Origin of the sequence: Kitasatospora cinereorecta (assembly GCF_024172095.1) — a bacterium.
Taxonomy (GTDB): Bacteria; Actinomycetota; Actinomycetes; order Streptomycetales; family Streptomycetaceae; genus Kitasatospora; species Kitasatospora cinereorecta.
On sequence record NZ_JAMZDX010000003.1, the window covers coordinates 875,343 to 933,013 of the forward strand.

At 72.1% G+C, this 57,671-nt stretch carries 43 protein-coding genes, 2 tRNA genes and 1 riboswitch (2 of these 46 cut by a window edge); of the genes, 37 read left to right on the forward strand and 8 right to left on the reverse strand.

The window, feature by feature from the left end:
• Both FHR36_RS17450 and FHR36_RS17455 read left to right on the forward strand, forming a co-directional pair.
• Positions 1-714, forward strand: partial view of a carbohydrate ABC transporter permease gene (locus FHR36_RS17450; protein WP_253799365.1) — the 3' portion only. The gene continues 219 nt to the left of window position 1, outside the view; 714 of the gene's 933 nt are visible here — the last part of the coding sequence; its start codon lies off the left edge, out of view; it ends in the stop codon at positions 712-714.
• A gap of 13 nt (positions 715-727) precedes the next feature.
• Positions 728-1,672 (forward strand): carbohydrate ABC transporter permease, encoded by a 945-nt coding sequence (locus FHR36_RS17455; RefSeq protein WP_253798199.1) that lies wholly within the window; start codon positions 728-730, stop codon positions 1,670-1,672.
• Positions 1,673-1,806: 134 nt separating this feature from the next.
• Here the strand turns inward: FHR36_RS17455 and pepN are convergent, their stop codons facing one another.
• Positions 1,807-4,365 (reverse strand): aminopeptidase N, encoded by a 2,559-nt coding sequence (gene pepN / locus FHR36_RS17460; RefSeq protein WP_253798201.1) that lies wholly within the window; start codon positions 4,363-4,365, stop codon positions 1,807-1,809.
• Between the two features lie 195 nt (positions 4,366-4,560).
• On the opposite strand from pepN, the gene FHR36_RS17465 reads away from it, so the two are divergent.
• Positions 4,561-5,196, forward strand: a complete 636-nt coding sequence (locus FHR36_RS17465) for a mycothiol-dependent nitroreductase Rv2466c family protein (RefSeq protein ID WP_308199414.1) — start codon at positions 4,561-4,563, stop codon at positions 5,194-5,196.
• Between the two features lie 111 nt (positions 5,197-5,307).
• Here FHR36_RS17465 and FHR36_RS17470 read toward each other — a convergent pair whose 3' ends face one another.
• Positions 5,308-6,600 (reverse strand): amino acid permease, encoded by a 1,293-nt coding sequence (locus FHR36_RS17470; protein WP_253799371.1) that lies wholly within the window; start codon positions 6,598-6,600, stop codon positions 5,308-5,310.
• A gap of 418 nt (positions 6,601-7,018) precedes the next feature.
• On the opposite strand from FHR36_RS17470, the gene FHR36_RS17475 reads away from it, so the two are divergent.
• A complete protein-coding gene (locus FHR36_RS17475; RefSeq protein WP_253799373.1) occupies positions 7,019-7,615 on the forward strand; it encodes a biotin transporter BioY in 597 nt (198 codons plus the stop codon).
• Between the two features lie 125 nt (positions 7,616-7,740).
• A complete protein-coding gene (locus FHR36_RS17480) occupies positions 7,741-8,226 on the forward strand; it encodes a ribose-5-phosphate isomerase (protein WP_253798203.1) in 486 nt (161 codons plus the stop codon).
• Between the two features lie 81 nt (positions 8,227-8,307).
• Here FHR36_RS17480 and FHR36_RS17485 read toward each other — a convergent pair whose 3' ends face one another.
• A complete protein-coding gene (locus tag FHR36_RS17485; RefSeq protein WP_253798204.1) occupies positions 8,308-9,564 on the reverse strand; it encodes a GNAT family N-acetyltransferase in 1,257 nt (418 codons plus the stop codon).
• Positions 9,565-9,721: 157 nt separating this feature from the next.
• On the opposite strand from FHR36_RS17485, the gene FHR36_RS17490 reads away from it, so the two are divergent.
• Both FHR36_RS17490 and FHR36_RS17495 read left to right on the forward strand, forming a co-directional pair.
• On the forward strand, positions 9,722-10,936 hold the full coding sequence (locus FHR36_RS17490; RefSeq protein WP_253798205.1) for a PP2C family protein-serine/threonine phosphatase: 1,215 nt from the start codon (positions 9,722-9,724) through the stop codon (positions 10,934-10,936).
• 354 nt (positions 10,937-11,290) lie between these two features.
• A complete protein-coding gene (locus FHR36_RS17495; protein WP_253798207.1) occupies positions 11,291-11,485 on the forward strand; it encodes a hypothetical protein in 195 nt (64 codons plus the stop codon).
• 49 nt (positions 11,486-11,534) lie between these two features.
• Here FHR36_RS17495 and FHR36_RS17500 read toward each other — a convergent pair whose 3' ends face one another.
• Positions 11,535-12,353, reverse strand: a complete 819-nt coding sequence (locus FHR36_RS17500; RefSeq protein WP_253798209.1) for a DUF6348 family protein — start codon at positions 12,351-12,353, stop codon at positions 11,535-11,537.
• A 346-nt stretch (positions 12,354-12,699) separates the two neighbouring features.
• Positions 12,700-12,852, forward strand: a riboswitch (cyclic di-AMP (ydaO/yuaA leader).
• 3 nt (positions 12,853-12,855) lie between these two features.
• On the opposite strand from FHR36_RS17500, the gene FHR36_RS17505 reads away from it, so the two are divergent.
• Positions 12,856-13,818: a M23 family metallopeptidase gene (locus FHR36_RS17505; protein ID WP_253798211.1), complete on the forward strand. Its 963-nt coding sequence runs from the start codon at positions 12,856-12,858 to the stop codon at positions 13,816-13,818.
• Positions 13,819-13,958: 140 nt separating this feature from the next.
• On the opposite strand, the gene FHR36_RS17510 is transcribed toward FHR36_RS17505, so the two are convergent.
• Positions 13,959-14,029 (reverse strand) — tRNA-Gly (locus FHR36_RS17510).
• Positions 14,030-14,211: 182 nt separating this feature from the next.
• On the opposite strand from FHR36_RS17510, the gene FHR36_RS17515 reads away from it, so the two are divergent.
• From FHR36_RS17515 to clpX, 5 genes are all read left to right on the forward strand, one after another.
• Positions 14,212-14,285, forward strand: a tRNA-Pro gene (locus FHR36_RS17515).
• Between the two features lie 176 nt (positions 14,286-14,461).
• Positions 14,462-15,853, forward strand: a complete 1,392-nt coding sequence (gene tig / locus FHR36_RS17520; RefSeq protein WP_253798213.1) for a trigger factor — start codon at positions 14,462-14,464, stop codon at positions 15,851-15,853.
• 205 nt (positions 15,854-16,058) lie between these two features.
• Positions 16,059-16,688: an ATP-dependent Clp protease proteolytic subunit gene (locus FHR36_RS17525; RefSeq protein WP_380231699.1), complete on the forward strand. Its 630-nt coding sequence runs from the start codon at positions 16,059-16,061 to the stop codon at positions 16,686-16,688.
• A gap of 47 nt (positions 16,689-16,735) precedes the next feature.
• Positions 16,736-17,398: an ATP-dependent Clp protease proteolytic subunit gene (locus tag FHR36_RS17530; RefSeq protein WP_253798215.1), complete on the forward strand. Its 663-nt coding sequence runs from the start codon at positions 16,736-16,738 to the stop codon at positions 17,396-17,398.
• Positions 17,399-17,692: 294 nt separating this feature from the next.
• The gene (gene clpX / locus FHR36_RS17535; RefSeq protein WP_253798217.1) at positions 17,693-18,979 is read left to right on the forward strand and encodes an ATP-dependent Clp protease ATP-binding subunit ClpX; all 1,287 of its coding nucleotides are present in this window, start codon (positions 17,693-17,695) and stop codon (positions 18,977-18,979) included.
• Between the two features lie 73 nt (positions 18,980-19,052).
• On the opposite strand, the gene FHR36_RS17540 is transcribed toward clpX, so the two are convergent.
• Both FHR36_RS17540 and FHR36_RS17545 read right to left on the reverse strand, forming a co-directional pair.
• Entirely contained in the window at positions 19,053-19,868 is an 816-nt protein-coding gene (locus FHR36_RS17540; RefSeq protein ID WP_253798219.1) for a hypothetical protein, read from the reverse strand.
• Positions 19,869-19,979: 111 nt separating this feature from the next.
• Positions 19,980-20,933 carry a hypothetical protein gene (locus FHR36_RS17545; protein ID WP_253798221.1) on the reverse strand — a complete coding sequence of 318 codons (954 nt, stop codon included), beginning with the start codon at positions 20,931-20,933 and terminating at the stop codon, positions 19,980-19,982.
• Positions 20,934-21,043: 110 nt separating this feature from the next.
• Here FHR36_RS17545 and FHR36_RS17550 point away from each other — a divergent pair, with 110 nt between their 5' ends.
• The 13 genes from FHR36_RS17550 (at position 21,044) to FHR36_RS17610 (ending at position 41,923) form a co-directional block, all read left to right on the forward strand.
• Positions 21,044-23,683: a valine--tRNA ligase gene (locus tag FHR36_RS17550; RefSeq protein ID WP_308199419.1), complete on the forward strand. Its 2,640-nt coding sequence runs from the start codon at positions 21,044-21,046 to the stop codon at positions 23,681-23,683.
• Positions 23,684-23,956: 273 nt separating this feature from the next.
• Positions 23,957-24,481: a hypothetical protein gene (locus FHR36_RS17555; protein ID WP_253798222.1), complete on the forward strand. Its 525-nt coding sequence runs from the start codon at positions 23,957-23,959 to the stop codon at positions 24,479-24,481.
• A gap of 124 nt (positions 24,482-24,605) precedes the next feature.
• Positions 24,606-27,401: a penicillin acylase family protein gene (locus FHR36_RS17560; RefSeq protein ID WP_253798224.1), complete on the forward strand. Its 2,796-nt coding sequence runs from the start codon at positions 24,606-24,608 to the stop codon at positions 27,399-27,401.
• Between the two features lie 200 nt (positions 27,402-27,601).
• The gene (folC, locus tag FHR36_RS17565) at positions 27,602-28,963 is read left to right on the forward strand and encodes a bifunctional tetrahydrofolate synthase/dihydrofolate synthase (protein ID WP_253799384.1); all 1,362 of its coding nucleotides are present in this window, start codon (positions 27,602-27,604) and stop codon (positions 28,961-28,963) included.
• Between the two features lie 3 nt (positions 28,964-28,966).
• On the forward strand, positions 28,967-29,305 hold the full coding sequence (locus FHR36_RS17570) for a DUF4233 domain-containing protein (RefSeq protein ID WP_253798226.1): 339 nt from the start codon (positions 28,967-28,969) through the stop codon (positions 29,303-29,305).
• A 76-nt stretch (positions 29,306-29,381) separates the two neighbouring features.
• Positions 29,382-29,795 carry a nucleoside-diphosphate kinase gene (gene ndk, locus FHR36_RS17575; protein ID WP_253798228.1) on the forward strand — a complete coding sequence of 138 codons (414 nt, stop codon included), beginning with the start codon at positions 29,382-29,384 and terminating at the stop codon, positions 29,793-29,795.
• 386 nt (positions 29,796-30,181) lie between these two features.
• Positions 30,182-31,207, forward strand: a complete 1,026-nt coding sequence (locus FHR36_RS17580) for a rod shape-determining protein (RefSeq protein ID WP_301330395.1) — start codon at positions 30,182-30,184, stop codon at positions 31,205-31,207.
• Positions 31,208-31,254: 47 nt separating this feature from the next.
• Positions 31,255-32,175 (forward strand): rod shape-determining protein MreC, encoded by a 921-nt coding sequence (gene mreC / locus FHR36_RS17585; protein ID WP_253798233.1) that lies wholly within the window; start codon positions 31,255-31,257, stop codon positions 32,173-32,175.
• Positions 32,176-32,177: 2 nt separating this feature from the next.
• On the forward strand, positions 32,178-32,825 hold the full coding sequence (gene mreD / locus FHR36_RS17590; protein WP_253798236.1) for a rod shape-determining protein MreD: 648 nt from the start codon (positions 32,178-32,180) through the stop codon (positions 32,823-32,825).
• 18 nt (positions 32,826-32,843) lie between these two features.
• On the forward strand, positions 32,844-35,069 hold the full coding sequence (gene mrdA / locus FHR36_RS17595; protein WP_253798239.1) for a penicillin-binding protein 2: 2,226 nt from the start codon (positions 32,844-32,846) through the stop codon (positions 35,067-35,069).
• Positions 35,066-36,265 carry a rod shape-determining protein RodA gene (rodA, locus tag FHR36_RS17600; protein WP_253798242.1) on the forward strand — a complete coding sequence of 400 codons (1,200 nt, stop codon included), beginning with the start codon at positions 35,066-35,068 and terminating at the stop codon, positions 36,263-36,265. Before mrdA ends, rodA begins: the two co-directional genes overlap by 4 nt.
• Positions 36,266-36,371: 106 nt before the next feature.
• Entirely contained in the window at positions 36,372-39,098 is a 2,727-nt protein-coding gene (locus FHR36_RS17605) for a right-handed parallel beta-helix repeat-containing protein (RefSeq protein WP_253798245.1), read from the forward strand.
• A gap of 101 nt (positions 39,099-39,199) precedes the next feature.
• Positions 39,200-41,923 (forward strand): PKD domain-containing protein, encoded by a 2,724-nt coding sequence (locus FHR36_RS17610; protein ID WP_253798249.1) that lies wholly within the window; start codon positions 39,200-39,202, stop codon positions 41,921-41,923.
• A 69-nt stretch (positions 41,924-41,992) separates the two neighbouring features.
• On the opposite strand, the gene FHR36_RS17615 is transcribed toward FHR36_RS17610, so the two are convergent.
• Positions 41,993-43,180, reverse strand: a complete 1,188-nt coding sequence (locus tag FHR36_RS17615) for a M14 family zinc carboxypeptidase (protein ID WP_253798251.1) — start codon at positions 43,178-43,180, stop codon at positions 41,993-41,995.
• Between the two features lie 198 nt (positions 43,181-43,378).
• On the opposite strand from FHR36_RS17615, the gene FHR36_RS17620 reads away from it, so the two are divergent.
• The 11 genes from FHR36_RS17620 to FHR36_RS17670 all read left to right on the forward strand — a co-directional run.
• A complete protein-coding gene (locus FHR36_RS17620) occupies positions 43,379-45,307 on the forward strand; it encodes a TIGR03960 family B12-binding radical SAM protein (RefSeq protein ID WP_253798254.1) in 1,929 nt (642 codons plus the stop codon).
• Between the two features lie 77 nt (positions 45,308-45,384).
• Positions 45,385-46,623, forward strand: a complete 1,239-nt coding sequence (locus FHR36_RS17625) for a hypothetical protein (RefSeq protein ID WP_253798256.1) — start codon at positions 45,385-45,387, stop codon at positions 46,621-46,623.
• Positions 46,624-46,777: 154 nt separating this feature from the next.
• Entirely contained in the window at positions 46,778-47,542 is a 765-nt protein-coding gene (locus FHR36_RS17630; RefSeq protein ID WP_253798258.1) for a TIGR03936 family radical SAM-associated protein, read from the forward strand.
• Between the two features lie 348 nt (positions 47,543-47,890).
• The gene (locus FHR36_RS17635) at positions 47,891-51,352 is read left to right on the forward strand and encodes an Rne/Rng family ribonuclease (RefSeq protein ID WP_253798265.1); all 3,462 of its coding nucleotides are present in this window, start codon (positions 47,891-47,893) and stop codon (positions 51,350-51,352) included.
• A 218-nt stretch (positions 51,353-51,570) separates the two neighbouring features.
• Positions 51,571-51,888 carry a 50S ribosomal protein L21 gene (gene rplU, locus FHR36_RS17640; protein ID WP_253798267.1) on the forward strand — a complete coding sequence of 106 codons (318 nt, stop codon included), beginning with the start codon at positions 51,571-51,573 and terminating at the stop codon, positions 51,886-51,888.
• 14 nt (positions 51,889-51,902) lie between these two features.
• Complete coding sequence (rpmA, locus tag FHR36_RS17645; RefSeq protein WP_014135732.1) at positions 51,903-52,160, forward strand: 50S ribosomal protein L27; 258 nt, start codon at positions 51,903-51,905, stop codon at positions 52,158-52,160.
• Between the two features lie 101 nt (positions 52,161-52,261).
• Entirely contained in the window at positions 52,262-53,734 is a 1,473-nt protein-coding gene (gene obgE / locus FHR36_RS17650; RefSeq protein WP_253798270.1) for a GTPase ObgE, read from the forward strand.
• Positions 53,735-53,949: 215 nt separating this feature from the next.
• On the forward strand, positions 53,950-55,086 hold the full coding sequence (gene proB / locus FHR36_RS17655; protein ID WP_253798272.1) for a glutamate 5-kinase: 1,137 nt from the start codon (positions 53,950-53,952) through the stop codon (positions 55,084-55,086).
• A 69-nt stretch (positions 55,087-55,155) separates the two neighbouring features.
• Complete coding sequence (locus tag FHR36_RS17660) at positions 55,156-55,650, forward strand: DUF8830 family protein (RefSeq protein WP_253798274.1); 495 nt, start codon at positions 55,156-55,158, stop codon at positions 55,648-55,650.
• Positions 55,651-55,735: 85 nt separating this feature from the next.
• Positions 55,736-57,040: a glutamate-5-semialdehyde dehydrogenase gene (locus FHR36_RS17665; protein WP_253798276.1), complete on the forward strand. Its 1,305-nt coding sequence runs from the start codon at positions 55,736-55,738 to the stop codon at positions 57,038-57,040.
• Between the two features lie 83 nt (positions 57,041-57,123).
• On the forward strand, positions 57,124-57,671 hold the 5' portion of the coding sequence (locus FHR36_RS17670) for an SCO2584 family spore wall biosynthesis protein (protein WP_253798278.1). The gene runs 28 nt beyond the window's last position; 548 of the gene's 576 nt are visible here — the first part of the coding sequence; its start codon is at positions 57,124-57,126; the stop codon falls past the right edge of the window.

Genomic DNA, 57,671 nt, shown 5'->3' on the forward strand with positions numbered 1-57,671 from the left:
CTGGTCCTGCTGCCGATCGTGACCATCCTGATCGCGCTGTTCTTCGCGTTCATGCTCAACGTCGGTGGCAAGGGCGGCACCGGCGGCATCCAGGGCGTGAAGGGCGCCGGCTTCTACAAGGTCGTCTTCTTCTTCCCGCAGGTGCTCTCCATCGCGATCCTCGCGGTGCTCTGGGGCGCCGTCTACCGCACCGACCAGAGCGGCCTGGCCAACGGCATCCTGATCAAGCTCGGCCTCTCCAGCGTCAACGACCCGGTCCAGTTCCTCTCGGACCCGGACATGGTCATGTGGTGCGTGCTGGCCGTCCTGGTCTGGTCCGGCGTCGGCTTCTACCTGGTGCTCTTCTCCGCCTCCATGCAGTCCATCCCGAAGGACATCTACGAGGCGGCGCTGCTGGACGGCGCCAAGCGCGGGCAGACCTTCTTCAAGATCACCCTGCCGCTGCTCTGGGAGACCGTCCAGACCGCCTGGGTCTACCTGGCCATCGTCGCCATGGACGCCTTCGCGCTGGTCTCCTCGATCACCCCGGGCGCGTACTTCGGCGGCGGCCCCGACCACCACAGCGAACTGATCTCCACGTACCTGATGCGCAGCTTCCTGCGCAACGGCGAGGCCGGTTACGCCTGCTCCATGGGCGTGGTGATCTTCTTCTTCACGCTGATCCTGACCGTCGTCTCGCTCTGGGCCACCAAGCGCGACAAGATCGAGTACTGAGCGGGGACTTGTGATGACCACGATCGACAAGGCCGCGAGTGTTCCCGGTCAGCGCAGCTCCGGCCGCCGGCCGGCCCAGGACCGCTCCCAGCGCTTCGGCGAGGGCGGCGGCGTCCTGAACGTCTTCTCGCACGGCTTCCTGGCGGTGTGGGCGATCATGATCGTCCTGCCGCTCGCCTGGGTGGTGCTCGGCGCCTTCAAGACCGACGCCCAGATCAACGGCTCCGCCTGGAGCTGGCCCTCCGCCTTCAAGTTCGACGCCTTCGGGCGCGCCTGGGAGAAGGGCATCGGCGGGTTCTTCGTCAACACCGTCATCGTGCTGCTCGGCTCCGTCACCCTGACCATGCTGCTCGGCTCGATGGCCGCCTACGTGCTCGCCCGGTACGAGTTCAAGGGCAACAAGGTCATTTACTACCTGTTCGTCGCCGGCTCGATGTTCCCGGTGTACCTGGCGCTCGTGCCGCTGTTCTTCATGGTCCGCAACCTCGGTGAGATCTCGCCGTACCTCGGCCTGAACAGCTATGCCGGCCTGATCCTGGTGTACGTCGCGTACTCGCTGCCGTTCACCGTCTTCTTCATGTACTCGTTCTTCCGGACGCTGCCCACCGCCGTGCACGAGGCCGCGATGCTGGACGGCTGCTCGCACACCCGGGCGTTCTTCCAGATCATGGTGCCGATGGCCAAGCCCGGCCTGATCAGCGTCGGAATCTTCAACGTGCTCGGCCAGTGGAACCAGTACATCCTGCCGGTCACCCTGATGCAGCCCACCTCCGCCGGTGAGGCCGACCACTCGATGCTCGCCCAGGGCCTGGTCAACCTCGCCCTGCAGTCCGGCTACAAGAGCGACGCGCCGGCCCTGTTCGCCGGCATGACGATCGCGATGCTGCCGGTGCTGGTGGTGTACCTGTCCTTCCAGCGACAGGTGCAGGCGGGACTGACCTCGGCGACGCTCAAGTAAGTGCGTTAGAGGGGCTCGGGGAACTGCGAGGCCCGCCCCGGGGATGGCGACACCAGCAAAGTGCGCCAACCCCGGGGCGGGCCTCGCCCCGCGGCGGAGCCGCTCATGAGTAGAGCCCCGAGCCCCTGTTGGGCTTATCCGTCTGCCTTCTGTGCGCGCAGCGCGCGGGCCAGGTCGTCGCGGCACTCCAGGACCAGGCGGCGCAGCGCCGGTGCGGCACTCTCGTGGGCGGCGAGCCACGCGTCGGTGGCGTCCAGGGTCGCCTGCGTGGTCTGGTAGCGCGGGAAGAACCCGCCGACGATCCGCATCGCGATCTCGATCGTGCGCTGCGCCCAGATGTCCTCGAGCAGCTCGAAGTACGGCTCGACGTACCCGGCGGTGAGGTCGCGTCGGCCGGCCTGGTTGAAGCCGGAGATCTGCGCCTCGACCAGGGCGTTGGGCAGCTCGTCCGAGTCGACCACGGCGGACCAGGCGGCGGCCTTGGCACCGGGCGTCGGCAGGGCGGCCAGGCACTCGGTCTCGTGGCGCTTGCCGCTGGCGGTGTTGTCGAGTTCCAGCTCGGCGGCCAGTTCCTCGCCGCGCGCCTCGCCGGCGGAGGCCAGTGCCAGCCACAGTGCCCAGCGCAGCTCCTGGTCGATCTCCAGGCCGTCGATCCGGGCGGTGCCCTCCAACAGGCCACGGACCAGCTGGAGCTGGTCGGCGCTGTGGGCGGTCTCGGTGAGGAAGCGCGCCCACGCCAGCTGGTGGTCGCTGCCGGGGGCGGCGGCGCGCAGCTCGCGCAGCGCGCCCTCGGCGAGCAGCCGCGCGCCCTCGGCGCGCCACTCGGGCGCGGTGTACAGGTCGCGCGCGCCCTTGGCCTGCAGGTGCAGGGACTGCAGCACGCCGATGTCCGACTCCTCGCCGGCGAAGCGCAGCACCAGGTCGATGTAGTCGCGGGCCGGGATCAGGCCGTCGCGGGTCAGGTTCCAGACGGCGGACCAGACCAGGGCACGGGAGAGGGGGTCGGTGAGGTCGCCGAGGCCGTCGCGCAGGGTGGTGAGCGAGACGGCGTCGAAGCGGATCTTGCAGTAGGTCAGGTCGTCGTCGTTGACCAGCACCAGGGCGGGCCGCGGCCGGCCGGCGGCGGCGGTGACGACGGTGCGCTCGCCGGTCACGTCCAGCTCGATCCGGTCGGTGCGGACCAGCGCGCCGTCCGTGTCCCGGTCGTAGAGGCCGATGGCGATCCGGTGCGGACGCAGCACGCGGCCGTCCTGGACGACGGCCAGTTCGGTGATCCGGCCCTCGGCGTCGGTGGTGACCTCGGGGGTCAGCGCGTTGACACCGGAGGTCTGCAGCCAGGCCGCCGCCCAGGAGGTGAGGTCGCGGCCGCTGGTCTCCTCCAGCACGTCGAGCAGGTCGGCGAGCACGGTGTTCCCGAAGGCGTGCTTCTTGAAGTAGCGGCGCGCGCCCTCGAAGAAGGCGTCCCGGCCGACGTACGCCACCAGTTGCTTGAGCACCGAGGCGCCCTTGGCATAGGTGATGCCGTCGAAGTTGAGCTTGGCGTCCTCGAGGTCGCGGATGTCCGCGGTGATCGGGTGGGTGGTGGGGAACTGGTCCTGCCGGTACGCCCACGCCTTGCGACGGTTGGCGAAGGTGATCCACGCCGCCTGGTACTTGGTCGCCTCGATCTGCGAGAACGAGCCCATGAAGTCCGCGAAGGACTCCTTCAGCCACAGGTCGTCCCACCACTTCATGGTGACCAGGTCGCCGAACCACATGTGCGCCATCTCGTGCAGGATGACGTTGGCCCGGCCCTCGTACGCCGCCTCGGTGACCTTCGACCGGAAGACGAACTCCTCGCGGAAGGTGACGCAGCCGGGGTTCTCCATCGCGCCGATGTTGTACTCGGGCACGAAGCACTGGTCGTACTTGCCGAACGGGTACGGGAAGTCGAACTCCTCGTGGAAGAAGTCCAGGCCCTGCTTGGTGACGGTGAGGATCTCGTCCGCGTCGAAGTACTGCGCCAGCGAGCGGCGGCAGGTGGCGGCCAGCGGGATCTCCAGCACGCTGCCGTCGGTGAGTTCGCGGCGGTAGTGGTCGCGCACCACGTGGTACGGGCCGGCCACCACGGCGGTCAGGTAGGTGGAGATGGGCTGCGTCTCGCCGAACTGCCAGACCCGGGCGTCGCCGCGGTCCTCGACCGCGGTGTGCTCCGCGTTGTTGTAGACGTCCCACGCGGCGGGCGCGGTCACCGTGAAGACGTACCGCGCCTTCAGGTCCGGCTGCTCGAAGTTGGCGAACACCCGGCGGGCGTCGGCCGGCTCGTAGTGGGTGTAGAGGTACGTCTCGCCGTCGACCGGGTCGACGAAGCGGTGCAGCCCCTCGCCGGTGCGGCTGTAGGCGCAGTCGGCGACCACGGTCAGCTCGTTCTCTGCGGCGAGCTCGTCCAGTTGCACCCGGGCGCCGTCGAAGACCTTCGCCGGGTCCAGCTCGCGGCCGTTCAGCGTGACCGAGCGGACCGCCGGGGCGAGCAGGTCGACGAAGGTCGAGGCGCCCGGGGCCGTGCTGCGGAAGGTGATGGCGGTGGTGGAACGGAAGGTGCTCGCGGCCGGGTCGGTCGCCGAGGTCAGGTCGAGCTGGACGCGGTAGCCGTCCACCTCGATGATCTCGGCCCGCTCGCGGGCTTCGTCGCGGCTCAGGTTCTTGCCCGGCACGGCGGTACTCCTTTGTACGGGTCCCCAGGTCTCGAAAAACTCTCATGGAGCTGTTTCGGGGGCATCCTTTCACGCCGTACCCGCTGTGCCATTGCACCGGTGGCGGAATCACGGGCGACCCCCGGCGGTTGCATCCCGGAGGGGACGACCCGTCCCTCGTGACCGAACCACCCGACAGACCCGAAGGACGCGTCCGTGACGACTGCCGACTCCCGCAAGATCGCCGACTTCTGGTTCGATCCCATCTGCCCGTGGGCGTGGATGACCTCCCGCTGGATGCTGGAGGTCGAGCAGCTCCGCCCGGTGGACACCCGGTTCCACGTGATGAGCCTCTCGGTGCTGAACGAGAACCGCGAGGACCTGCCGGAGAAGTACCAGGAGCTGATGGCCGCCGGCTGGGGCCCGGTCCGCGTGCTGATCGCCGCCGCCCAGGCGCACGGCGACAAGGTGCTCGGCCCGCTCTACACCGAGCTCGGCACCCGCTTCCACAACCAGGGCCTGCCCAAGACCCGGGAGACCGTCGTCGCCGCACTGGAGGCGGCCGGGCTGCCGGTCGAACTGGCCGACGCGATGGACACCGACGCGTACGACGACGCGCTGCGGGCCTCGCACCGCGAGGGCATCAGCCTGGTCGGTGAGGACGTCGGCACCCCGGTGATCGCCGTCGACGGCCCGGACGGCGACCGCGTCGCCTTCTTCGGACCCGTCGTCACCCCCACCCCGCGCGGTGACGCCGCCGCCCGGCTGTGGGACGGCACCGTGCTGGTCGCGTCCACGCCGGGCTTCTACGAGATCAAGCGGACCCGCACCAAGGGCCCGTCCTTCGAGTAACCGTTCTTCTTCAGGGGCTCGGGGAACTGCGAGGCCCGCCCCGGGGACGGCCGCACCAGCAAAGTGCGCCAACCCCGGGGCGGGCCTCGCAGTTCCCCGAGCCCCTACAAATCACCGCTTGCGAAGCCGACCGACGACCGCCAGCAGCGCCGCCAGCCCCGCCGTGAAGTACAGCTGGATCCGGTTGTCCGCGTCGAGCGTCATCAGGGCGAGCACCGCCAGGATCCCGGCCAGCGCGATCCAGGTCAGGTACGGGAATGCCCACATCCGCACGGTGAGCTGCTCGGGCGCCTCCCGCTCCAGCCGCCGCCGCATCCGCAGCTGCGCCACGGCGATGAATGCCCACACCACCAGCACCGCCGCGCCGACCATGTTGAGCAGCCAGCTGAACACGGTGGTCGGCCACCAGTAGCTGAGCAGCACCGCGGCGAAGCCGAAGGCGGAGGAGGCGAGCACGGCCCGTCGCGGCACCCCGCCGCTCACCTTGCCGAGCGCCTTCGGGCCCTGGCCGCGCCGGACCAGCGAGTAGGCCATCCGCGAGGAGCCGTAGATGTTGGCGTTCATGGCGGACAGCAGCGCGATCAGCACCACGACGTTCATGACCTGGCCGGCCCCGGGGATGCCCAGGGTGTCGAGCACGGCGACGTACGGTCCGGGCTTGCGCACCGCGGGGTCGTTCCAGGGGACCAGGGTGACGATGACGGCCATCGAGCCGACGTAGAAGAGGGCGATCCGCCACATCGCGGTGCGGACGGCGCCGGCGACGCCGCGCCGCGGGTCGGGGGACTCGGCGGCGGCGATGGTGACGGTCTCCAGGCCGCCGTACGCGAAGACGGAGGCGAGCAGGCCGGTGACCAGGCCGGTGGAGCCGTGCGGGAAGAAGCCGCCGGCGCCGGTCAGGTTGGCGGCGCCGGGGGAGGAGGTGCCGGGCAGCACGCCGAACAGGGCGAGGCCGCCGAGGACCAGGAAGGCGCTGATCGCGGTGACCTTGATCGCGGCGAACCAGAACTCGAACTCGCCGAAGTTCTTCACTGCGGCCAGGTTGGTGGCGCAGAAGAAGGCCATGAAGACGGCGACCCAGGCCCAGGAGGGCACCCCGGGCAGCCAGGCGGCCATGATCCCGGCGGCGCCGATCGCCTCGGCGGCGACGCCGACGCAGAGCAGGGTCCAGAACATCCAGCCGACGGTCAGGCCGGCCCACGGGCCGATCTCGCGCTCGGCGTGGACGGAGAAGGAGCCGCTGGCGGGCCGGGCGGCGGACATCTCGCCGAGCATCCGCATGACCAGCATCACCAGGACGCCGGAGACGGCGAAGGCCAGCACGATGGACGGTCCGGCGGCGGCGATGCCCGCGCCCGAGCCGACGAAGAGGCCGGCCCCGATGACGCCGCCGAGCGCGATCATCGACAGGTGACGCTGCTTGAGGCCGTGGGTCAGCCCGCCGCGGGTGGCGTCGGCGCCCTCGGAGGCGGCCTGGGAGACGGCCTCGGAGACGGCCTCGGAGGCGGCGTCCGAGGGGGCGCCGACGGACGGCTCGCGCGTCGGGGCCGGGGTCAGTGCGGTCATACGGGACGGTCCAGACTGCTCGGATATCGGAAAGGTCCGTCCACTATTCGACACGGTCGATGGACATGCCAGGAGAGCCCGCCATCCGGACACCGATCTGACGGAGCGTGACGGAGCCGGTACGTGAGGGCTTGGTCACAGTCCGGATCCGACAAGTGCGGCCACTGACGGTTTGTCGGAGAACGACGCCGACCCGGCCGGGGTCTCCCGCATAGGTTCGTCGGTGATCACCACGACGACCGAACCGGAGGAGCCCATGGCCACCGCCACGCCGATACCGTCCACCGCCGTGCTCGCGGACCTGCTGCCGCGCGCCACCACCCGCTTCGGCGCCCAGGCCCGCGAACTCGCCCTGGTGCTCGGCGGCGCCGCGCTGACCGGTGCGGCCGCGCAGCTGTCGCTGCCCGTCCCGGGCTCGCCGGTGCCGGTCACCGGGCAGACCTTCGCCGCGCTGCTGGTGGGCACCGCGCTCGGCACCCGCCGCGGCGTGGCGTCGCTCTCGCTCTACCTGCTGGCGGGCATGGCCGGCCTGCCGTGGTTCGCCGGCGGCACTGCGGGCTGGACCATGCCGACCCTCGGGTACCTGGTCGGCTTCGTGCTGGCGGCTGGCCTGACCGGCGCGCTGGCCCGCCGGGGCGCCGACCGCAGCGCGCTGCGCACGGCCGGGGCGATGGTCCTCGGCAACCTGGCGATCTACGCGGTCGGCGTGCCGTACCTGGCAGCCTCGCTGCACGTCCCGCTCGCCAAGGCGGCCGACCTCGGCCTCTACCCCTACCTGGTGGGCGACGGCCTCAAGCTGCTGCTGGCCACCGCGGCGCTCCCGCTGACCTGGAAGCTGGTCGGCCGACGCTGACCGCGTCGGCCCCGATCCGCTCACCGGCCCCGATCCGCCCGCCGGCACCGCGCCGCTGACCCGCCGTCGGCGGTGATCGGCGGGCGGTGACCGGATGCGGTACCCGCGCATGCCACACTCTTCGCATGCGCGTGTACCTGGGCTCCGACCATGCCGGATACGAACTGAAGAACCACCTCGTCGAGTGGCTGAAGGGAGCCGGCCACGAGCCGGTCGACTGCGGCCCGCACATCTACGACGCCGAGGACGACTACCCGCCGTTCTGCCTCCGGGCCGCCGAGCGGACCGCCGCCGACCCCGAGGCCCTGGGCATCGTGATCGGCGGCTCCGGCAACGGCGAGGCGATCGCCGCCAACAAGGTGAAGGGCGTCCGGGCGGCCCTGGCGTGGAGCGAGCAGACCGCCTCGCTCGGCCGGGAGCACAACAACGCCAACGTCGTCTCGATCGGCGGCCGGATGCACACCCTCGACGAGGCCACCAAGTTCGTCGAGATCTTCCTCAACACCCCGTACAGCGGTCAGGCGCGGCACACCCGCCGGATCGAGATGCTCTCCGAGTACGAGACCACCGGCGAGCTGCCCCCCATCCCGGCCCACCACCCCCAGGGCTGACCCACCCGGACCGATCCGCTGCCGCACGGGCGGCCCCGCTCACCGCGAGCGGGGCCGACGGCCCGTGCGGCAGCGCAGTTCTCAGAACCCGTGCGGCAGCCAGGGCGCCAGGTCCGAGGCGAAGGCCCGCGAGGCCTCCCGCAGCGCGCCCGCGCGCACCTCCTCCACCAGGCCGGCCCGCGCCAGCGCGGCGAGCGTCGTCCCACCGAGATAGGCGGACCCCAACTCCCGGACGTCCAGCCGCAGATCGGCCGGGTCCGCGGTCCGTACACAGCTCGCGCCCTTGCCCGGACCGCCGCTGCTCAGCCGCCACCGCCCGGTGTTCCACGGGCAGAAGGCGTCGGTCACCTCCAGCACCACGTCCAGCGGGTCGCCGTAGCCGCGCTGCTCCAGCGCCGCGGCCACGTCCACCAGCCGGACGAACAGGCCGTCCAGCAGCTTGGGTTCGATCCGGCGCGGGTCGGAGACCAGGTGCAGCACCGGGTCGTCGCTCGGGCGGCTGCGGACGGTCACCTTCGAGGTGAGGTCCAGGTCCAGCAGGTAGGACCACAGCCGGGCGTAGACCGAGGGGTCGAGCGCCTCCACGTCCCGCACCCGCACCACGCCGGACGGGCCCGCGTCGTCCCACTCGCTCTTCACCGCGTACCGCGCGTAGCCGAGCAGCCGGCCGTCGGCCGCGTCCTCGGCCAGCACGCACTGCAGGGCGGAGAAGCCGCCGCGCGAGCCCGGCGCGTCCAGCAGCACCAGTTGCTCCCAGCCCGGTCGGCGCTCCAGCATGCCCGGGCGCAGCGGCACCAGTTGCGCGTACAGCTCCTCGCAGGCGGGCAGCGCCTCGGCCGGGTCGGCCAGTCGCAGCCGGACCGCCGGGCCGGCCGGGGTGTGCACGGTCACCCTGCCGCGCGGCAGGGTGACGGTCATCCGCCGGGTGCCCGCGCCGTAGCCGAACCGGCCGTAGATCGGCGGCTCCGAGGCGGTCAGCACCGCCACCGCCTCCTCGCCGCGGGCCCGGATGTCGTCCAGCTGGCGGCGCATCAGCGCGGTGAGCGCCCCGCGCCGGCGGTGGGTGGGCAGCACCCCGACCATGGCCACCCCGGCCGCCGGCACCACGGCCCCGCCGGGCACCGCCATCCGGAAGGAGAACGCCCCGCCGCCGCCGACCACCTCCTCGCCGGCGCAGATCGCCAGCGAGCGCTCCACCTCGGTGAGCCCGCGCCAGAGCGCCTTCTCCTCCGGCTCCTCCTCGGCCCCGCCGAAGGCGATCTCCAACTGGCGGTACCAGTGCTCCCACTCCTCGGCGGCGAGCGGGCGGACGGACAGACCGGCGTGCTGAGGTGTCATACGCCACAGCTACCACCGCCGCCCGGCGCCCGCGACCGACTTTTGCCCCGGAACCCCCCGTACTCGGCTGAAACCCGCTGAACACCGGGCGGAACTACCCCGCAGACCCGCCCCACCCCGTCGACGCCACCCGCACCGGTGGATAAGGTCGGACCCCATGGCTGGCAGCACGCAGGGCACCCCGCCCCGGACGACTGCGACGGGCCCGGCCGCCAAGGCGGCGGGCGAGCCCGTGACGGCCCGGTTGCGCGCGAAGCTCTACCGGGTCCGCGTCAGGCTGCGCCGAACCGGCGTGGACTACTTCCGCGGCGACGGAGCCGACTGGCTCGCCTTCACCGCCCTGGTCGCGGCCGTCCCGCTGCTGGTGCTGCTCAACGTCCTGTTCCCCAACTGGTGCCCGCCGACCGCGCTGGTGCTGCCGATCCTGGCCGGCGCCCTGCTGCTGCGCCCCGGCACGCTGGTGCTGCTCTACGCGGCGGCGGCTTTCGGCCTGATTTCCGAGTCGCTGATCCACACCGGCGAGCGGGTCGCCAGCGACCGGCCCGAGGCGTACGTCTACGGGGTCACCCCCGGCGCGGCGCTGGTGGTCGGCGCGGTCGGGGTGGCGGGCCTGCTGGTCGCCCAGTTCCGCCGCCGGGTCGGCGTGCCCTGGCGCGGCGGCTCGACCATGCTCTTCGACCTGCGCGAGCGGATCCGGGTGCAGAGCCGGGTGCCCCGGCTGCCCGAGGGCTGGTACGCCGACATGGCGCTGCGCCCGGCCGGCGGCCAGTCCTTCTCCGGCGACTTCGTGGTCGCCGCCCGCACCGGCCCGGGCGGCCGGGTGCTGGAGGCGGTGCTGGCGGACGTCTCCGGCAAGGGCATGGACGCCGGCTCCCGGGCCCTGCTGCTCTCCGGCGCGTTCGGCGGCCTGCTCGGCTCGCTGCCCGCCCACGACTTCCTGCCCGCCGCCAACGGCTACCTGCTCCGCCAGGACTGGGACGAGGGCTTCGCCACCGCCGTCCACCTGGTGCTCGACCTGGACACCGGCGAGTACGAGCTGCTCTCGGCCGGCCACCTGCCGGGCATGCACCGCCTGGCGGGCGCCGGGCGTTGGGAGGTCAAGGAGGCCGAGGGCCCGCTGCTCGGGGTGTACGACGGCGCCAAGTTCGAGGGCGTCCGCGGCCGGCTCGGCCCCGGCGACCTGCTGCTGCTGTGCACCGACGGCATGGTGGAGATCCCCGGGCGCGACCTCGCCGAGGGGATGGACCGGCTGATGGGGGAGTCGGACCGGCTGGTCGCGGCCGGCTTCGGCGGCGCCGCGAGCCGGCTGATCGACACGGTGGCCAAGGACGTCAACGACGACCGGGCCGTGCTGCTGCTCTGGCGTCAGTAGTCGAAGCCCGGGTGTCAAGCCCCGGGAGTGATCTTCGGCCATTCCTGACCGGGGGTCGGACGGGCCGCCGCTCCGCCGCTCTGCCTGCCCTTTTCGCCCGTTCCGCCCGGTCGGCGACCGCCCGCGGACGAGCCGTCAGAAGCGTTCCGCTATCGTCTCGGACGGCGGAAACCGTCTCACATCGCAGGAACTTCCGGTCCGTGTTCCGACAAGTCCTTTACGGAGTCCGCACGAGCGACCACACTGAGTCCGAATGGGCTGGTGGGGACACGGGGGGTAGGGGCCGGTTTCCGCCTGGAGCCGGCGACGGTTCCGACACGAACCCCCCGCCATGAACCGAGGAAGTGAGTCCGGGTGGCCTTCTCCGTCTCCGCGCTGGTCCTGTTCGGCATCATTGTCGTCATCTTCATCCGCAACAAGCAGTTGAAGACCAGCCACGCGATCATCGCCGCGCTCTTCGGCTTCATGGTGAGCCAGTCCACGGCAGCCCCGTCGATCCAGGACTTCCTGAACTCGATGGCGAAGGCCATCTCCTCGATCGCGGGCTGACCCCCGAGCTTCGACGCCCGGCGGGCGGGGGATTCGCCCCCGTTCCGTCCTATCGGCCTGCCCGCCGCGCCCTGGCCTGCCGCCAGCGGTCGAGCAGCGGGCGGCGCCGACCACCGTACGCCTCGGCCAAGCGGTCCGAGGCGGGTTCCGCGGGCTGCTCCGCCGCATCCTCGACGCCCCCGGCGATCAGGGCGTGCTCGGACACCAGCAGCACGAACAGCCGGGCCCAGCACAGCCGCTCCCCGCGCGGCCAGGGCAGTGAGCGCAGCGCCGCCGACGCGCGCTCCGACACCGCGCCGTTCACCCGGACCTCGGCGACGTCCTCACCGGCCCGGCCGCCGAGAAACAGCTTGACCCCGGCCACCCGGGACCGGTCCGGCTCGGGCTCGCCCACCTCCGGCCGCAGCGCGTCGGCCAGCGCCGGCAGCACCTGGTGGTCGGAGAGCCACTCGCCCAGCGGCCCGGAGGCGAAGCCGAAGACCGCGGCCGGCCCCTGCACCGCGTGCCAGCCGGGCAGCCGCTCCGGCCGGTAGTGGTCACCGTGCTCGCCGCGCCGCTCCAGCAGCTCCACCACGGTGGACGCGGTGGTGGTCGCCCACATCCGCACCGCGTTGTCGAGCTGCTCCTCCTCGGTCTTGCCGAGTCCGGCCGCGCAGTCCCACACCACCGGCGCGTCCGCCCGGCCCAGCTGCAGCACGTACCCCAGATCGACGTGGCCGCCGTCGTCCCCGGGGTGCTCGCGGATCGCGACCGCGGTGGTGCCCGGACCGCGCAGGACCGGGCCGTCGACGGTGAACTCCTGTCCGTAGCGCGCCATTTCGCGGATGACGCTGCGCTGGATGACGTCCAGCCGATGCTGCGGACGCAACGTGAGGGCTCCTGTTTTCTCGGGGGATTCCCGGTGAGGCTATCGGCCCCGGGTGACCAGCGTCACCGGCGGGGTGACCAGCGGTGAGTGATCGTATGTATACGGTCGCGATTATGGCGGACCGTGGCCCGCCGGTGGGCACTGCGTCATGATCCCGTACGCGCTCGGTCGGGCCCGGTGAACACCGCGTGACCTGCGGGATCGTCAGATTCGCCGAGGCCTTGATCGCCGCGGTCCGGGCGCTTGCCACGGGGTGCGCCGGTCGGCTTTGCTTCACCGCAGCCCGGACGGTTCGTCCGGGTGGGCCACCGGGTGGAACGCCTAGTCCTGCCGCTGCCCGGTGCCGACCAGATAACCGTTCACGGCAGGAGCGGGGGACCCAAGGTAAGTCGCCGTACCCGGATCACCGGGGACGGCTCGGGGTGAAGCCGCGCCATGCGGCCGGGCAACTCTCGTCCGAACCCGACAGCTCACCTCGTAGGCGTCGGAGAGGAATTTCTTCATGTCCGCTACGGGCAAGCACCGCAAGCCGCGTCTGAAGACCATCGTCCGCCTCGCCATCGCCACCGGTGTCGCCGGTGCCGCGGTCGGCCTCCCGGTCACCGCCGCCAGCGCGCACGGGACCGCCGACCACCACGGCGCCGAGGCCCGCCACGCGGTCGCCGACACCGCCGCCCAGGCGCCGGTCGCCGCCGCCCCGGTCGCCGACACCACCCCCGCCGCCGCTGCTTCGCACGGCTACAAGGTCGTCTCCGGCGACACCCTGTCCAAGATCGCCACCGCGCAGAACGTGGACGGCGGCTGGCAGAAGCTGTACCAGGACAACCGTTCCGTGGTCGGCTCCAACCCGAACCTGATCTACCCGGGCCAGCAGCTGACCATCGGTGGCGCCGCCGCTGCCGCCCCGGTGCAGCACGCCGCCCCGGCCGCCAAGCCGGCCGCGCAGCCGAAGCCCGCGCAGCAGGCCGCCAAGCCCGCGCCGCAGCCGGTCCAGCAGCAGGCCGCCAAGCCGGCCCCGAAGCCGGCCGCGCAGACCCAGGCCGCCGTGGCGTCCAACGCCTCCGGCTACGTGGCCCCGGTCTCGGTCCACCACACCACCGGCTGGCACGTGGCCGGCTCCAACTGGTCCAGCGGCTACCACACCGGCATCGACTTCCCGGTCTCGACCGGCACCAGCCTGAAGGCGATCGCCTCCGGCACCGTGGTCTCCGCCGGCAACGGTGGCGCCTACGGCAACCAGGTGATCATCAAGCTGGCCGACGGCAAGTACGCCCAGTACGCCCACCTGTCGTCCATCTCCGTCTCGGCCGGCCAGACCGTGTCCGCCGGGCAGCAGATCGGCCTCTCCGGCGCGACCGGCAACGTGACCGGCCCGCACCTGCACTTCGAGATCCGCACCACCCCGAACTACGGCTCGGACATCGACCCGATCGCCTACCTGGCGGCCCACGGCGTCAGCGTCTGACGTACCACCCCCCGGTAGAAGGGGCGGCAGCGGGACTTCCCGCCGCCGCCCCTTCCGGCGTTCGCCGGGGCGCAATCCGCGCGCCGGGCTCCGCCAACGCGGACGGCCCCGGCTGCCTGGGGCAGTCGGGGCCGGATCGGAGCGGGTGACGAGAATCGAACTCGCGTGACCAGTTTGGAAGACTGGGGCTCTACCATTGAGCTACACCCGCGTGCACACCGTTGACGGCATGCGACGCCCCCGGGCCGTCGGTGACGGTCGCGAGGACTCGGCAAGCGTACCTGGTCGGGTCGGTGGATTGCACACCGCTTCGGACGGCGATTCCGCCCGCGCGGGCCGCAGATATGACCGGAGGCGGGGGACGGCCGACGTGTACTCTTCCTCTCGGCACCACGGGGTGTGGCGCAGTTTGGTAGCGCGTCCGCTTTGGGAGCGGAAGGCCGTCGGTTCGAATCCGGCCACCCCGACAGTGCGGCAGGGTCTCGTCCGGCGGGCGGGGCCCTGTTGTCGTATGTATGTCACGGAGCCGTGGGGTACACAGCGGCTTTCGTGGTACCGGTAGGATGGGACGCTGGCGGTAGTACGGAAGCACGCAGTTCCAACCGCCTATCGCCCTGACCGCAAGCCCCTAGGAGAACTGACCGTGAAGAGCGCCGTGGAGACTCTGAACCCGACCCGGGTTCGACTCACCGTCGAGGTGCCCTTCGAGGAGCTCAAGCCCAGCCTCGACGCGGCGTACAAGAAGATCAACCAGCAGGTCACGGTCCCCGGCTTCCGCAAGGGCAAGATCCCGAACCGCGTGATCGACCAGCGCTTCGGCCGTGGCGCGGTGCTGGAGGAGGCCGTCAACGACGCCCTTCCGCGCTTTTACACCCAGGCCGTCGACGAGGGCAAGATCGACGTCCTCGGCCAGCCCGACATCACCGACATCGCGGGTGTCGAGAACCTGGTCGACGGTGGCGACCTGAAGTTCACCGCCGAGGTGGACGTGCGCCCGGAGATCACCCTGCCGGAGTTCTCCGAGATCGCGGTCGTCGTCGACCCGATCGAGGTCTCCGACGAGGACGTCGAGAAGTCGCTCGAGCAGCTGCGCGAGCGTTTCTCCTCGGTGAAGGACGTCGAGCGCGCCGCCGCCGAGGGCGACGTCGTGGTCGTCGACCTGGAGGCCAAGGTCGACGGTGAGGTGCCGGAGGACGGCACCGCCACCGGCGTGAGCTACGAGATCGGCTCCGGCCGCCTGCTGGAGGGCATCGACGAGGCCGTCGTCGGCCTGTCCGCCGGTGAGTCCAAGACCTTCACCACCACCCTCAAGGGCGGCACCGAGGCCGGCAAGGAGTCGGAGGTCACCGTCACCGTGACCGCCGTCCAGGAGAAGGAGCTCCCCGAGCTCGACGACGAGTTCGCCCAGCTGGCGAGCGAGTTCGACACCCTGGAGGACCTCCGCGGCGACTCCCGCAAGCGCCTCGAGCGCATGAAGGAGTTCGACCAGGCCACCCAGGCCCAGGAGAAGGTCCTCGACGAGCTGCTGACCCGGGTGGAGATGGAGTACCCGGAGAAGCTGCTCAAGGACGAGGTCGAGACCCGCAAGCACAACCTGGAGCACCACCAGCTGGAGCCGATGGGGATGACCCTCGACACCTACCTGGCCTCCCAGGACAAGTCCCGCGAGGACTACGACGCGGAGACCGAGGAGCAGGCGAAGAAGGGCATCAAGACCCAGTTCGTCCTGGACTCGATCGTCGCCAAGCTGGAGCTGGGCGTGAACCAGGAGGAGCTCACCGAGCACCTCATCCGCCGCGCCGCCGGCTCGGGCCTCACCCCGGACCAGTTCGCCCAGCAGGTCGTCCAGGGTGGCCAGGTGCCGCTGCTGGTCGGCGAGGTCGCCCGCGGCAAGGCGCTGGCCGCCGTGGTCGAGGCCGCCAAGGTGACCGACACCAACGGTGAGGTCGTCTCCTTCGAGGACGACGAGGACGAGACCGCCGAGACGGTCGAGGCCTCCGCCGAGGAGACCACCGAGGAGACCACCGAGGCCTGAGCCTCGTAGGACATCCGGCCGTGGGCCCGGGCACCTTTCGGTGTCCGGGCCCACTGCTGTTGTACGGCCCTCACCCTGCGCTCACAGCGAACAGTTCTGCGTGGGGGATTCTGCGAACCGGACCGCGCGTTAGGGTCCATAGACAGCGACACACAAGCAGATCGACTGAGCAGGTGGCTAAGTGACGTTTCCGCAGATGCAGCAGATGCCTGGCCTGATGGCGCCGCACGCCGCCGCCGGCGACGTGCTCGGCGGCCTGGGCGATCAGGTCTACAACCGGCTGCTCAACGAGCGCATCATCTTCCTCGGCCAGCAGGTCGACGACGACATCGCCAACAAGATCACCGCGCAGCTGCTGCTCCTCGCGGCCGACCCGGACAAGGACATCTTCCTTTACATCAACTCCCCGGGCGGTTCGATCTCGGCGGGCATGGCGATCTACGACACCATGCAGTACATCAAGAACGACGTGGTCACCATCGCCATGGGCATGGCCGCCTCGATGGGTCAGTTCCTGCTGACCGCCGGCGCCAAGGGCAAGCGCTTCTCGCTGCCCAACGCCAACATCCTGATGCACCAGCCCTCCGCGGGCCTCGGCGGCTCCGCCACCGACATCCGGATCCAGGCCGAGCAGCTGCTCCGCACCAAGAAGCGGATGTCCGAGCTGATCGCGCAGCACAGCGGCCAGTCCTTCGAGCGGATCACCGCCGACTCCGACCGCGACCGCTGGTTCACGCCGGAGGAGGCCAAGGAGTACGGCCTGATCGACGACATCATGCACAGCGCCGCGGACGTCCCCGGCGGCGGTGGCACGGGCGCCGGCCTCATCGGCTGACCCCGGCAGCAGACCACAGACCGCACGCTTCGGAGGACACGAAACCCATGAACATCCCCAGCCTGTCCGGCGCCAAGGCACGCCTGGAGGACATGCGCGCCGAGGGCCGCTACATCGTCCCGCGGTTCGTCGAGCGCACCTCGCAGGGCATCCGCGAGTACGACCCGTACGCCAAGCTGTTCGAGGAGCGCATCATCTTCCTCGGCTCCCAGGTGGACGACGTCTCGGCCAACGACATCATGGCCCAGCTGATCTGCCTGGAGTCGATGGACCCGGACCGCGACATCTCGGTCTACATCAACTCCCCGGGCGGCTCGTTCACCGCCCTGACGGCGATCTACGACACCATGCAGTTCGTGAAGCCGGACATCCAGACCGTCTGCATGGGCCAGGCCGCCTCGGCCGCCGCGGTCATCCTGGCCGCCGGCGCCCCCGGCAAGCGGATGGCGCTGCCGAACGCCCGGATCCTGATCCACCAGCCGTACACCGAGACCGGCCGCGGCCAGGTCTCCGACCTGGAGATCCAGGCCAACGAGATCTTCCGGATGCGCGCGCAGCTGGAGGAGATGCTCTCCAAGCACTCCAGCAAGTCGATCGAGCAGGTCCGCGACGACATCGAGCGCGACAAGATCCTGACCGCCGAGGAGGCCCTGCAGTACGGCCTCGTCGACCAGATCATCTCGACCCGCAAGACCTCGCTGAGCGACTGAGCCCGAGGGCTCCAGGGGCGGGGCGTACGCCGAGCGTGACGTACGCCCCGCCCCGATCCGTTCCGTCCGGCCGCTCGGCCCGGCACAATCGAACGAAGCGGGGACCATGCCCGCGCGACCGCATCTGTTCGGTATCAATTCGCCCAGGGCGTACGGCAGAGCAGTCGAAGACGGCGGAATCTCGGGCTCGGCAGAGTACCGTCGGATAGCGAGACCGAACGCCGGACGGCGCAGCCGGTCCACAGCACCAGGCCCCGGACCCCCGCGGGGCCCCTGGCGAAGGGGAAGCACCTCGTGGCACGCATCGGAGACGGTGGCGACCTGCTCAAGTGCTCGTTCTGCGGCAAGTCGCAGAAGCAGGTGAAGAAGCTGATCGCCGGGCCAGGCGTGTACATCTGCGACGAGTGCATCGACCTGTGCAACGAGATCATCGAGGAGGAGCTCGCGGAGAGCTCCGAGGTGCGCTTCGAGGAACTCCCGAAGCCCCGCGAGATCTACGAGTTCCTGGACCAGTACGTGGTCGGCCAGGACCTGGCCAAGAAGGCGCTCTCGGTCGCCGTCTACAACCACTACAAGCGCGTCCAGGCCGGTGAGAACGGCCGCGCCGGCAACGGCCGCGAGGACGCCATCGAGCTGGCGAAGTCCAACATCCTGCTGCTCGGTCCGACCGGCTCCGGCAAGACCCTGCTGGCGCAGACCCTGGCCCGGATGCTGAACGTGCCGTTCGCGATCGCCGACGCCACCGCCCTCACCGAGGCCGGCTACGTCGGCGAGGACGTCGAGAACATCCTGCTCAAGCTGATCCAGGCGGCCGACTACGACGTCAAGAAGGCCGAGACCGGGATCATCTACATCGACGAGATCGACAAGGTCGCCCGCAAGAGCGAGAACCCGTCGATCACGCGCGACGTCTCCGGCGAGGGCGTGCAGCAGGCGCTGCTGAAGATCCTGGAGGGGACCACCGCCTCGGTGCCCCCGCAGGGCGGCCGCAAGCACCCGCACCAGGAGTTCATCCAGATCGACACGACGAACGTGCTGTTCATCGTGGGCGGTGCCTTCGCGGGCCTGGAGCGGATCATCGAGGGCCGGGCCGGCGCCAAGGGCATCGGCTTCGGCGCGACCATCCGCTCCAAGCGGGAGCAGGACGCCTCGGACCACTTCCGTCAGGTGATGCCGGAGGACCTGGTCAAGTTCGGCATGATCCCGGAGTTCATCGGCCGGCTGCCCGTGATCACCAGCGTGCACAACCTGGACCGCGAGGCGCTGCTGCAGATCCTCACCGAGCCGAAGAACGCGCTGGTCAAGCAGTACCGCAAGCTCTTCGAGCTGGACGGCGTGGAGCTGGAGTTCACCCGGGACGCGCTGGAGGCCATCGCCGACCAGGCGATCCTGCGCGGCACCGGCGCCCGCGGCCTGCGCGCGATCATGGAGGAGGTGCTGATGTCCGTGATGTACGAGGTGCCCTCGCGTCAGGACGTCGCCCGCGTGGTCGTCACCGGGGACGTGGTCTCCAAGCACGCCATCCCGACCCTGGTCCCGCGCGACAAGATCCAGCGCGAGCGCCGCGACAAGAGCGCCTGACGCTCCCCGGACGCCGAAGCGGCCCCGCACCCGGAAGGGTGCGGGGCCGCTTCGTTCTGTTCTGCCGGTGCCGCTACTTCGGGACCTCGGAGATCTGGCGCAGCTCGCGGGCGTCGGCCGCGACCTTGTCCAGGTCGACGGTCTTGGCCTTGGCGTCGATCTCCATCAGCATCATCACGCTGCTGCCGTCGGCCCAGGAGCAGAAGCCGATCTGCTGCTGCTCGGCCTCGGTGACCGCGCAGGACATCCGGCCGCCGAGCGGTCCGGCGTCGACGTCCCGGCGCTGGGTGATCTTGGCGTCGCCGCTGGAGGAGGCGCCCAGGAAGACCGCGTCGACCTGCTTGGACGGGAAGAGCACGTTGCCGTACGCGCCGGCCACGATGACCGCCTGCTCCTGGTCGTCCGAGTGGTAGATCGAGCTGACCACGTCGGTCGGGGTCCAGGCGCTGTCGCCCTTGGAGAAGTCGGTCTGCAGCTCGGAGGCGAGCTCCTTGGCCATCGACTCGTCCGGGTCACGGGTCAGGCCGTGGAAGGTCTCCGGCAGGACGACCTTGTTCTTGCCGGTGTTGGCGGCGGTGTTGTAGACGAAGTAGCCCAGCAGGCCGGCGCCGAGCAGCAGCACGCCGGCGACGCAGCCGAGCACCACCCAGAGCGTCTTGCGGGACTTCTTCGGCGGCTCCATCCCGGGGTAGCCCGGGTAGCCGCCGGCCGGGAACGGCTGCGGGCCGCCCTGCGGCGGCACCGCCCCGAACGGCTCCTGCGGCGCGCCGAAGCCCGGCTGGGCCGGCGGCTGCGGGGCGCCATACGGCGGGGCGGCCGGCGGCGCGGCCGGCGGGGGAGTGCCGTAGCCGCCGGGCTGCGGGCTCCCGTACGGGTTCTGGTCGGACACGGCGGACTCGCTTCCGATCGTGGGTTCGGTGAGGGGTGGGGACAGGTGGACGGGCGCGGGCCCGGCGGCCACCGGTCACCCGGCGACCGGGATCTGCTCGGCGGCCGGGAGTTACTTGGCGACCACGACGGTGTCGCGGATCTGCCGGGTCCGGTCGGCGGCCTGGCTCGGCGAGAGCGCGGCCGCGCCGGCGCCGGTGGGCAGCACGTTGACGAAGGTCACCGAACCGAAGGTGGAGTGGTTGGCCCAGGAGCAGACCGGGAAGTCGGCCTTGCCGTTGCTGGCCACGCCGCAGCGCAGCTTGCCGCCCGGGTCCTTCGGGTCGTTGGCGTCGACGTCCGAGAGCTCCTTCTTCCAGGTGAGCTTCTCGGTGCCGGTGCTCTGGGTGTTCGAGGCGTTCCCGGCGACGGCGGTGATCAGCGCGCCCGGGTCGGTGATGGTGCCCCAGCCGGCGCCGAGCACCAGGATGTCGGTCGGCGACTTCTGGTAGAGCGCGCCGGTCGAGCCCTCCAGGGTGGCCATGCCCTCGGTGCCGCTGACCGCGCCGCGGTCGGTGGAGGACTTCTTGGTGTACCCGCCCGGCAGGGTGTCGGTGACCGCCACCTTGTACTTCCCGGCGGTGTTCGAGCCGCTGCCGCCCTTGGTCAGCGCCCACACGCCGATGCCGCCGCCGACCAGCACCAGGGCGCCGATCACCACGCCGATCACCAGGCCGTTGCCGCGCTTGGGCTCGGCCGGCGGCTGGTAGCCGTAGCCCGGCTGAGGTGCCTGCGGGGCGCCGTACGGCGGGGCGGGCTGCTGCGGCTGCTGCGGGAACCCGTACCCGCCGGGCTGCGGGGCGGGCGGCGGAGCGGCGTAGCCGCCGGGCTGCGGGGTGCCGTACTGTGGCGGCTGGCCGTACGGCGGGGCGGGCTGGCCGTAGGGCGGCTGGGCGCCGGGCGGCTGGGGAGCGCCGTACTGCGGCGGCTGCCCGTAGGGCGGTTGCGGCTGACCCTGCGGATACTGCTGACCCTGCCCCTGGCCGTACATCCGGATCGTCTCCCCCGCCGCTGCTCCAGCGGCCACGTGCGTACGAGTAATTCGGGCACGCTATCGCACGGCCCACCACACCCGCCCGAGTGGTCGGCGCACAACTGGTTCGTAACGGCGCCCCCCTCTTCCGTAAACTGTGCGTCGTGACCGACACGACGAACCAGCGCCCCGAGCCTTCCTACCCCGGGGACGACGCAGCCACCCTCCCGACGACCTACGCTCCGGCCGACGTAGAGGGCGAGCTGTACGAGCGCTGGGTAGAGCGCGGTTACTTCACCGCCGACGCCAAGAGCGACAAGCCGGCGTACACCATCGTCATCCCGCCGCCGAACGTCACCGGTGCGCTGCACCTGGGCCACGCCTTCCAGCACACGCTGATGGACGCCCTGACCCGCCGCAAGCGGATGCAGGGCTTCGAGACGCTGTGGCTGCCCGGTATGGACCACGCCGGCATCGCCACCCAGAACAAGGTGGAGCAGCAGCTCGCCGAGTCCGGCCTCTCCCGCCACGACCTGGGCCGCGAGGCCTTCGTCGAGAAGGTCTGGGAGTGGAAGGAGAACTACGGCGGCCGGATCCTCGGCCAGATGCGCCGCCTCGGCGACGGTGTCGACTGGTCGCGCGAGCGCTTCACCATGGACGAGGGCCTGTCCCAGGCCGTCCAGACCATCTTCAAGAAGCTCTTCGACGACGGCCTGATCTACCGCGCCGAGCGCATCATCAACTGGTGCCCGCGCTGCCTCACCGCGCTCTCCGACATCGAGGTCGAGCACAAGGACCGCGACGGCGAGCTGGTCTCGATCCGCTACGGCGAGGGCGAGGACTCGATCGTCGTCGCCACCACCCGGGCCGAGACGATGCTCGGTGACACCGCGGTCGCCGTCCACCCGGACGACGAGCGCTACAAGCACCTGGTCGGCCGGACCATCAAGCTGCCGCTGACCGACCGTGAGATCCCGGTCGTCGCCGACGAGCACGTCGACCCGGAGTTCGGCACCGGCGCCGTCAAGGTGACCCCGGCGCACGACCCGAACGACTTCGCCATCGGCCAGCGCCACGGCCTGCCCAACCTGACCGTGATGGACGAGCACGGCGTGATCACCGTGCACGGCCCGTTCCTCGGTCTGGACCGGCTGGAGGCGCGCTCGGCCGTGGTCGGCGCGCTGCGCGAGCAGGGCCGGATCGTCGCCGAGAAGCGTCCGTACGAGCACTCGGTCGGCCACTGCTCGCGCTGCCACACCATCGTCGAGCCGCGGCTGTCGCTGCAGTGGTGGGTCAAGGTCGAGCCGCTGGCCAAGGCGGCCGGCGACGCCGTCCGCGACGGCCGGGTCGAGATCCACCCGAAGGAGCTGGAGCGCCGCTACTTCGACTGGGTCGACAACATGTACGACTGGTGCATCTCGCGCCAGCTGTGGTGGGGCCACCGGATCCCGGTCTGGTACGGCCCGAACGGCGAGGTCGTCTGCGTCGGCCCGAACGAGGAGCCGCCGACCGGCGAGGGCTGGGTGCAGGACCCGGACGTCCTGGACACCTGGTTCTCCAGTGGCCTGTGGCCGTTCTCCACGCTCGGCTGGCCGGAGCGGACCGCCGACCTGGAGAAGTTCTACCCGACCGACGTCCTGCTGACCGGCCACGACATCATCTTCTTCTGGGTCGCCCGGATGATGATGTTCGGCCTGTACGCGATGGACGGTCAGGCGCCGTTCAAGACCGTCGCGCTGACCGGCCTGGTCCGCGACCAGTTCGGCAAGAAGATGTCCAAGTCGTCCGGCACCGCGGTCGACCCGCTGGACTGGATGAACGAGTACGGCGCCGACGCCGTCCGCCTCACCCTGGCCAGCGGCGCCAACCCGGGCGCCGACGTGCCGATCGGCGAGGACTGGGTCAAGGGCTCCCGGAACTTCTGCAACAAGATCTGGAACGCCACCCGCTTCGCCCTGATGAACGGTGCGACGGTCGAGGGCCCGCTGCCCGGCGCCGCCGAGCTGACCGCCGCCGACCGGTGGATCCTCTCCCGGCTCAACCAGACCGTGGCGCAGGCCGACGCGCTGTACGACGACTACGAGTTCGCCAAGCTGGCCGACACCCTCTACCACTTCGCGTGGGACGAGGTGTTCGACTGGTACGTCGAGCTCTCCAAGACCACCCTGGCCAAGGGCGGCGCGCAGGCCGACGCCTCGCGCCGGGTCCTCGGCGAGGTCCTGGACGTCACGCTGCGCCTGCTGCACCCGGTCGTCCCGTTCGTCACCGAGGCGCTGTGGACGGCGCTCACCGGCGCCGAGTCGGTGGTCGTCGCCGCGTGGCCCGCGGACAGCGGCTTCCGCGACGCCGACGCCGAGGCGGAGATCGCCACCCTGCAGCAGGTGGTCACCGAGGTCCGCCGGTTCCGCTCGGACCAGGGCCTCAAGCCGGGCCAGCGCGTCCCGGCCCGCCTGGAGCTGGCCGGCACCGTGCTCGTCCCGCACGAGGACGCGATCCGCTCGCTGCTGCGCCTGACCGAGCCGGCCGACGACTTCCAGGCCACCGCCTCGCTGCCGGTCGCCGGTGCCGAGGTCGCCCTCGACCTGTCCGGCACCATCGACGTGGCCGCCGAGCGCAAGCGCCTGCAGAAGGACCTGGCGGCCGCCGAGAAGGAGAAGGCGCAGTCCGCCGCCAAGCTCGGCAACGAGGCCTTCCTGGCCAAGGCGCCGGACGAGGTGGTCGCCAAGATCCGGACCCGGCAGGAGGCCGCCGAGGCCGACATCGCCCGGATCACCGCCCAGCTGGCGGGCCTGCCGCAGGCCTGACGCCGCACCGGCGAACCGCCGCCGAGGGCCGCCGCCCCCACCCAGGGCGGCGGCCCTCGCGTTTTCCCGACGGACCGTCGATTTCCCGCTCCGGCAGGCCGTGCGGCCGTTTCGCCACAGGAATTCACCGGCCATTTTGTCCCCCACTCGGCGGTATTCCGGTTGGCATTGTCCGGGACGTTTATGCGCGCGTTCGGTGACTTCGGAGTTCGGATGTGTACGGTGGGCAGACGTTCCCCATTCGGGCGGTGTCACTGACGGGAGGGTGCGCGGATGATGGCGACCGAGGAGTTGGACGACGAACTGCCGACGGAAGAGGTCGACGCGGCCAAGTCCCGGGCGGCGACCCTGCTGCTCGCATTCCGGCACGGAAACCAGCTCGCCTTCGACCACGAGCTGGACCGACTGCTCGCCGAACACGCCGAACGCGAGGTGACCACCCTGCTGGTGTGGATCGCCGCCGAGTCGGTCCGCAAGGCCTACGCGCCCGAGATCGGCGACCGGGTGCTGCGCGCCCTGGCCCGCAGGGCGCCCACCGACACCGGCGCGGTCGCAGTCGACGAGGAGATGGCCGGCGCCGCCCGGCTGGTCGAGGCGGTGGGCGACGGCGACGTCGCCGCCGTCCGAGCCCTGGTGGCCGGCACCGCGGACACCACGTACCTGCTCGGCGGGCTGCTGCAGGCGGTGGCGATGATGCTGCCGCTGCTGCCGGAGGGCGAGGCCGAGGAGATCGCCGCCGAGCTGCGCCGTCGTCACCACGGCCGGCGCAACCAGGTGCCGGAGGCCCGCCAGCCCTGACGTGCGATCAGGTCCCGTTCCGGCGGGTGCCGTTCCTTGGCCCGGAAATGGCATGCACGCTACTAGGCAATCTGTCAGCAACCGTCCTACCGTCGACTCCCGTAGCTTCGACGGAGGAGCTGGTATGCCCCCACGCCGCCACCTGCTCAAGCTTCCGGTCGCCGCCCTGGTGACCGCCCTCCTCGCCGCCGGACCGGTCGCCGCCCCCACCCCCGCGGCGGCCGCCACCGGCCAGGACTACTGCGCCGGCCGCTGCCTCGACGTCCTGCCGCCCGGCGAGAACGGCAACGCCACCCTGATGGACATCCTGGGCAACCGGGCCTTCGGCACCCGGCCCGCCCACACCGCCGACCAACTCGGGCCGTACGAGGGCCTCGCCGCCGCGTACCCCGGGCTGACCGACAGCCAGTTGCGCTCCTTCTTCAACGACGCCTCGTTCGGCGTCCCGGCCGACCAGGTGGCCTCCACCAGCAAGCCGCGCACCGACGTCACCATCGTCCGCGACAAGGCCACCGGCGTCCCCCACATCGCCGGCACCACCCGCTACGGCACCGAGTTCGGCGCCGGCTACGCCGCCGCGCAGGACCGGCTCTGGGTGATGGACCTGTTCCGGCACGTCGGCCGCGGCCAACTCTCCGGCTTCGCCGGCGGCGCCGCCGCCAACCGGCAACTGGAGCAGAGCTTCTGGCAGGCCGCGCCCTACACCGAGCAGGAACTCCAGACCCAGATCGACGCCATCGCGAGCCAGGGCGACCGGGCCCGGCAGGCGCTCGCCGACGCAAACGCCTACCTGGACGGCATCAACCAGTACATCCGCGAGGCCTACAACAGCCGGACCTTCCCCGGCGAGTACGACCTCACCGGGCACATCGACCCGATCACCAACGCCGGCGGGATCGACCCCTTCAAGCTGACCGACCTGGTCGCCCTCGCCTCGGTGGTCGGCGCCCTGTTCGGCGCCGGCGGCGGCGGCGAACTCGCCTCCGCCCAGGTGAAGCAGGCCGCCGAGGCCCGCTACGGCACCGAGGCGGGCGACGCCGTCTGGCAGTCGCTCCGGGAGGCCGACGACCCGGAGGCCGTCCAGACCCTGCACGACGGCCAGAGCTTCCCGTACGCCGAACCGCCCGCCCAGCCGGTCGGCACCGCCATGCCGGACCCCGGCTCGGTGGTCCCCGAACGGATGATCTACGACGCCACCGGCACCGGCTCCCAGACCGCCGCCACCGCCGCCGCGGGCGCCCCCGGCGTGCTGCCCGGCAACCTGCTGACCGCCAAGCACGGCATGTCCAACGCCCTGCTGGTCTCCGGCCGCTACACCGACGACGGCCACCCGGTCGCCGTCTTCGGCCCGCAGACCGGCTACTTCGCCCCGCAACTCCTGCTGCTCGAGGAGATCCAGGGCCCCGGCATCAGCGCCCGCGGCGCCGCGTTCGCCGGGCTCAGCTTCTACGTCCAGCTCGGCCGCGGCCAGGACTACGCCTGGAGCGCCACCTCCGCCGGCCAGGACATCACCGACACCTACGCCGTCCCGCTCTGCACCACCGACGGCTCACCGGTGACCCTCGCCAGCAACTCCTACCTCTGGCACGGCCAGTGCCTCCCGCTGGACCGCCTGGAACGCAAGAACTCCTGGGCCCCCACCACCGCCGACTCCACCGCCGCCGGCTCCTACACCCTGGTGATGTACCGCTCCGACTACGGCCTGGTCACCGCGCGCGGCACCGTCGGCGGCAAACCCGTCGCCTTCACCTCGCTGCGCTCCAGCTACCGGCACGAGGCCGACTCCATCATCGGCTTCCAGATGCTCAACGACCCCGGCGCCGTCCACGACCCGGCGAGCTTCCAGCAGGCCGGCCAGAACATCAACTACACCTTCAACTGGTTCTACGCCGACTCCGCCCACATCGCCTACTACAACTCCGGCAGCAACCCCGTCCGCGCCGCCGGGGTCGACCCCGGACTGCCGATCAGCGCCGAACCCGCCTACGAGTGGCGCGACTTCGACCCTGCCACCAACACCGCCCGGTACACCCCGCCGGCCGAGCACCCGCAGTCCGTCGACCAGGACTACTACATCTCCTGGAACAACAAGCAGGCCGACGACTACGCCGCCGCCGGCTTCGGCAACGGCTCCGTCCACCGCGGCAACCTGCTCGACGACCGGGTGAAGGCCCTGGTCCGCAGCGGCACCAAGGTCAGCCGGGTCTCGCTCACCCAGGCCATGGAGAGCGCCGCCCTCACCGACCTGCGCGGCGAGGACGTCCTCCCCGACCTGCTCCGGGTCATCACCGGCGCACCCGTCACCGACCCGGCGCTCGCCGCCGCCGTCCAGAAGCTCCAGACCTGGCGCGGCGACGGCACCCAGCGCCGGGAGACCAGCGCCGGCAGCCACCGCTACGCCGACGCCGACGCGATCCGCACCATGGACGCCTGGTGGCCGCTGCTCGCCGACGGCGTCTTCCGCCCCGGCCTCGGCGACCCGCTCTTCGGCGCGCTGACCGGCGCCCTGCAGATCAACGAATCCCCGTCCGGCGGGCAGACCGGCGCCACCAGCGGCACCTCCAGCGCCAACGAGTCCATCCCGCACAAGGGCTCCGCCTTCCAGTACGGCTGGTGGAGCTATCTCGACAAGGACCTGCGGGGCGTCCTCGGCGACCCCGTCGCCGGACCGCTCGCCCGCCCCTACTGCGGAGGCGGCGACCTCTCCGCCTGCCGCACCGTCCTGCTCGACACCCTCCGCCAGGCGCTCGCCCGAACGCCCGCCCAGGTCTACCCCGGCGACGGCGACTGCGCCGCCGGCGACCAGTGGTGCGCCGACACCATCATCCAGCGCCCCCTCGGCGGCGTCACCGACCCCAAGTCCACCTGGCAGAACCGCCCTACCTACCAGCAGGTCGTCCAGTTCCCCACCCACCGCTAGGGGCACCACCAGGGGCGCGTGGGGGCACCTCCCGGCCGAAGGCTGGGGGAGAACTGCGCGGCCAGCCACACTCGACCTGAGTGCATGGCCGGTCGCGCAGTTCCTCGCGCCCCTGGGTTCACGCGCCCCTGTCCGGAGTGCCCCCGGGGAGTCCTTAGACTTGCTGCGTGAGCGACAAGGCCGAGCAGAACCCGTACACCATCCGCCCCGGCGAGTCCGACGAGGGCCCCGACGCCGAGCTGCGCGCCGTCGAGGTGGAGCTGTCCAAGCGCTGGCCGGAGAACAAGCTCGAGCCCTCGCTCGACCGGATCCGGGCCCTGATGGACATCCTCGGCCAGCCGCAGAACTCGTACCCCTCGATCCACATCACCGGCACCAACGGCAAGACGTCCACCGCCCGCATGGTGGAGCAGCTGCTCGGCGCGTTCGAACTGCGCACCGGCCGCTACACCAGCCCGCACGTGGAGTCCGTCACCGAGCGGATCAGCCTGGACGGCGCGCCGATCAGCGCCGAGCGGTTCGTCGAGACGTACCGCGAGATCGAGCCGTACGTGCAGATGGTGGACGCGGGGCAGCCGATCCCGATGTCCTTCTTCGAGGTGCTCACCGGCATGGCGTACGCCTGCTTCGCCGACGCGCCGGTGGACGTCGCGGTGGTCGAGGTCGGCATGGGCGGCTCGTGGGACGCCACCAACGTCATCGACGCCTCCGTCGCGGTGATCACCCCGGTCGGCCTGGACCACACCGACAAGCTCGGCGAGACCACCGGCCTGATCGCGGTGGAGAAGTCCGGGATCATCAAGCAGGGCGCGCTCGCCGTGGTGGCCCAGCAGCCGCTGGACGCGGCCGAGTCGATCCTGCGCCGCGCCGTCGAGATGGACGCCACGGTGGCGCGCGAGGGCATGGAGTTCGGCGTGATCCGCCGCGAGGTCGCGGTCGGCGGGCAGCTGGTCACCCTGCGCGGGCTGGGCGGGCACGAGTACGAGGACGTGTTCATCCCGCTGCACGGCGCGTACCAGGCGCACAACGCGGCCCTGGCGCTGACCGCCGTCGAGGCGTTCTTCGGCGTCGGCGGCTCGGCCGGCGGCGCCCTGGACGAGGAGAAGGTGCGCCGGGCGTTCTCCGGAGTCTCCTCGCCGGGCCGTCTGGAGGTGGTGCGGCGCAGCCCCACCGTCATCCTGGACGCCGCGCACAACCCGCACGGCGCCGAGGCCGCGGTCAGCGCGCTCGGTGAGGCGTTCGGCTTCACCAAGCTGGTCGGCGTGATCGCGACCAGCGGCGACAAGGACGTCTCCGGACTGCTGGAGGCGTTCGAGCCGGTCCTCGCCGAGGTCGTCGTCACCCAGAACTCCACCCACCGCGCGATGCCGGTGGACCGGCTGGCCGCGCTGGCCGTGGAGATCTTCGGTGAGGATCGTGTGCAGGTCGAGCCGCGGCTGGACGACGCGATCGAGGCGGCGATCACCCTCGCCGAGGAGGAGGACCTCGGCGGCGCCGGCGTCCTGGTCACCGGTTCGGTCATCACGGTGGGCGAGGCGCGCCTGCTGTTCGGAAGGAAGTAACCGATGCGCACCCTCTGCTCCTCGACGCTGATCGGCGAGGCCCTGCTGATCATGTTCGCCGGTCTGGTGGCGATGAAGCTGACCGACGTCGGCGCCGGGACCATCTGGTTGGTGAGCGGACTGGCCATGCTGCTCTGCGTGCTGCTGTGCGGGGTCATCACCCGCCCCGGCGCGGTCTGGGTCGGCTGGGCGCTGCAGATCGGCATCCTGGCCAGCGGCCTCGTGCTGCCGACCATGTACGCGTTCGGCGTGATCTTCACCGGCCTGTGGTGGTGCTCGGTGCACTACGGCCGGAAGATCGACACGATCAAGGCCGAACGGGCCGCCGCGCAGCCCGCCTAGTTCACATTCCCGCTGCTCACCCGAGGTAGTGTCTGCGGTATACACCACGTCCGACCGAATCCTCAGGAGCCGCACCGTGTCCCAGCGCACTCTCGTCCTGCTCAAGCCCGACGCCGTCAAGCGAGGCCTGGCCGGCGAGATCATCAGCCGGATCGAGCGCAAGGCGGGCTGGCGGTTCGCGGCCATGGAGCTGCGCACCTTCGACCGCGCGACGCTGGAGCAGCACTACGCCGAGCACGTCGGCCGGCCGTTCTACGAGCCGCTGCTGGAGTTCATGACCTCCGGCCCGTCGATCGCGCTGATCGTCGAGGGTGAGAACGTCGTCCCCGGCATCCGTGCGCTGGCCGGCGCCACCGACCCGCTGCAGGCGGGTGCGGGCACGATCCGCGGCGACTACGCCACGATCACCCGCGAGAACCTGATCCACGCCTCGGACTCCCCGGAGTCGGCCGAGCGCGAGATCAAGATCTTCTTCCCGGCCCACGCCTAGTCACCACCAGGCGCGACGCCTAGCCGCCGCAGGCGCGAAAGGAACTGCGCGCCCGACCGTGCACCCCGGTCAGCGGGGGGCTGGTCGCGCAGTTCCTCGCGCCCCTGGGTAGCCTTTCGCCCAACTGAGCGTTTGATCGTCAAATCACGGAACCCGGCCGCCCGACACGGCGTCCAATGCCACGAGAAGCCGCTCCGCGCACGGACAATGGGCAGCATGCCGTACCCGCCGCTCCCGCTGACCGGCGTGGCTACGATGGACCCCAACTTACGGGCCCGGTGCGGCAGCTCAGCCGCAGTCAGCCCTCGCACGGGCTCGCGCGGCCGGCCCGCTCCCCGCCATTGCTCCGAACCCGGGAAGGCACTCCACATCCCATGGCGAACAACCTGTCGTTCATCGGCCGGGACCTGGCGATCGACCTCGGCACCGCGAACACGCTGGTGTACGTCAGGGGCAAGGGGATCGTCCTGAACGAGCCGTCCGTCGTCGCGGTGAACACCAACACCGGCGGCATCCTGGCGGTCGGCGCCGAGGCGAAGAAGATGATCGGCCGCACGCCGGGCAACATCGTCGCCATCCGGCCGCTCAAGGACGGCGTGATCGCCGACTTCGAGATCACCGAGCGGATGCTCCGCTACTTCATCCTGAAGATCCACCGCCGCCGCTACCTGGCCCGCCCGCGGGTCGTGGTCTGCGTGCCGTCCGGCATCACCGGGGTGGAGCGCCGTGCCGTGATCGAGGCCAGCGCCCAGGCCGGCGCGCGCCAGGTGCACATCATCGAGGAGCCGATGGCGGCGGCGATCGGTGCGGGCCTGCCGGTCCACGAGCCCACCGGCAACATGGTGGTCGACATCGGCGGCGGCACCACCGAGGTCGCGGTGATCTCGCTCGGAGGGATCGTCACCGCCCAGTCCCTGCGGGTCGCGGGCGACGAGCTGGACAACGCGATCGTCCAGCACATCAAGAAGGAGTACAGCCTGCTGCTGGGCGAGCGCTCCGCCGAGCAGATCAAGATGTCGATCGGCTCCGCCTTCGCGCTGGAGGGCGAGAAGGACGAGCACGCCGAGATCCGCGGCCGCGACCTGGTCTCCGGTCTGCCCAAGACCGTGGTCATCTCCGCCGCCGAGGTGCGCGAGGCGATCGACGAGCCGGTCAACTCGATCATCGACGCGGTGAAGACCACCCTCGACCAGTGCCCGCCGGAGCTCGCGGGCGACGTGATGGACCGCGGCATCGTGCTCACCGGCGGCGGCGCCCTGCTGCGCGGCCTGGACGAGCGCCTGCGCCGGGAGACCGGCATGCCGATCCACATCGCGGAGAACCCGCTTGACTCGGTCGCGCTCGGCTCCGGCAAGTGCGTCGAGGAGTTCGAGGCGCTCCAGCAGGTACTCGACGCCCAACCGCGTCGTTAAGCCGCTCAACTGAACAAGTCACCGTACGAAGGGGCAGCTCCAGCACCGTGAGGGACACCCGAGAGAGCCGACTACTGCTCATCCTGCTGGTCGCCGTCGCCTTCGCGCTGATCACCGTCGACATCAAGGGCGGTGAGTCCTCGCCGCTGAACGGCGCCCGCCGGGCGGCGGCGGGGGTGCTGGGGCCGGTGGAGAAGGGGGCGGCCGGCGCCGTCGACCCGGTCGCCGGGTACATCCGGGCGATCCGCGACGCCGGCACCCACCAGCAGCGCCTTGACCAGATCACCCGTGAGAACACCGACCTGCGCCAGCGGCTGGCCTCCTCGGACACCGCCGCCGCACGCACCAAGCAGCTGGACGACCTGCTGCGCACCGCCGGCTCCGGCGGATACACCGTCAAGGCGGCCCAGGTCATCGCCATCGGCGCCGCCCAGGGCTTCTCCTGGACCATCACCATCGACGCCGGCAGCGACGACGGCCTGACCCGGGACATGACCGTGATCAACGGTCAGGGCCTGGTCGGCCGGATCACCACCGTCGCCCCGACCACCGCCACCGTGCTGCTCGCCTCCGACCCCGGCTTCACCGCCGGCGTCCGGCTGGAGGGCAGCGGCGAGATCGGCTTCGCCGCCGGCCAGGGCACCAGCCCGATGCGGATCCAGCTGCTCAACGGCCGCGCCCAGGTCAAGAACGGCGACCGGCTGGTCACCTTCGGCTCGCAGAGCGGCCGCCCCTTCGTCCCCGGCGTGCCGGTGGGCAAGGTGGTCGAGGTCGAGGCGACCCCGGGCCAGCTGACCAAGACCGTCCAGGTCGAGCCGTTCGTCCAGTTCACCCGGCTCGACCTGGTCGGCGTGGTGGTCGTCCCGCCGCGCACCGACCCGCGCGACGCCGTCCTGCCGGCCGCGCCCGCCGCCAACACGACGACGGCCGCCGCCGTACCGCCCACCACGCCCGCCGGGGGGAACTGACCGTGCGTCTCAGCCGCATCCTGCTTCCGGCCGGCCTGCTGCTGGTCGCCCTGGTGCTCCAGGTCAGCGTGCTCGGCCGGCTCCAGCTGCCCGGCGCCACCCCCGACCTGCTGCTGCTCGTCGTGGTCGGCCTCGCCCTGGTGTACGGCCCCACCGGCGGCTGCCTGGTCGGCTTCGCCGGCGGTCTGCTCGCCGACCTCGCCCCGCCCTCCGACCACGCCATCGGCCGCTACGCCCTGGTGCTCTGCCTGATGGGCTACGCCGTCGGCCTGCTCCGCCCCGACGGCGGCCGGCAGCGCTCGGCGGTCAGCGCCCTGGTCGTGGTGGCCGGCGCCGCGGTGGTCTCCACCCTGCTGTACGCGAGCGTGGGCGCCCTGGTCGGCGACACCGCCGCCCGGCACGTCGGCATCACCGGCCTGGTCTTCTCCGCCCTGGTGTACGACGTGCTGCTGGCCCCGTTCGTGGTGCCCGCGGTGATGCTGCTGGCCCGCCGGCTGGACGGCGACCGGGTGATCGAGGAGTCCCCGCGCGGCGCCGACGGCGGCTCCGGGCTCGGCTCGCTGAGCCGCTACAAGACCACCCGCGAGGTTTCGTCGATGCCCGTGTACGGCAAGAAGAAGCGTCTGCTCGGCCTCGCCAAGCGGCCCTGACCGGGAGAAGTCGCACCGATGACCAACATCCCCGAGACCGGCCGCACCCAGCGGGTGACGATCCGCGTGGTCGTCCTGCAGGTCCTGGTCCTGTCGCTGCTCGCCACCCTCGGCGGACGGCTGTGGTACCTCCAGATCCGCACCGGTAGCCAGTACACCGCCAAGGCGGAAGGCAACCACATCCGCGAAGTGGTCGAACCCGCGGTCCGCGGCGAGATCCTGGACGCCTCCGGGCGGATCCTGGCCGGCAACGAGACCAAGCTGGTGGTCTCGGTCAGCCGCACCTCGCTGCTCCAGCAGAAGGACCACGGCAAGGCCGTGCTGGCCCGGCTCGCCGACGTGCTCGGCCTGCCCGCCAAGGACGTCCAGGACAAGGTCCGGCTCTGCGACGCGAAGACCCCGCAGCCGTGCTGGAACGGCTCCCCGTACCAGCCGATCCCGGTCACGCAGCAGGCCACCACCCAGCAGGCGATGCAGATAATGGAACGCCGCGAGGACTTCCCCGGCGTCACCGCGCAGGCCACCGCCCTGCGCCGCTACACCGGCGCCGAGGGCGCCAGCGCCGCGCAGGTGCTCGGCTACCTCTCCCCGGTCACCGACGACGAGGTCCAGAAGACCGCCGACAAGACCGGCCGCGACCGGCGGCTGCCCTCCGACCAGATCGGCCGGGCCGGCCTGGAGTCCGTCTACGACGACGACCTGCGCGGCACCACCGGCGTCGACCGGCTGGAGGTGGACAACCTCGGCCGGGTCATCGGCAGCGCCGGCAACACCCCCGCGCAGCCCGGCAACAACCTGATCACCTCGATCGACGCCCGGGTGCAGAAGGCGGTCGAGGACCAGCTCGCCCAGGCCATGGCCGACGCCCGCAAGACCTTCGACAAGGAGACCAACAAGAACTACGAGGCCGACTCCGGCGCCGCCGTCGTCATGGACGTGCACACCGGCCGGATCATCGCCATGGCCAGCGCCCCGACCTTCGACCCCAACCTCTGGGTCGGCGGCATCTCGGCCAACGACTACCAGAAGCTGACCGGCAAGGACTCCAACTACCCGCTGATCAACCGGGCCATACAGGGTCAGTCGGCCCCCGGCTCCACCTTCAAGGTGATCTCCACCACCGCGGCCGTCCAGGCCGGGTACTCGCTCGACGGGCACTACCCGTGCCCGCAGTCGCTGACCATCGGCGGCCGTGAGTTCAAGAACTTCGAGAGCGAGAGCTTCGGCGACATCTCGCTGGAGCGTGCCCTGGAGATCTCCTGCGACACGGTCTTCTACGGCCTGGCCTACGACCAGTGGATGAAGGACGGCGGCATCAAGCCGAAGAACCCGCAGGACTGGTTCTTCAAGACCGCCCACCAGTTCGGCCTCGGTACCAAGACCGGCGTCGACCTGCCCGGCGAGGTCACCGGCCGGGTGCCGGACCGGCAGTGGAAGCAGTCCTTCTACGACGCCAACAAGGACTCCTGGTGCGCCCAGGCGGCCAAGGGCGGCCACGAGTACGCCGACGAGATCGCCCGCGAGAACTGCGTCGACGGCAACGTGATGCGCGCCGGTGACTCGGTCAACTTCGCGATCGGCCAGGGCGACACCCTGGTCACCCCGCTGCAGATGGCCCGGATCTACTCGGCCCTGGCCAACGGCGGCACCCTCTACCGCCCGACCATCGGCAAGGCGGTCGTCAGCCCGGACGGCACCCTGGTCCGCGACATCGCCCCGCACGAGGACGGCAAGCTCCCCGCCGACGGCAAGCTGCTGCAGTACATCAACGAGGCCACCGCGGGCGTCGTCGAGCGCGGCACCGCCGCCTGGAAGTTCACCGGCGCCGGCTGGCCGCAGAAGCAGATCGAGCTGCACGCCAAGACCGGCACCGCCGAGGTCGCCGGCAAGCAGACGACCTCCTGGCTGACCACCTACAGCAGCGACTACGCGGTCGTGATGACGATCAGCCAGGGCGGCACCGGCTCCGGCGGTTCCGGTGACGCGGTCCGCCGCATCTACCAGGCGCTCTACGGCGTCGACGACAAGGGCGCGATCGACAACACCAAGGCGCTGCTGCCCAAGCCGCAGGCCGACCTGCCCAAGTTCAACCCGGACGGCACCGCGATCATCAAGCCGGTCTCCTACGAGGGCACCCGCGCGTTCCTGGACCCGGTCCAGCCCGCCGGCGCGCAGCAGCCGCTCACCGTGGCACTCGCCGCCCTCGAACCCGTCCGCGGAACCCAGGGAAGGGGCCGGGCATGACCTCGTACGGCTCGTACCGGCCGGTCCGGCTCTCGCCCCGGCGCAACTCCTTCGCCAGGGCCCTGGCCAAGGACTCGCCGCTGCGCCGACTCGACTGGATCATGATCCTCTGCGCGCTCGGCCTCTCGCTGGGCAGCTCGATGCTGGTCTGGTCGGCCACCCGCGGCCGCGACGCGCTGACCCACGGCGACCCGCAGTACTTCCTCTACCGGCACCTCACCAACCTGGTGATCGGCGTCGGCCTGTGCGCGGTCACCGTCCTGATAGGGACACGGCGGCTGCGCACCGCGGTGCCGTTCGTCTACATCGCGGTGCTGCTGATGCTGATGGCGGTGCTCAGCCCGCTCGGCTCGACCATCAACGGCGCCCACTCCTGGATCCAGTTCGGCGGCGGCTTCTCCCTCCAGCCGGCGGAGTTCGCCAAGCTGGCGATCGTGATGGGCATGGCCGTGGTGCTCTCCGCCCGGGTGGACGCCGGCGAGCGGGAGTTCCCCTCCTCGCGCAGCGTGCTGCAGGCGCTCGTGGTGGCGGCCGTCCCGATGGGCGTCGTCATGCTGATGCCGGACCTCGGCTCGGTGATGGTCATGGCGGTCACCGTGATGGGCATCCTGCTCGCCTCCGGCGCCGCCAACCGCTGGGTGTTCGGCCTGCTCGCCACCGGCGCGGCCGGCGCGATCGCCATCTGGCAGCTGGGCATCCTCAGCAAGTACCAGATCGACCGGTTCGCCGCCTTCGCCAACCCGGCGCTCGACCCAGCCGGCGTCGGCTACAACACGGCGCAGGCCCGGATCGCCATCGGCTCCGGCGGACTGACCGGCATGGGGCTCTTCCACGGCACCCAGACCACCGGCCAGTTCGTCCCCGAGCAGCAGACCGACTTCGTCTTCAGCGTGGCCGGCGAGGAGCTCGGCTTCGTCGGCGGGATCGTCCTGATCGGCCTGCTCGGCGTCATCCTGTGGCGCGCCTGCCGGATAGCGCGCCAGGCCACCGACCTGTACGGCACGGTACTGGCCGCGGGCGTGGTCGCCTGGTTCGCCTTCCAGGCGTTCGAGAACATCGGCATGAACCTCGGCATCATGCCCGTCGCGGGCATCCCGCTGCCGTTCGTCTCCTACGGCGGCTCCTCGATGTTCGCGGTGTGGATCGCCATCGGGCTGCTCCAGTCGGTCCGTTCCCAGCGGCCGATAGGGACCTGACGCCCGGTCGAACGGACCGGCGACTTCCGGCAACCCACTCGACCGGACGATGGTACGGGTGCCACTCTTGGGGTGTTCTTGATCCACACCAGGGGGGTTCTTTACCGTGCGTCTGCGTCAGTCCCTCGTCCTCACGGCGGCGGTGGCCACGGCCGTCGCCGCCGTCGGGCTTCCCGCCACCGCCTCGGCGGCTGCCGCCACCACGCTCTACGTCGACAAGTCCGAGTCGGCCCACTGCTCCGACGGCGGCTCCGGAACGCTCGCCCAGCCGTTCTGCAGCGTCGGCGCAGCCGCCGCGGTCGTCCAGCCGGGCCAGACCGTCCTGATCGCACCGGGCTCCTACTTCGAGGACGAGGTGCACCTCACCCGGTCCGGCACCCCGGACCAGCCGATCACCTTCCTCGGCGGGCCGATCACCAAGGACGCCACCGCCATGCCGGTGCTGCAGCCCGGCGCCGGGCCCGAGGGCGGCAGCTTCGTACTGTCCCACGTGCACGACGTGGTGATCCGGGGCCTGCGCCACTACGCCAAGACCAACCCGGTCGTGATCACGGACTCCTCCCGGATCACGGTCGATCAGAACTGGTTCCAGAGCAGCCACGGCACCGCCGACGTCCGGATCTCCGGCGCGAGCGACCACGTGACGGTCAGCCGGAGCGTGTTCCCGGACACCTACGGCGTGGCGGTCGACCCCGGAGTACACGACACCCTGATCACGGCCAACGACCTCAGCCGGACCAGGACCGCGGCCGTCACCGTCAAGGACGCCCCGGGTACCGCGGTCACCGACAACACGATCCTCTACTCCTGCCTGGAGAGCGTGCTGATCGACGGCGCCTCGCCGGGCGCCGTGGTCGAGAACAACGTGATCTCCGCCGACCACCCGGCCGCCACGAAGAACTACCCGTCCTGGTGCGACGCCGCCCACCGGGGCGAGGCGGAGATCTCGGTCTCGGCCGCCTCCACCGCCGGCAGCACGGTCGACTACAACACCGTCCACCCCTGGGCGGACGCCGTCGGCTACCGCTGGGCCGGCACCGCCCACCGGACCGCCGCCGCCCTGAAGGCCGCGACCGGGCAGGGCGCCCACGACACCGACGTCGACGTCGCCTTCGGCGAGGGGTCCGCCTGGCCGTTCCACACGCTCGACACCGCCGACCCGGCCACCCTGGCCGCCGTCGTCGACTCCGCCGACCCGGCCGCCCCGGGCACCGGGACCGACCTCTACGGCTCGAAGGCGGTGGACGACCCCGCGGTCGCCGGCACCGCGCCGGGCGGCGGCGGCGTGCGCGACCGCGGCGCCTACGAGCACACCGGCCTCCAGGGCTGGCTCGACCTCACCGACACCCCGGGGCCCGTCCCGCTCACCGTCAAGGCGGTCGCCCAGGCCCACGACAGCTTCGGCTCCCCGATCAGCTACACCTTCGACTTCGGCGACGGCACCGCGCCCGTGGTCTCCACCAGCCCCGAGGTCAGCCACACCTACACCACGACCGGCGTCCACCGGGTGCTGGTCGTCATCAGCACCGCGGCGGGCGCCCGGGTCACGCCGGAACCCCGGTTCGCCGTGGCCAACGCGCCGGGCCAACTCACCGCCGACCTCACGGCCCGCCAGCTGGACGGGGGCGGGCTGTTCGAATTCGCCCCGACCGCGGAGTCGCCGTGGGGCGGCGCCTCGACCACCGTCGACTTCCACGACGGCAACCCGCCCCGGACGCCGCAGTCGAACGGGACCATCACGTACCGCTTCCCGCAGCCGGGCACCTACACCGTCACGATGACCGCGCACGACCGGGTCGGCCACGTGGTCACCACGGACAAGCAGGTGGTCGTCAGGTACGACACCGATCACATGGCGCTGCTGCCCGGCGAACGGGTCCAGCTGGTCACCCGGGCCGGCGACACCCTGATGAACACCGGCGCCAACTACACCCTCGGGCAGTGGGACACCTTCGACGCCATGCCGCTGAACGGGCCGAGCGCCCCGCAGGCGCCCGCCCGCCCGTCCTCCCTCGCCACGACCACCACCGGTGACGAGTACCTGCGGACCTTCGCGGTGGTGGACGGCCGGATCCTCTCCGTCGACCGCAACCTCGGGACGACCCGTTCGGGTGGCATGGGCTACGTCGACCGGGGCTTCTGGTTCGACTGGGCCGAGGTGACCGGCGCCGCCGGCGCGGGCGACCTGCCCGGCGTGACCCGGGTGGCGGCCGCCTCGATCGGGAACCGGACCCATGTGGTGGCCCTGGCCAACGGCCGGGTGTACGAGGCGTCGGGCAGCCACGACTCGGGCACCTGGAGCAAGTGGGGCGACATCACCGCGGCGGTCGGTCTGCCGGGTGGTGTCACGAGCATCGCCGCCGGGACCACCGGCAACTCGCTGCACGTGGCGACGCTGGGCGCCGACAAGCACGTGCGGGTCGCGGACGGCAACTACGACCGGGGCACCTGGTCGGCCGGCGACGTCACCGCGGCGTACGGCGGCCCGACCGGCATCACGCAGCTCGCCGGCGCCACGACCCCGGGCTCGCGGTTCCACGTCGTGGTGCTGGCGAACGGCGTGGCGTACGAGACGACCGGCGACTACGCCGCCGGGTACTGGACCGGCTGGGGCAACATCTCCGCGGCCAGCGGTCTGACCGGCTTCTCCGACGTCGCCGCCGCGTCGACCGGCAACAGCCTCCGCCTGTACGGCGTGTACCTCGGCCGCGTCTACAACGCCAACGGCGACTACACCCGCGGCCAGTGGTCGAGCTGGGCCGAGGTGACCGTCCCCGACGCGGCCGGCAACACCCCGCCGGTCGGCGCCATCGCCGCCGCCGGCATCGGCTGACGCACCGCCCGAGCGGCCCGGCCCCACCCGGGGACCGGGCCGCCCCGACCCGTCGCTATATTGTGCCGTTCTTGCTCGAACGTGTATGGGGGGCACGCTTCATGCGTCTTCGTCAATCCGCCGCGCTCACCGTGGCCGCGGTCACCGCCGTCCTCGGCCTGCCCGGCCTCGCGACGGCCGACCAGGCCGGCACCACGCTGGTCGTCGACGGCAGCGCCGCGAACTGCTCGGACAGCGGCAGCGGCAGCTATGCGCAGCCGTACTGCAAGATCTCGGCGGCCGCCGCCGCCGTCCAGCCCGGCCAGACCGTCCTCGTCCTGCCGGGCACCTACCCGGACGACCCGGTCACCCTCACCCGGTCCGGGACGCCGGAGCAGCCGATCACCTTCCTCGGCGGCCCGGTGACCTACGACAAGATGGCCCAGCCCATGGTGCGGACCACCGGCACCGCCGTGACCAACGGCTTCGCCCTGGTCGGCGTGCACGACGTGGTGATCCGCGGCTTCACCCACTACGGCCTGCGCGACCCGCTCACCGTCACCGACTCCGCGCGGATCACCCTCGACCAGAACCGCTTCGAGGGCCGCCACTCGCTCGCCGCCGTCCGGATCTCCGGGAAGAGCGACCACGTCACCGTCAGTCGCAGCCTGTTCCTGAGTTCGGGCGGCGTGGTGGTCGAGCCCGGCTCGCACGACACCCTGATCACCGCCAACGACCTCAACCGGACCGCGAATTCGGCCGTCAGCGTCAAGGACGCGCCGGGTACGGCGGTCACCGACAACACGATCGTCTACTCCTGCCTGGAGAGCGTGCTGATCGACGGTGCCTCGCCGGGCGCCGTGGTCGAGAACAACGTGATCACCGCCGACAACCCGGCTCACACCCACTACAACCCGGCCCCCTGCGACGCCGCCCACCGGGGCGAGGCGGAGATCTCGGTCTCGGCCGACTCCACCCCCGGAAGCAAGGTGGACTACAACACCGTCCACCCGTGGCCGGACGCCGCCGGCTACCGCTGGGCCGGGACCGCCTACCCGACCGCCGCCGCCCTGAAGGCCGCGACCGGGCAGGGCGCCCACGACGTCGACCTGAACATCGACATCGACGAGAACCGCACCTGGCCGTTCGACGTCCTGTCCGACGCGGACACCGCCGCCATCGACTCGGCCGACCCCACCGCACCCGGGGTGGACACCGACTTCTTCGGCTCCAAGCCCGTCGACCACCCCAAGGTCGGCAACACCGCGCCCGGCGGCGGCCTCCGCGACCGCGGCGCCTTCGAGCGCACCGGCCTGCACGACGCGGGCCTCCAGGTCCACGGCGCCGGACAGGCCAACTACCCGACCGGCCCGGTGCCGTTGACCGTCCGCGCCGTCGCCTCCGTGACCGAGGACTGGGGGAGCCCCGTCCAGTACTCGTTCGACTTCGGCGACGGCACCGCGCCGGTGGTCTCCACCAGCCCCGAGGTCACCCACACCTACACCCGGACCGGCTCCTTCCCGGTCATCGTCACCGTGACCGACGCGCTGGGCGCCAGGACCGTCGGCAACACCAGCGGCGCCCACGCCAACCCGCCCGGCGACCTGGTGCCGCAGCTCACCACCACCCAGCTCGACGGCGGCGGCCTGTACAAGTTCCAGCCGACCGGCACCTCTCCCTGGACGGTGTTCGGCGAGACCGTCGACTTCGGCGACGGCAGCGCCCCGCAGCACCCGACCTACGGCGAGATCTACCACCGGTACGAAACGCCGGGCACCTACACCGTGAAGGAGACGGTGTCCGACGACGGCGGCCGCGAGGCGGTCAAGACCGTCCAGCTCCGGGTGGACTACGACGCCGAGCACGCGGCCCTGCTGCCGGGCCGGCGGGTCCAGGTGATCGCCCGGACGGCCGACTCGCTGCTCGACACCGGCGCCAACCTCGACCGCGGCGTCTGGGCGGGCTTCACGCCGGTCGCGTCGAACGGATCGAACGCCCCTGCGCCCGCCCAGGTGCAGTCCGTCGCCACGACCACCACCGGTGACGAGTACCTGCGGACCTTCGCGGTGGTGGACGGCCGGATCCTCTCCGTCGACCGCAACCTCGGCGGCACGCGGCCGGGTGGCATGGGCTACGTCGACCGGGGCTTCTGGTTCGACTGGGCCGAGGTGACCGGCGCCGCCGGCGCGGGCGACCTTCCCGGCGTGACCCAGGTGGCGGCCGCCTCGATCGGTGAGCAGACGCATGTCGTGGCCCTGGCCAACGGCCGGGTGTACGAGGCGTCCGGCAACCACAACACCGGCAAGTGGAGCAGGTGGGGCGACATCACGGCGGCAGTCGGCCTGCCGGGTGGTGTCACGAGCATCGCGGCGGGGACGACCGGCAACTCGCTGCACGTGGCGACGCTGGGCGCCGACAAGCACGTGCGGGTCGCGGACGGCAACTACGACCGGGGTACCTGGTCGGCCGGCGACGTCACCGCGGCGTACGGCGGCCCGACCGGCATCACGCAGCTCGCCGGCGCCTCGACCCCGGGCTCGCGGTTCCATGTCGTGGTCCTCGCGGGCGGCAGCGTGCACGAGACCACCGGTGACTACGCCGCCGGCTACTGGACCGGCTGGGGCAACATCTCCGCGGCCAGCGGCCTGACCGGCTTCTCCCAGGTCGCCGCCGCCTCCACGGACAACAGCCTCCGCCTCTTCGGCGTCTCCGGCGGCCACGTCTACAACGCCAACGGCGACTACACCCGCGGCCAGTGGTCGAGCTGGCTCGACGTGACCGCCCCCGGCGCGGCCGGCACCCCCGCCAAGCCGATCACCGCCGTCGCCGCCGGCGGCATCGGCTAGCCGCACGATCGACGTCGACGGAGGGGCGCGGCTTCGGCCGGGCCCCTCCGTCCGTTCCCCGGGCCCCGCTCAGGTGAGCGCCGCCACGGCGGCCCGCACCGCGGCCGCCTGGAGCGCCACCTGCCGATCGACCGGCACCCGGCGCGCCCCGAACCGCCGGAGCTCCCGACACCCCTCCGCCACCGCCCGCGCTGCCCGCGGGCCCGCGCCGAGCCGGGCGAGCAGCGCCGCGATCCGCAGCGGAGCCCGTACGGCGTGCAGCTCGATCCCGGTCACCCGGGCCACCGAGGCCCCCTGGACCGGCTCGGCCAGCCAGTCGGCGGCCAGCCGTGGCGACACCTCCAGGTACCACTCCGCCGCCCGCCGCAGCGGCCCGCCGTCCACGCCCTCCGGCACCTCCGCGGCCAGCCGTTCGCACCCCGCCACCAGCCGCCGGGCCGCAGCCCGGACCGCCGTCCCGGGCGCCGGGTGCGGCCGCCGGTCGGCCACCGCGGGCACCGCCCACATCGGCACCTCCAGCACCGCGGTCACCCCGCCGTACCGCCGGGCGTACGCCCAGGTGGAGTCAGCCTCCTCGATCGCGCCGAAGCCCGCCGGGGCCTGCGGCGGCGGCATCAGGTAGACGCCCGGGCCCGGACTCGGCCAGAAGTACGCGTCGTGGGAGGCGACCTCCAGCGGGATCCCCGTCCGCGCCGCCGAGCGCGCGAAGGCCGGGCCGAAGCCGGGCAGCGCGTCGGTCAGCTGGGCGAAGGCGCCGCCCGCGTCCACCCCGTGCAGCGAGCACTGCAGGTCCGGCCGCAACTCGTCGATCAGCCCGACCAGCGCGGCGGTCTCGGACGAGCTGTCGGCCCCGGCCTCGGGCAGCCACTCCGGCTGGCCCTCCACGGCCGGCCGGTAGAAGTGTCGGAAGTGCCGTCGGGCACTGGGCGGGCCGCTCAGCCAGCCCGCCGTGAGGGCCGCGCCGTCCGGGTCCAGGCAGAGCAGGAAGTGCCAGGTCAGACCCGGGTCGGCGCGGTGCGCGGCACGCCGGGCGAGGTGCAGGGCGGTCGCGGTTCCCACCGGCTCGTTGGGGTGCGGTCCGGCCACCACCAGCACCTGACGCCCGCCCCGCCCCACCGACAGCAGGGTCAGCGGCCGGCCCTCCCGCGACCGACCGACCCGCCGCACCCGACACAGCCCGGGCGCCGACGCGGCCAGCCCGGCGGCCACCTCCTCCGCCCGTCCGGCCCCGGTGTACCGCAGACCCGCCCGTGCCATGTCCGTCCCCCCGGGGTCGCCGGCGCCGATCGCACCGCTGACGCACCGTCAGTAGCCCACGCGGGCGAGGAGGGCGTCAACCCGCCGCGAGCGCTGCTCGGGCCCGTCGTTCGGGGCCGCCGTTCGGGCCGGACGTGGAGCTGTGCGGTTCGGCTACCCTTGAGGGTCACCAGTTTTCTCCGAAAAAGGTCCTTGCGCATGACTGTCGAATCGGTCTTCCCACGCCTGGAGGCCCTCCTCCCGCACGTCCAGAAGCCGATCCAGTACGTCGGTGGCGAGCTCAACTCGACCGTCAAGGACTGGGACGCCTGTGACGTCCGCTGGGCGCTGATGTACCCGGACGCGTACGAGGTCGGGCTGCCCAACCAGGGCACCATGATCCTCTACGAGGTGCTCAACGAGCGCGAGGGCGTCCTCGCCGAGCGCACCTACAGCGTCTGGCCCGACCTGGAGGCGCTGATGCGGGAGCACGGCGTCCCGCAGTTCACCGTGGACGCGCACCGCCCGGTCGGCGCCTTCGACGTCTTCGGCCTCTCCTTCTCCACCGAGCTCGGCTACACCAACATGCTGACCGCGCTCGAGCTGGCCGGCATCCCGCTGGAGGCCAAGGACCGCACGGTCGACCACCCGATCGTCCTGGCCGGCGGCCACGCCGCCTTCAACCCGGAGCCGATCGCCGACTTCATCGACGCCGCCGTGATCGGCGACGGCGAGCAGGCCGTGCTCGACATCACCGAGATCGTCCGCGCCTGGAAGGCCGAGGGCCGCCCCGGCGGCCGCGACGAGGTGCTGCTGCGCCTGGCCCGCACCGGCGGCGTGTACATCCCGCGCTTCTACGACGTGGAGTACCTGGCCGACGGCCGGATCGGCCGCGTTGTCCCCAACCGGGCCGGCGTGCCGTGGCGGGTCTCCAAGCACACCGTCATGGACCTCGACGAGTGGCCCTACCCGAAGCAGCCGCTGGTCCCGCTCGCCGAGACCGTTCACGAGCGGATGTCCGTCGAGATCTTCCGCGGCTGCACCCGCGGCTGCCGCTTCTGCCAGGCCGGCATGATCACGCGCCCCGTGCGGGAGCGAAGCATCACCGGCATCGGCGAGATGGTCGACCGCGGCCTGAAGGCGACCGGCTTCGAGGAGGTCGGCCTGCTCTCACTCTCCTCCGCCGACCACAGCGAGATCGCCGACATCACCAAGGGCCTGGCCGACCGCTACGCCGAGGACAAGGTCGGCCTGTCGCTGCCGTCCACCCGCGTGGACGCCTTCAACATCGACCTGGCCAACGAGCTCAGCCGCAACGGCCGCCGCTCCGGCCTGACCTTCGCCCCCGAAGGCGGCTCCGAGCGCATCCGCAAGGTGATCAACAAGATGGTGTCCGAGGAGGACCTCATCAACACGGTCGGTGCCGCGTACGGCAACGGCTGGCGCCAGGTGAAGCTGTACTTCATGTGCGGCCTGCCCACCGAGACCGACGAGGACGTGCTGCAGATCGGCGTCATGGCGAAGAACGTCATCGCCAAGGGCCGTGAGGTGACCGGCAGCAACGACATCCGCTGCACCGTGTCCATCGGCGGCTTCGTGCCCAAGCCGCACACCCCGTTCCAGTGGGCCCCGCAGCTGTCCGCCGCGGCCACCGACGAGCGCCTGGCCAAGCTGCGCGACTCGATCCGCGGCGACCGCAAGTTCGGTAAGAACATCGGCTTCCGCTACCACGACGGCAAGCCCGGCATCGTCGAGGGCCTGCTCTCCCGCGGCGACCGCCGGATCGGCGCCGTCATCCGGGCCGTGTACGAGGACGGCGGCCGCTTCGACGGCTGGCGCGAGTACTTCTCCTACGACCGCTGGATGGCCTGCGCCGACAAGGGCCTGGCCGGCACCGGCGTGGACGTCGACTGGTACACCACCCGCGAGCGCAGCTACGAGGAGGTCCTGCCCTGGGACCACCTGGACAGCGGCCTCGACAAGGACTGGCTGTGGGAGGACTGGCAGGACGCCCTCGAAGAGGTCGAGGTCGAGGACTGCCGCTGGACCCCGTGCTTCGACTGCGGGGTGTGCCCTCAGATGGACACTCATATTCAGGTCGGACCGACGGGCAAGAAGCTGCTGCCGCTGACCGTGGTCAAGTCGTAATACCGGCGAATCATCTGACGGCCCTTCCCGAGCGTCCTGTTCGGGGAGGGCCGTTGTTCACTGCGGGGGGATTTCCGATGGAGTCGCACGATCAGCCTGCCGAGGGCTGCCTGGCCGCACTCGTGCGGCCGATCGCCCGGGTGGTGGCGCTGCTGGTGGTCGTACCGGTGCGGTTCGTCTGGGAGCTGTTGGTGGTGGCGCTGCGGGCTGCCGGGCGGCTGCTGGTGCGGGCGGTCGAGCTGCTGGTGGTGTGGCCGGCGCGGTTGCTGTACCGGCATGTGCTGGTGCCGCTGGGCGCTGCGGCGCTGTGGTTCCACCGGGCGGTGCTGGCGCCGTTCGGACGTGGGGTGCGGTGGCTGCTGGCGGGTGCGGGCCGGGTGCTGGGCCGGCTGGCCGCGGTGGTGGGGCGTGGTCTGCGGTGGGTGGTCGGGACGGTGGCGCGCGGCTCGGGGTGGCTGCTGACCGGGTTGGCCCGCGCCGTGGCCTGGTCGGTGCGGACGCTGTGGACCGCGCTGGCGTGGCTCGGCCGGGTGCTGGTGGTCCGGCCGGTGTCGTGGCTGGTCGCGGCGGTCCTGGTGCCGCTGGGGCGGGGCGTGGCGTGGCTGGGCCGGTACCTGGTGGCGGTCCCACTCGGTTGGCTGGGCCGGTACGTGCTGGCGCCGGTCGGCCGGGGGCTGCTGGCGGCGCTGCGCGGGGTGGACGCCGCCCTGGCGGCGCTGGTCCGCGGCGGCTACGTGTGGGTGTTGGCGCCGTTGGGGCGCGGGGTGCGGTGGCTGCTGGCTGTCGGGGTGCCGGTGGCGCTGCGGTACCTGCTGGTGGTGCCCGCGGTGGCGTTGTGGCGGTACGTGCTGGCGCCGGTCGGCCGGGGGACCGGCGCTGCCCTGGTGGCGTTGGTCCGTGGCGGGTACGTGTGGGTGTTGGCGCCGTTGGGGCGTGGGGTGTGGTGGCTGCTGGCGGTCGGGGTGCCGGTGGCGCTGCGGTACCTGCTGGTGGTGCCCGCGGTGGCGTTGTGGCGGTACCTGGTGGCGCCGCTCGGCCGGGGCATCGGCGTGGTGCTGCACTGGACGGTGCTGGTCCCGCTCCGGCTGCTGTGGCGGTACGTGCTGCGCCCGCCGCTGCGGGCGCTCGCGCTGGTGCTGGGCTGGGCGTGGCGGATGGCGGGCCGGGCGTGGCGCAGGCTGGTGGTGGAGCCGTGCCGGTGGGTGCGCCACGAGGTGTGGTGGCCGGTGCGGGAGGAGATCCGGCAGGTGCGGCTGGCGGTGCGCAAGGCGGTGCGGGAGGCGGTGCGGGACGCCCGCCGGAGCCTGCTGGGCTGACCCGGGCGGAGCGGCGGGGGGTGACGGGCGCGTACCCTTGGCGTGACAGAGTCCGGCCGGAGCCGAGCAGGCGCGAGGCCGGACGGGGACAACTGACTAAGGACTGAGCGACCTGGCACGCCGCACGCCCGACGGTCCGCCGCCCGCTCCGACGGTGCAGCGAATCCGTCTCCGCTACACCAAGCGCGGCCGTCTGCGCTTCACCAGCCACCGTGACTTCCAGCGGGCGTTCGAGCGTGCGCTCCGCCGCTCGGCCGTCCCGATGGCCTATTCGGCGGGTTTCACCCCGCACCCGAAGGTCTCGTACGCCAATGCCGCTCCGACCGGTGTGGCCAGTGAGGCCGAGTACCTGGAGATCGGCCTGGCCGAGGCCCGCGACCCGGAGGCGCTGCGTGCGCAGCTGGACGCGTCGCTGCCGCCGGGCCTGGACGTGATCGACGCGGTCGAGGTCCGGACCTCGAACTTCGTCGAGCGGCTGGAGGCCTCCGAGTGGCAGCTGCGGCTGTCCGGTGTGGAGCCGGCCGAGGCGGCGAAGGCGGTCGAGACGTTCCTGGCCGCGGAGACCGTCGAGGTCCAGCGCATGACCAAGAACGGGATGCGCACCTTCGACGCGCGCGGCGCGGTCGCCGCTTTCGCGCTGGCTCCGTCGCAGGTCGGAAATGGTAACGACACCGGCACGGACGGTGCCGCCGATGTTCGGACGGGCACTCCCTGTGCGATACTGCGGCTGGTAGTACGACACGCCACACCCGCCGTACGACCCGACGACGTTTTGTCCGGTCTCCGTGCGACGGCCGACCTGGCGCCGCCGGTCCCCGCTGAGGTGACCAGGCTGGCGCAGGGGCCGCTCGACGAGGAGTCCGGCACGGTGACCGACCCGCTGGCGCTCGACCGCGCCGCGGCCCCGGCCGGCCAGTAGGGCCGCCAGCCGCGCGCATCTGCCGTCCGCCGAGTGGGCGGGAGCGCAGGCTCGGAGACGAGCCTGCGGCTCCCCGGCCCCCGCGGCTCCCCAGGGGAGCGAGCGTCGTTGCGCGCCTGCCAGGCCCAGTGGCCCGGCCTTGACAACTCAGAAGACTGGTCAGACCAGAAGACTTTCGACACCCCGCACCGTGCGGGGCGCCGAGCGAGACTACGAGCCCCTGTGCGGCCTCGCGTCCGCACGACGGCACCGTGGGAGTCGGCCCGCCAATGCTGTGGCCGACTGTACTGACGGTGGCGCGTCGTGCCCGGATGCGGAGCCCGGGGGCCTGACGGGAGATCCACCCGCATGCTCGAGAACACCGAACCGCAGTCCGCTGCGGACAACACTGATGCCGACGGCACCTCCGCCGCTCCGCCGCGTCGCCGCCGCCGGGCCGTGTCCCGGCCGGCCGGTGCGCCGCAGGGCGCGGCTGCCGAGACCGCCGAGACGGTCCTGCCGACCGAGGCTGTGACGCCGGCTCCGGCCGAGGCCGAGGCGGCTCCGGCCGCCGTCGAGCCGGCCGAGAAGCCGGTCCGGGCCCGCCGGACCCGCAAGCGCGCCGAGTCGCCGGCCGGTACGCCGGAGGCTGCGCCGATCGAGGTCGCCCAGCCCGAGCCGGTCGCCGAGCAGGCCCCGGCCGAGCCGGTGGCCGAGGCCGAGGAGGCCGAGAAGCCGGTGCGGGCCCGCCGTACCCGCAAGCGGGTGTCGGCCCCCGCGCAGTCCCCGGAGCCGGTCGTCGAGCCGGAGGCCGTCGTGGCGCCGGTCGAGGTCGCTCAGCCGGAGCCGGTCGCCGAGGAGGCCCCGGCCGAGGCCGAGGAGGCCGAGAAGCCGGTGCGGGCCCGCCGAACCCGCAAGCGGGTGTCTGCCCCCGCGCAGTCCCCTGAGCCGGCTGCCGAGCCGGAGGCCGTCGTGGCGCCGGTCGAGGAGCCCGCCGCCGAGGAGGAGGCCGAGGAGGAGACCGCCGCGGTCGCCGAGGCCCCGGCCGCCGAGCAGCCCGCCGCCCAGCCCGAGGCCGAGACCTCGCACCGGGTGCGCCGCCGCGCCGTGCGCCCCTCCACCGCGATCTTCCAGGCGCCGGTCTTCCAGGAGCCCGCCCCCTTCGTCGCCCAGGCCCCCGCCCAGGCGCCGTCCCAGGCCCCGGCCGCGGCCGAGCGTCCCGCCGTCCAGGCGGAGCCGGTCGCCCAGGCGAGCGGGGACGAGGAGGAGTTCGAGTACAGCGGGGTGGGCCGGCGCCGCCGGGTCCGTACCGCCGTCCGGGTGCAGCCGAAGGCGAAGGCGCGGCCCGAGCCGAAGCCGGAGCCGGTCGTCGAGCCGGAGGCCGTCGAGGCGTCCGCCGCCGGTCCGGAGGCCGAGGGCGACTGGGAGGAGGACGGCCGTCCGTCCCGCCGCCGCCGTCGGGGTGGCCGTCGCCGCCGCCGCGGTGAGGCCGAGGAGCCGGAGGCCGTGGAGGCCGTGGAGGCCGAGACCGCCCAGGCCGAGGACGAGTCGGCCGAGGAGGCCGAGGGCGACGAGGAGGAGGGCGACGAGGACGAGCTGGCCGCCGGTCTGGCCGGTTCGCGCCGCCGCCGTCGCCGTCGCCGCCGCAGCGGTGACGGTGCCCCCGAGGCCGCCGAGACCACCGAGGACGGCGTCCGTACCGTGGTGAAGGTGCGCGAGCCGCGCCGCCGCTCCACCGAGCCCGCGTTCGACCCGGACGAGGTGCAGTCCATCAAGGGCTCCACCCGCCTGGAGGCGAAGAAGCAGCGCCGCCGCGAGGGCCGCGAGCTGGGCCGCCGCCGGGTGCCGATCATCACCGAGGCCGAGTTCCTGGCCCGCCGCGAGTCGGTCGAGCGGGTGATGGTGGTCCGCCAGAACGGCGCCCGCACCCAGATCGGCGTGCTCGAGGACGGCGTGCTGGTCGAGCACTACGTCAACAAGGAGCAGGCCACCTCGTACGTGGGCAACGTGTACCTGGGCAAGGTCCAGAACGTGCTGCCCTCGATGGAGGCCGCCTTCGTCGACATCGGCAAGGGCCGCAACGCGGTGCTGTACGCCGGTGAGGTCAACTTCGGCGCGCTCGGCGGCCACAGCGGCCCGCGCCGGATCGAGTCGGTGCTGAAGTCCGGCCAGTCCGTGCTGGTCCAGGTCTCCAAGGACCCGATCGGCCACAAGGGCGCCCGCCTGACCAGCCAGATCTCGCTGCCCGGCCGCTACCTGGTGTACGTGCCCGAGGGCTCGATGACCGGCATCTCCCGCAAGCTGCCGGAGAACGAGCGCGCCCGTCTGAAGCAGATCCTCAAGAAGATCGTCCCGGACGACGCGGGCGTCATCGTGCGCACCGCCGCCGAGGGCGCCAGCGAGGACGAGCTCACCCGCGACGTGCAGCGCCTGCAGCAGCAGTGGGAGGAGATCCAGAAGAAGGCCACCAGCGGCAACGCCCCGGCGCTGCTGTACGGCGAGCCGGACATGACTGTCCGGGTGGTCCGCGACATCTTCAACGAGGACTTCACCAAGGTCATCGTCAGCGGTGCCGACGCCTGGAGCACCATCCACGACTACGTCTCCAACGTGGCCCCGGACCTCACCGAGCGCCTGCAGCGGTGGACCAGCGACGTGGACGTGTTCGCCACCTACCGGATCGACGAGCAGCTGATGAAGGCGCTGGACCGCAAGGTCTGGCTGCCCTCGGGCGGTTCGCTGGTGATCGACCGGACCGAGGCGATGATCGTCGTCGACGTCAACACCGGCAAGTTCGTCGGCCAGGGCGGCAACCTCGAGGAGACCGTCACCCGCAACAACATCGAGGCGGCCGAGGAGATCGTCCGCCAGCTGCGGCTGCGCGACCTCGGCGGCATCATCGTGATCGACTTCATCGACATGGTGCTGGAGTCCAACCGCGACCTGGTGCTGCGCCGCCTGCTGGAGTGCCTGGGCCGGGACCGGACCAAGCACCAGGTGGCCGAGGTCACCTCGCTGGGCCTGGTCCAGATGACCCGCAAGCGGGTCGGCCAGGGCCTGCTGGAGTCCTTCTCCGAGGCGTGCGTGCACTGCAACGGCCGCGGCGTGATCGTCCACATGGACCAGCCGCACGTCCACACCGGCGGCGGCCCGGCCCCGGTGGCCGGCGAGGGCGGCAGCAAGCGCCGTCGTCGCGGCAAGGGCGGCACCGGTCAGACCGAGGCCGAGGCCGCGGCGGTGGAGACCGCCGAGGTCGAGGAGCTCGTCGAGGCCGTTGAGGCCGTCGAGGAGCCGGTGGCCGAGGAGGCCCCGGTGGCCGAGCCGGAGACCATCGTCGTGCCGGCCGCGGTCGAGCAGGCCCCGGTGGAGGCCGTGGTGGCCGAGGCCCCGGCGGCTCCGGCCGGCCGGCCGCGCCGCCGCGCGGTGCGCAAGGCCACCGCCCCGGCGGGTTCGTCCGGCCAGGCCGAGATCGTGGTGCTGCAGGCCCGCGCCGAGGCCGCCATGGAGGCCGCGCTGGCCGCCGCCGAGACGGCTGCCGCCTCGGGCGAGCCGGGTGAGGTGGCCGTGGCGGTCGCCGAGGAGGCTGTGGTGGCAGAGGTCGCCGAGCCGACCGAGGCCGTCGAGGCCGCGGAGCCCGTCGAGGCCGCCGAGGCCGAGGAGGAGCCGGCGCCGAAGAAGCGGGCCACCCGCAAGACGGCCGCCAAGAAGACCGTCGCAGCGAAGAAGACCACGGCTGCGAAGAAGACCACCGCCCGCAAGACCGCGACCAAGCGGACCAGCGCGGCGGCCAAGAAGGCCGCGGCCGCCGAAGGTGACGGCGCCGCAGAGTGAGCCCAGGGGCCGGGACGGGTGTTCGACCCGTCCCGGCCCGTGGCGGCCCGGTTTGCTCCTGGAGTGACCGGTCCGTATTCTTGACCCTCGGCGTGTCTACGCCATGCTCCCGAGCACATCACCTCCCGGACGCCGCAAGGTGTCAGGGGGAGGCCGCTGTGTCCGTACCCAGCGGCTGGCATCCGGAGCTCCGACCGAGTAAGGAAAGCAGGTACCGCATGTACGCGATCGTTCGCGCAGGCGGCCGCCAGCACAAGGTCGCCGTCGGCGACGTGCTGGAGATCGACCGTATTGACGCCAAGCCGGGTGACTCGGTGGAGCTCTCGACCATCCTGGTCGTCGACGGTGACGCTGTCACCTCCGACCCGTGGGTGCTCGGCGGCGTGAAGGCTCACGCCGAGGTGGTCGACCAGACCAAGGGCGAGAAGCTCGTCATCCTCCGCTACAAGAACAAGACGGGCTACCGCCGCCGTCAGGGCCACCGCCAGAAGCACACCGCGGTGCGCATCACCAGCATCGACTCGGTCAGCAAGTAAGGGGATAACGAGAAATGGCACACAAGAAGGGCGCAAGCTCTACCCGCAACGGCCGTGACTCGAACGCCCAGCGCCTCGGCGTGAAGCGCTTCGGCGGCCAGGTCGTCAGCGCCGGCGAGATCATCGTCCGCCAGCGTGGCACCCACTTCCACCCGGGCGCCAACGTCGGCCGTGGCGGCGACGACACCCTGTTCGCGCTGACCGCCGGTGCCGTGCAGTTCGGCAACCGTCGCGGCCGCAAGGTCGTCAACATCGTGGCCGTCGAGGCCTGAGTCCGTAAAGACTCACACTGAAGGGTGGGCCGGAATTCTCCGGCTCACCCTTCATGCTTTACCGCAGGAACCACCTTTTTCTTCGTACTGGAGGCACCCCCATGACCACCTTCGTGGACCGCGTCGAACTTCACGTCGCCGCGGGTAACGGAGGCCACGGCTGTGCCTCCGTGCACCGGGAGAAGTTCAAGCCGCTCGGCGGCCCCGACGGGGGCAACGGCGGTGAGGGCGGCAGCATCATCCTGACCGTCGACTCCCAGGTCACCACCCTGCTCGAGTACCACCACTCGCCCAAGCGCAAGGCGACCAACGGCAAGCCCGGCGCGGGCGGCCACCGCACCGGCGCCGACGGCCAGGACCTCGTCCTGCCGGTGCCGGACGGCACCGTGGTGCTCGACCGCAAGGGCAACGTGCTCGCCGACCTGGTCGGCCACGGCACCAGCTTCGTCGCCGCTCAGGGCGGCCGCGGCGGCCTCGGCAACGCCGCGCTGGCCTCCGCCCGCCGCAAGGCCCCCGGCTTCGCGCTGCTCGGCGAGCCCGGCGAGTTCCGCGACATCGTCATGGAGCTCAAGTCCGTCGCGGACGTCGCCCTGGTCGGCTACCCGAGCGCCGGCAAGTCCTCGCTGATCTCGGTGCTCTCCGCCGCCAAGCCGAAGATCGCCGACTACCCGTTCACCACCCTGATCCCCAACCTCGGTGTGGTGACCGCCGGTTCGACCGTCTACACGATCGCCGACGTGCCGGGCCTGATCCCGGGCGCCAGCCAGGGCAAGGGCCTGGGCCTGGAGTTCCTGCGCCACGTGGAGCGCTGCGAGGTGCTGGTGCACGTCCTCGACTGCGCCACCCTGGAGCCGGGCCGCGACCCGCTCACCGACCTGGAGACCATCGAGGCCGAGCTCGCCGAGTACGGCGGCCTGGAGGAGCGGCCCCGCCTGGTCGCGCTCAACAAGGTCGACGTGCCGGACGGCCAGGACATCGCCGACCTCACCCGCGAGTCGCTGGAGGAGCGCGGCTACCGCGTCTTCGAGGTCTCCGCGCTCGCCCACAAGGGCCTGCGCGAGCTGAGCTTCGCGCTCGCCGACATCGTCTCCGGCGCCCGCGCCGCCAAGCCGGTCCAGGAGTCCACCCGGATCGTCATCCGCCCGCAGGCGGTGGACGACGCCGGCTTCACCATCACCGAGGAGGACGGCGCCTACCGCATCCGCGGCACCAAGCCCGAGCGCTGGGTCCGCCAGACCGACTTCGCCAACGACGAGGCCGTCGGCTACCTCGCCGACCGCCTGGCCCGCCTCGGCGTCGAGCAGGAGCTGTGGAAGGTCGGCGCGACCGAGGGCGACACCGTCATCATCGGCCCCGACGACAACGCCGTCGTCTTCGACTGGGAGCCCACCATGGCCGCCGGCGCGGAGATGCTCGGCCGCCGCGGCGAGGACCACCGCTTCGAGACCCAGCGTCCCGCGGTGGACCGCCGCCGCGAGAAGCAGCGCGGACGCGACTCGGCGGAGCAGGAGTACCTCGAGTTCGAGGCGCTCAGCTCGGGCCGCCAGGCGATCGAGGGCGACGAGGACTACTGAGAACGTCGGGCTGACTTTTCAGGGGCGCGGGGAACTGCGCGACCGGCCATCGCTCTGCGTGAGTGCAGGGCTGGGCGCGCAGTTCTCCCCCAGCCTTCGGCCGGGAGGTGCCCCCACGCGCCCCTGTCGTTCGTTCGTACGGTGAAACGCGGTGCGGAGGGGTGCCCCGGATCGCGTAAATTGCCCCCGGAGAACTACGCGAAGGGTCGGGGCCGATGGCGGATCAGACACTGCGGCAGGAGGTCCTGACCGCACGGCGGATCGTCGTCAAGGTCGGCTCGTCCTCCCTCACCACCAAGGCCGGCGGCCTGGACGCCGACCGGGTGGACGCGCTGGTGGACACCCTGGCGAAGGTGCTGGCCCGCCCGGACGCGCCGGAGGTCGTCCTGGTCTCGTCCGGTGCCATCGCGGCCGGCCTCGCCCCGCTCGGCCTGGCCAAGCGCCCGAGCGACCTGGCCCGCCAGCAGGCGGCCGCCAGTGTCGGCCAGGGCCTGCTGGTGGCCCGCTACACCGCGTCCTTCGCCCGGTACGGGATTCGGGTCGGCCAGGTGCTGCTGACCGCCGAGGACGCCAGCCGCCGCGCGCACTACCGCAACGCGTACCGCACGCTGGACCAGCTGCTGACGATGGGCGCGATGCCGATCGTCAATGAGAACGACACCGTCGCCACCGCCGAAATCAGGTTCGGTGACAACGACCGGCTGGCGGCCCTGGTGGCCCATCTGGTGCGGGCGGACCTGCTGGTGCTGCTGTCCGACGTGGACGGCCTGTACGACGGCGACCCGAGCAAGCCGGGCACCAGCCGGATCGAGGTGGTGCGCGGCGCCGACGACATCGCGCACGTGGAGATCGGCAGCGCCGGCAAGGCGGGCGTGGGCACCGGCGGCATGGTGACCAAGGTGGAGGCGGCCCGGATCGCCACCGGCGCGGGCATCCCGGTGGTGCTGACCGCCGCCAGCCACGCCGCGGACGCGCTGGCCGGCCGGCCCACCGGCACGCTGTTCCTGCGCACCGGCAACCGCTCGGCGGACCGGCTGCTGTGGCTGGAGCACGCCTCGACGCCGCGCGGCGCGCTGGTCCTGGACGACGGCGCGGTGGCGGCCGTGGTGCACGGCGGGGCGTCGCTGCTGCCGGCCGGCGTGACCCGGGTGGAGGGCGACTTCACGGCGGGTGATCCGGTCGACCTTCTTGGTGAAAACGGTCACATCGTCGCCCGCGGACTGGTCAACTTTGATGCAAGGGAGTTGCCCCGTCTGCTCGGCCGCTCGACCAGGGAGCTGGCCCAGGAGCTCGGAGCCGCGTACGAACGCGAGGTCGTGCACCGCGACGACCTGGTGGTCCTGCGCGGCTGACGGGGCCCGAAGGGGTGGGCAGAGGGGCCGGTCGGGCCCGCGGAGACGTCGCCGAACAGGAGGCCGCCGGTGGGACGCAGGCGGGAGGAAGCGCTGTCCGGGGAGCGGGCCGAGCGCCGGCTGACCAGCATCGCGGGCGGCCGGGCCGCCGGGGCGGACGCCGCCCGGGTCCGGGAGCTGCGCCCGCGGCAGGACGAGGACGAGGCGGCCCCGGAGCAGGGACGGCTGTGGCACGTGGTGCTCAGCGTGGCCGGGCCGGTCACCCCGCTCGCCGAGCTGCGGGCCGGGCTGGAGCGCCTGGCGCACGACCACTCGTTCTTCCTGACGGCCCGCTACGCCGCCGACCACGCGGAGGTCCGCTACTGGGAGGAGGCCCGCGACCTGCACGACGCGGCGGCCATCGCGCTGCGGCTGTGGGGCGAGCACAAGGCGTCGGCGAACTTACCGCCGTGGGAGATCGTCGGTCTGGAGGTGGTCGACCGGGCCACGTACCACCAGCGGGTGGCGGAGGGCTTCGGCGACCCGCCGCCCCAGCTCGGCGCGGTGCACCCGTTCCCCGGCTGACGCCCGGGCCCTTTCCGGACACCGCCGCCGACCACCTGTCGGAACGGGCGCCGGTCCGGCGCCCGCGAATCGCTACCCTTGGCGCATGAGCGACCTCACCGCCACCGACAGCCCCGTTCTCGCCGCCGCGCGCCGTGCCCGGGAGGCGGCCGCCGGGCTCGCCCCGCTGCCGCGCGGCGTCAAGGACGCCGCGCTGCTGGCGATCGCCGACGCGCTGGTCGCGCGCGGCGCGGAGATCACCGCCGCCAACGCCGAGGACGTGGCCCGGGCCCGCGAGGCGGGCACCGCCGAGTCGGTGATCGACCGGCTGACCCTCACCGAGGAGCGGATCGCCGCCATCGCGGAGGACGTCCGCAGGGTGGCCGGCCTGCCCGACCCGGTCGGCGAGGTGATCCGCGGCTACACCCTGCCGAACGGGCTGGACGTGCGCCAGGTCCGGGTCCCGCTCGGCGTGGTCGGCATCATCTACGAGGCCCGCCCCAACGTGACGGTGGACGCCGCGGCGCTCTGCCTGAAGTCCGGCAACGCGGTGCTGCTGCGCGGCTCCGCCTCGGCGTACCGCTCCAACACCGCCCTGGTCGAGGTCCTGCGCGCCGCGGTCGAGGGCGCCGGGCTGCCCGCCGACGCGGTGCAGCTGGTTCCCGGCGAGAGCCGGGACTCGGTGCAGGAGCTGATGCGCGCCCGCGGCCTGGTGGACGTGCTGATCCCGCGCGGCGGCGCCTCGCTGATCCGCACCGTGGTCGAGGGCTCGACCGTCCCGGTGATCGAGACCGGTACCGGCAACTGCCACGTGTACGTGGACGCCGGGGCCGACCTGGCGATGGCGGTCGGCATCCTGCTGAACTCCAAGGCCCAGCGGGTCAGCGTCTGCAACTCCGCCGAGACGCTGCTGGTGCACCAGGACATCGCCGACACCTTCCTGCCGCTCGCCCTGGCGGCGTTGGCCGGGGCCGGGGTCACCGTGCACGGCGACGACGCGGTGCTGAAGGCCGCCGAGGGCACCGGGGCCACCGTCGTCCCGGCGACCGACGAGGACTGGGAGGCCGAGTACCTCTCGTACGACATCGCCGCCGCGGTGGTGCCCTCGCTGGACGCGGCGGTGGCGCACATCCGCCGCTGGACCTCCGGCCACACCGAGGCGATCGTGACCACCTCGCAGGCGGCCGCCCGCCGCTTCACCCAGCTGGTCGACTCGACCACGGTGGCCGTCAACGCCTCCACACGGTTCACCGACGGGGGTGAGTTCGGTTTCGGCGCGGAGATCGGGATCTCCACCCAGAAGCTGCACGCCCGCGGCCCGATGGGCCTGCCCGAGCTGACCTCGACGAAGTACATCGTCACTGGTGACGGGCACGTCCGGGGCGAGGCCACGCAGACCGTCGGGGGCTGACCGGTCCGGCCCCGCCACCCGGCTGCCGGATCAACTGTGCGGAGGCCCAGACAAATCGCCCGCCCGGTAATACGCTGAATCCCGTGGCTGAGGATGTGGGGGGCTCGCCGTACTCCGACGGCGCCGACCACGGTGGTGCGGACGACGAGTTCGCCACCGTGGTCTTCGACGAGGCCTTCGTCCGCTCCGCCGCCGTGCACGAACCCAGCGCCCGGGAGCGGCAACTCGCCGCTGCCGAGGCCCGGTTCGAGCCGGATCCGGCCGGGCCCGGCCGGGGCTACGAGCTGACGACCTCCGGCGAGGGCCTGCCGCTGGAGCTGCGGCCGCTGCCCAGCGGGCTGGAGGACGACTGCTTCTACCCGGACCCGTGGTCGGGGCGCGAGCGGGCCCGCCGGCGCTCCCGGTGGCCCCGGGTCGGGTTCGACCCGGTGCAGTCCGGGCACGGCCGGCAGGTGGCCCAGCAACGCTGGCACCGCCCGGTGGCGTGGGTGCTGGCCGTGGTGATGGGCGTCAGCGTGGTCGCCGTCGCGGTCGCCGCGATCTACCGGGGCGTCGGCGGCGCCGAGGAGTCCCCGCGCCGGCCGGAGAGCGGGACGAGCAGCGCGGGCACCGCGCCCGGCCCGCCGGCCCC

Bases quoted from the DNA above. Each gene is read 5' to 3' on its own strand.
- FHR36_RS17455 (WP_253798199.1), top strand. From the start codon at position 728: ATGACCACGATCGACAAGGCCGCGAGTGTTCCCGGTCAGCGCAGCTCC.
- FHR36_RS17470 (WP_253799371.1), bottom strand. From the start codon at position 6,600: ATGATCGCGCTCGGCGGCGTCATCGGGGCCGGCCTCTTCGTCGGCTCG.
- FHR36_RS17475 (WP_253799373.1), top strand. From the start codon at position 7,019: ATGGCCACCGCCACGCCGATACCGTCCACCGCCGTGCTCGCGGACCTG.
- FHR36_RS17480 (WP_253798203.1), top strand. From the start codon at position 7,741: ATGCGCGTGTACCTGGGCTCCGACCATGCCGGATACGAACTGAAGAAC.
- FHR36_RS17485 (WP_253798204.1), bottom strand. From the start codon at position 9,564: ATGACACCTCAGCACGCCGGTCTGTCCGTCCGCCCGCTCGCCGCCGAG.
- FHR36_RS17490 (WP_253798205.1), top strand. From the start codon at position 9,722: ATGGCTGGCAGCACGCAGGGCACCCCGCCCCGGACGACTGCGACGGGC.
- FHR36_RS17505 (WP_253798211.1), top strand. From the start codon at position 12,856: ATGTCCGCTACGGGCAAGCACCGCAAGCCGCGTCTGAAGACCATCGTC.
- FHR36_RS17525 (WP_380231699.1), top strand. From the start codon at position 16,059: ATGCCTGGCCTGATGGCGCCGCACGCCGCCGCCGGCGACGTGCTCGGC.
- FHR36_RS17530 (WP_253798215.1), top strand. From the start codon at position 16,736: ATGAACATCCCCAGCCTGTCCGGCGCCAAGGCACGCCTGGAGGACATG.
- FHR36_RS17555 (WP_253798222.1), top strand. From the start codon at position 23,957: ATGATGGCGACCGAGGAGTTGGACGACGAACTGCCGACGGAAGAGGTC.
- FHR36_RS17560 (WP_253798224.1), top strand. From the start codon at position 24,606: ATGCCCCCACGCCGCCACCTGCTCAAGCTTCCGGTCGCCGCCCTGGTG.
- FHR36_RS17570 (WP_253798226.1), top strand. From the start codon at position 28,967: ATGCGCACCCTCTGCTCCTCGACGCTGATCGGCGAGGCCCTGCTGATC.
- mrdA (WP_253798239.1), top strand. From the start codon at position 32,844: ATGACCAACATCCCCGAGACCGGCCGCACCCAGCGGGTGACGATCCGC.
- rodA (WP_253798242.1), top strand. From the start codon at position 35,066: ATGACCTCGTACGGCTCGTACCGGCCGGTCCGGCTCTCGCCCCGGCGC.
- FHR36_RS17610 (WP_253798249.1), top strand. From the start codon at position 39,200: ATGCGTCTTCGTCAATCCGCCGCGCTCACCGTGGCCGCGGTCACCGCC.
- FHR36_RS17615 (WP_253798251.1), bottom strand. From the start codon at position 43,180: ATGGCACGGGCGGGTCTGCGGTACACCGGGGCCGGACGGGCGGAGGAG.
- FHR36_RS17620 (WP_253798254.1), top strand. From the start codon at position 43,379: ATGACTGTCGAATCGGTCTTCCCACGCCTGGAGGCCCTCCTCCCGCAC.
- FHR36_RS17625 (WP_253798256.1), top strand. From the start codon at position 45,385: ATGGAGTCGCACGATCAGCCTGCCGAGGGCTGCCTGGCCGCACTCGTG.
- FHR36_RS17635 (WP_253798265.1), top strand. From the start codon at position 47,891: ATGCTCGAGAACACCGAACCGCAGTCCGCTGCGGACAACACTGATGCC.
- rplU (WP_253798267.1), top strand. From the start codon at position 51,571: ATGTACGCGATCGTTCGCGCAGGCGGCCGCCAGCACAAGGTCGCCGTC.
- rpmA (WP_014135732.1), top strand. From the start codon at position 51,903: ATGGCACACAAGAAGGGCGCAAGCTCTACCCGCAACGGCCGTGACTCG.
- obgE (WP_253798270.1), top strand. From the start codon at position 52,262: ATGACCACCTTCGTGGACCGCGTCGAACTTCACGTCGCCGCGGGTAAC.
- proB (WP_253798272.1), top strand. From the start codon at position 53,950: ATGGCGGATCAGACACTGCGGCAGGAGGTCCTGACCGCACGGCGGATC.
- FHR36_RS17665 (WP_253798276.1), top strand. From the start codon at position 55,736: ATGAGCGACCTCACCGCCACCGACAGCCCCGTTCTCGCCGCCGCGCGC.